At 56.6% G+C, this 42,033-nt stretch carries 38 protein-coding genes and 4 pseudogenes; 25 read left to right on the forward strand and 17 right to left on the reverse strand.

The annotated features are described in order from the left end of the window. Nucleotides 1-229: 229 nt before the first annotated feature. The 4 genes from DI396_RS15655 to DI396_RS15670 all read right to left on the reverse strand — a co-directional run bounded on the left by DI396_RS15655 (nucleotide 230) and on the right by DI396_RS15670 (nucleotide 3,927). On the reverse strand, nucleotides 230-982 hold the full coding sequence (locus DI396_RS15655; RefSeq protein ID WP_110797300.1) for an SDR family NAD(P)-dependent oxidoreductase: 753 nt from the start codon (nucleotides 980-982) through the stop codon (nucleotides 230-232). A gap of 42 nt (nucleotides 983-1,024) precedes the next feature. Then, nucleotides 1,025-2,347 (reverse strand): TRAP transporter large permease, encoded by a 1,323-nt coding sequence (locus tag DI396_RS15660; protein WP_110797302.1) that lies wholly within the window; start codon nucleotides 2,345-2,347, stop codon nucleotides 1,025-1,027. Then, a complete protein-coding gene (locus DI396_RS15665) occupies nucleotides 2,340-2,822 on the reverse strand; it encodes a TRAP transporter small permease (RefSeq protein ID WP_235851909.1) in 483 nt (160 codons plus the stop codon). Before DI396_RS15665 ends, DI396_RS15660 begins: the two co-directional genes overlap by 8 nt. A 106-nt stretch (nucleotides 2,823-2,928) precedes the next feature. Then, the gene (locus tag DI396_RS15670) at nucleotides 2,929-3,927 is read right to left on the reverse strand and encodes a DctP family TRAP transporter solute-binding subunit (protein WP_110797303.1); all 999 of its coding nucleotides are present in this window, start codon (nucleotides 3,925-3,927) and stop codon (nucleotides 2,929-2,931) included. A 238-nt stretch (nucleotides 3,928-4,165) separates the two neighbouring features. Between DI396_RS15670 and DI396_RS15675 the strand changes: the two genes are divergently transcribed. From DI396_RS15675 to DI396_RS15690, 4 genes are read left to right on the forward strand one after another with little or no spacing between them, the layout of a single operon-like run. Next, nucleotides 4,166-5,020 (forward strand): IclR family transcriptional regulator, encoded by an 855-nt coding sequence (locus tag DI396_RS15675; protein ID WP_110797305.1) that lies wholly within the window; start codon nucleotides 4,166-4,168, stop codon nucleotides 5,018-5,020. Nucleotides 5,021-5,058: 38 nt separating this feature from the next. Further along, nucleotides 5,059-6,231 (forward strand): acetyl-CoA acetyltransferase, encoded by a 1,173-nt coding sequence (locus tag DI396_RS15680; protein WP_110797307.1) that lies wholly within the window; start codon nucleotides 5,059-5,061, stop codon nucleotides 6,229-6,231. Beyond that, complete coding sequence (locus DI396_RS15685) at nucleotides 6,228-7,859, forward strand: acyl-CoA synthetase (RefSeq protein WP_110797309.1); 1,632 nt, start codon at nucleotides 6,228-6,230, stop codon at nucleotides 7,857-7,859. Before DI396_RS15680 ends, DI396_RS15685 begins: the two co-directional genes overlap by 4 nt. Then, complete coding sequence (locus tag DI396_RS15690; protein WP_110797310.1) at nucleotides 7,856-8,716, forward strand: PPC domain-containing DNA-binding protein; 861 nt, start codon at nucleotides 7,856-7,858, stop codon at nucleotides 8,714-8,716. Before DI396_RS15685 ends, DI396_RS15690 begins: the two co-directional genes overlap by 4 nt. A 655-nt stretch (nucleotides 8,717-9,371) precedes the next feature. Here the strand turns inward: DI396_RS15690 and DI396_RS15695 are convergent. Beyond that, the gene (locus DI396_RS15695) at nucleotides 9,372-9,956 is read right to left on the reverse strand and encodes a TetR/AcrR family transcriptional regulator (protein WP_162617254.1); all 585 of its coding nucleotides are present in this window, start codon (nucleotides 9,954-9,956) and stop codon (nucleotides 9,372-9,374) included. A gap of 98 nt (nucleotides 9,957-10,054) precedes the next feature. On the opposite strand from DI396_RS15695, the gene DI396_RS15700 reads away from it, so the two are divergent. From DI396_RS15700 to DI396_RS16815, 4 genes and pseudogenes are all read left to right on the forward strand, one after another. Then, a complete protein-coding gene (locus DI396_RS15700) occupies nucleotides 10,055-11,299 on the forward strand; it encodes an efflux RND transporter periplasmic adaptor subunit (protein ID WP_110797313.1) in 1,245 nt (414 codons plus the stop codon). After that, entirely contained in the window at nucleotides 11,296-14,331 is a 3,036-nt protein-coding gene (locus DI396_RS15705; RefSeq protein ID WP_110797315.1) for an efflux RND transporter permease subunit, read from the forward strand. The genes DI396_RS15700 and DI396_RS15705 overlap by 4 nt, the downstream gene beginning before the upstream one ends. A gap of 511 nt (nucleotides 14,332-14,842) precedes the next feature. Continuing rightward, nucleotides 14,843-14,953 (forward strand): annotated as a pseudogene (locus DI396_RS15710) (transposase); the annotation flags it as partial. A 77-nt stretch (nucleotides 14,954-15,030) separates the two neighbouring features. Further along, nucleotides 15,031-15,177: pseudogene (locus DI396_RS16815) on the forward strand (IS3 family transposase); the annotation flags it as partial. A gap of 140 nt (nucleotides 15,178-15,317) precedes the next feature. On the opposite strand, the gene DI396_RS15720 reads toward DI396_RS16815, so the two are convergent. Then, nucleotides 15,318-15,932, reverse strand: coding sequence for a TetR/AcrR family transcriptional regulator (locus DI396_RS15720; protein ID WP_110797318.1), 615 nt, complete (start codon nucleotides 15,930-15,932; stop codon nucleotides 15,318-15,320). Nucleotides 15,933-16,228: 296 nt separating this feature from the next. Between DI396_RS15720 and DI396_RS15730 the strand changes: the two genes are divergently transcribed. From DI396_RS15730 to DI396_RS15805, 16 genes and pseudogenes are all read left to right on the forward strand, one after another. Beyond that, nucleotides 16,229-16,480 carry a thiolase C-terminal domain-containing protein gene (locus tag DI396_RS15730; RefSeq protein WP_456237232.1) on the forward strand — a complete coding sequence of 84 codons (252 nt, stop codon included), beginning with the start codon at nucleotides 16,229-16,231 and terminating at the stop codon, nucleotides 16,478-16,480. Between the two features lie 14 nt (nucleotides 16,481-16,494). After that, nucleotides 16,495-16,935 carry a MaoC family dehydratase N-terminal domain-containing protein gene (locus DI396_RS15735; protein WP_110797322.1) on the forward strand — a complete coding sequence of 147 codons (441 nt, stop codon included), beginning with the start codon at nucleotides 16,495-16,497 and terminating at the stop codon, nucleotides 16,933-16,935. Nucleotides 16,936-16,937: 2 nt separating this feature from the next. Further along, a complete protein-coding gene (locus DI396_RS15740) occupies nucleotides 16,938-17,363 on the forward strand; it encodes a MaoC family dehydratase (protein WP_110797324.1) in 426 nt (141 codons plus the stop codon). Nucleotides 17,364-17,371: 8 nt separating this feature from the next. Then, entirely contained in the window at nucleotides 17,372-18,199 is an 828-nt protein-coding gene (locus DI396_RS15745; RefSeq protein ID WP_110797326.1) for an SDR family NAD(P)-dependent oxidoreductase, read from the forward strand. 24 nt (nucleotides 18,200-18,223) lie between these two features. Beyond that, nucleotides 18,224-19,096, forward strand: coding sequence for a branched-chain amino acid ABC transporter permease (locus DI396_RS15750; RefSeq protein ID WP_110797328.1), 873 nt, complete (start codon nucleotides 18,224-18,226; stop codon nucleotides 19,094-19,096). Nucleotides 19,097-19,100: 4 nt separating this feature from the next. Then, a complete protein-coding gene (locus DI396_RS15755) occupies nucleotides 19,101-20,177 on the forward strand; it encodes a branched-chain amino acid ABC transporter permease (protein WP_110797330.1) in 1,077 nt (358 codons plus the stop codon). Then, entirely contained in the window at nucleotides 20,174-20,938 is a 765-nt protein-coding gene (locus tag DI396_RS15760; RefSeq protein WP_110797332.1) for an ABC transporter ATP-binding protein, read from the forward strand. Before DI396_RS15755 ends, DI396_RS15760 begins: the two co-directional genes overlap by 4 nt. Continuing rightward, entirely contained in the window at nucleotides 20,935-21,708 is a 774-nt protein-coding gene (locus DI396_RS15765; protein WP_110797334.1) for an ABC transporter ATP-binding protein, read from the forward strand. Before DI396_RS15760 ends, DI396_RS15765 begins: the two co-directional genes overlap by 4 nt. Nucleotides 21,709-21,710: 2 nt before the next feature. Continuing rightward, nucleotides 21,711-23,540, forward strand: a complete 1,830-nt coding sequence (locus DI396_RS15770; protein ID WP_110797336.1) for an AMP-dependent synthetase/ligase — start codon at nucleotides 21,711-21,713, stop codon at nucleotides 23,538-23,540. Nucleotides 23,541-23,574: 34 nt separating this feature from the next. Then, nucleotides 23,575-24,759: an ABC transporter substrate-binding protein gene (locus DI396_RS15775; protein ID WP_110797338.1), complete on the forward strand. Its 1,185-nt coding sequence runs from the start codon at nucleotides 23,575-23,577 to the stop codon at nucleotides 24,757-24,759. Between the two features lie 68 nt (nucleotides 24,760-24,827). Continuing rightward, nucleotides 24,828-25,922, forward strand: coding sequence for a CaiB/BaiF CoA transferase family protein (locus DI396_RS15780; RefSeq protein WP_110797340.1), 1,095 nt, complete (start codon nucleotides 24,828-24,830; stop codon nucleotides 25,920-25,922). A 614-nt stretch (nucleotides 25,923-26,536) separates the two neighbouring features. Further along, nucleotides 26,537-26,715: pseudogene (locus DI396_RS16820) on the forward strand (integrase core domain-containing protein); the annotation flags it as partial. Between the two features lie 388 nt (nucleotides 26,716-27,103). Beyond that, the gene (locus DI396_RS15795) at nucleotides 27,104-28,519 is read left to right on the forward strand and encodes an alkaline phosphatase D family protein (protein ID WP_235851911.1); all 1,416 of its coding nucleotides are present in this window, start codon (nucleotides 27,104-27,106) and stop codon (nucleotides 28,517-28,519) included. 111 nt (nucleotides 28,520-28,630) lie between these two features. Next, entirely contained in the window at nucleotides 28,631-30,511 is a 1,881-nt protein-coding gene (locus tag DI396_RS15800) for a PhoX family protein (protein ID WP_110797347.1), read from the forward strand. 279 nt (nucleotides 30,512-30,790) lie between these two features. Beyond that, nucleotides 30,791-30,922 (forward strand): annotated as a pseudogene (locus DI396_RS16985) (transposase-like zinc-binding domain-containing protein); the annotation flags it as partial. Nucleotides 30,923-31,000: 78 nt separating this feature from the next. Then, the gene (locus tag DI396_RS15805) at nucleotides 31,001-31,444 is read left to right on the forward strand and encodes a hypothetical protein (protein ID WP_110797349.1); all 444 of its coding nucleotides are present in this window, start codon (nucleotides 31,001-31,003) and stop codon (nucleotides 31,442-31,444) included. 366 nt (nucleotides 31,445-31,810) lie between these two features. Here the strand turns inward: DI396_RS15805 and DI396_RS15810 are convergent, their stop codons facing one another. From DI396_RS15810 to DI396_RS15830, 5 genes are read right to left on the reverse strand one after another with little or no spacing between them, the layout of a single operon-like run. After that, on the reverse strand, nucleotides 31,811-32,446 hold the full coding sequence (locus tag DI396_RS15810) for an aspartate/glutamate racemase family protein (RefSeq protein WP_110797350.1): 636 nt from the start codon (nucleotides 32,444-32,446) through the stop codon (nucleotides 31,811-31,813). Next, nucleotides 32,446-33,282: an ABC transporter permease gene (locus DI396_RS15815; RefSeq protein WP_110797352.1), complete on the reverse strand. Its 837-nt coding sequence runs from the start codon at nucleotides 33,280-33,282 to the stop codon at nucleotides 32,446-32,448. The genes DI396_RS15810 and DI396_RS15815 overlap by 1 nt, the downstream gene beginning before the upstream one ends. Next, on the reverse strand, nucleotides 33,282-34,145 hold the full coding sequence (locus tag DI396_RS15820; RefSeq protein WP_110797354.1) for an ABC transporter permease: 864 nt from the start codon (nucleotides 34,143-34,145) through the stop codon (nucleotides 33,282-33,284). Before DI396_RS15820 ends, DI396_RS15815 begins: the two co-directional genes overlap by 1 nt. 59 nt (nucleotides 34,146-34,204) lie before the next feature. After that, entirely contained in the window at nucleotides 34,205-35,491 is a 1,287-nt protein-coding gene (locus tag DI396_RS15825) for an ABC transporter substrate-binding protein (protein WP_110797355.1), read from the reverse strand. A gap of 35 nt (nucleotides 35,492-35,526) precedes the next feature. Further along, nucleotides 35,527-36,510 (reverse strand): ABC transporter ATP-binding protein, encoded by a 984-nt coding sequence (locus tag DI396_RS15830; RefSeq protein ID WP_110797357.1) that lies wholly within the window; start codon nucleotides 36,508-36,510, stop codon nucleotides 35,527-35,529. 221 nt (nucleotides 36,511-36,731) lie between these two features. Between DI396_RS15830 and DI396_RS15835 the strand changes: the two genes are divergently transcribed. Beyond that, nucleotides 36,732-37,439 carry a GntR family transcriptional regulator gene (locus tag DI396_RS15835; protein WP_110797366.1) on the forward strand — a complete coding sequence of 236 codons (708 nt, stop codon included), beginning with the start codon at nucleotides 36,732-36,734 and terminating at the stop codon, nucleotides 37,437-37,439. Nucleotides 37,440-37,822: 383 nt separating this feature from the next. Here the strand turns inward: DI396_RS15835 and DI396_RS15840 are convergent, their stop codons facing one another. Genes DI396_RS15840 through DI396_RS15860 form a run of 6 tightly spaced genes read right to left on the reverse strand, consistent with a single transcriptional unit; the run spans nucleotide 37,823 to nucleotide 41,779 of the window. Beyond that, complete coding sequence (locus tag DI396_RS15840; RefSeq protein ID WP_110797358.1) at nucleotides 37,823-38,500, reverse strand: type 1 glutamine amidotransferase domain-containing protein; 678 nt, start codon at nucleotides 38,498-38,500, stop codon at nucleotides 37,823-37,825. An 11-nt stretch (nucleotides 38,501-38,511) separates the two neighbouring features. Further along, nucleotides 38,512-39,546, reverse strand: coding sequence for an NADP-dependent oxidoreductase (locus tag DI396_RS15845; protein WP_110797360.1), 1,035 nt, complete (start codon nucleotides 39,544-39,546; stop codon nucleotides 38,512-38,514). A 12-nt stretch (nucleotides 39,547-39,558) separates the two neighbouring features. Beyond that, nucleotides 39,559-40,716 carry an iron-containing alcohol dehydrogenase gene (locus tag DI396_RS15850; protein WP_110797362.1) on the reverse strand — a complete coding sequence of 386 codons (1,158 nt, stop codon included), beginning with the start codon at nucleotides 40,714-40,716 and terminating at the stop codon, nucleotides 39,559-39,561. A gap of 4 nt (nucleotides 40,717-40,720) precedes the next feature. Then, on the reverse strand, nucleotides 40,721-40,912 hold the full coding sequence (locus DI396_RS16965) for an OsmC family protein (RefSeq protein WP_407936319.1): 192 nt from the start codon (nucleotides 40,910-40,912) through the stop codon (nucleotides 40,721-40,723). 36 nt (nucleotides 40,913-40,948) lie between these two features. After that, nucleotides 40,949-41,137, reverse strand: a complete 189-nt coding sequence (locus tag DI396_RS16970; protein ID WP_407936318.1) for an OsmC family protein — start codon at nucleotides 41,135-41,137, stop codon at nucleotides 40,949-40,951. A gap of 54 nt (nucleotides 41,138-41,191) precedes the next feature. Continuing rightward, complete coding sequence (locus DI396_RS15860) at nucleotides 41,192-41,779, reverse strand: TetR/AcrR family transcriptional regulator (protein WP_110797363.1); 588 nt, start codon at nucleotides 41,777-41,779, stop codon at nucleotides 41,192-41,194. Between the last annotated feature and the right edge of the window lie 254 nt (nucleotides 41,780-42,033).

Raw genomic sequence — 42,033 nt, forward strand, 5'->3', positions numbered from 1 at the left:
ATGCATTAACGGGTTCTACAATCCGCGCCGCCGACACTCAGCATTAGGCTGGAAAAGCCCGGTCGCTTTTGAACGGAAAGTGGCTTAAACGAGCACTTGGAGCGGCACAAAAGCGTGACAGGTCCACTTATGAATTTCTAGATCCTGTACTACGGGCCTATGTCCGCTTACGGAGATAGCCTCAAACATGAAATATTGATGCCTGAAGTGCCAAGTCAGTACTGTCCGTTCAACTGCGAAGCGCTGGCAAGCCTACGCCCGTGCTTTCAAAGCCGCCGTCCGCAGCGATGACCTGTCCGGTCACATAGCTGGCTTTCTCGGAACACAGGAAGGTAATCACTTCGGCCAGTTCTCGCTCCGATCCATAGCGGTTCAGTGGGATCGTGTCGTGATAGGCGGCGATAATCTCCGGAGAATGAACCGCCATGGCCAGTTTCGTGCGCACCGGCCCCGGACAAACACAGTTCGCGCGAATGCCGTGTTCACCAAGCTCTGCCGCCTGTTGCTTGGTCAGATGGATGACTGCGGCCTTTGAGGTGCCGTAAGCCACTCTGAGGGTCGAGCCGCGCAGACCGCTGATGGATGCAATGTTCACCAGCGCGCCTTTGGTTTTTCTGAGCGCAGGAGTGGCGGCCTGTGACACCAGAAAAACCCCGTCGAGGTTGGTCTCCATGATCCGCCGCCAATCAGCGAAACTCGTTTGCTCCAGCGGGCGGAAATCAGCAACACCTGCATTGTTGACAACCGCATCAACGCGGCCGAAATCCGCGAGGACGGCTTCCATCATCTGGTCCACATCGTCGGGGCGCGACACATCAAACTCATAGGGGCGGGCCTGATTGAATTGCTTGACCGCGACTTTCAACTCGTCGCCGTCGCGATCCACCATCGCCACCAGCCAGCCTTGCTCGATGAAAAGTGCTGTGGTTGCCAGTCCGATGCCGCGCGCGGCCCCCGTCACAAGCGCTACTTTCTGGGTCATGTCAGTACTCCTGATCTCAAAGGATTTCAGCACGCGGAAAGGTCATTTCATCCAAGCGAGCAAATAGGTCGTCAACTCGGGCCAGCCTGCAATGATGACAAGGCCGATGAGACTGGTCACAAGGAAGGGAACCGCCGCCACAGCGATCCGCTCCAGCGATAGCTTGGCCACGTTCGCGGCCACGAACAGGTTTATGCCGACGGGCGGTGTAAATAGCCCGATAGCAAGGTTGATCATCAGGAACACACCAAACCAGATCGGATCCCACTCAAGTGCGCGCACCACCGGCAGAAAAATCGGGAGCGAAATGAACATGATCGTCACCGCATCCATGAACATCCCCGCGATCAGCAGAATGATCGCCATCACCAGCATAATCATCCACTCAGACGAGCTGAGGGCAAGCAAGCCTTCCGAATAACGCCCGACCACATCGTCCACAGTGACGACCCAGCCAAAAAGACTGGCGAAAGTGACAACCAGCATGACAACCGCTGACGAGGCCGAGGCATCAATCAAGGCGTCAAACAGGGACGGAATTGTGAGGCTGCGGTACACAAAGAAGCCAATGAACAATGCATAGACCACGGCCACGATAGCGGCTTCGGTCGGCGTGAAAATCCCCGAATAAATACCCCCGAGGATCACAACAGGTGTCAACAAGCCCCACACCGCATCCATAAAGCTCAGCCAGAGGCGCTTTGGAAAGTTGAACTCGCCATAAGGCATCGGCGCAAGCTCGGCCAGATTGGACGTCTTTGCAACGGCCCGCTGACGGCTGACAACAGGCAGAGCCGCAAGCATCAGCGCGCCCATGACCGCACCGGGCAGGATCGCAGCGATGAACAGATCACCGATAGAAACTTCGGCAATCACCCCATAAATCACCAGACCGATAGACGGGGGAATAACAATGGAAAGGGCCGCACCCGTGCAGACCATCGCTGCGGCAAATGCCTTCGGATATCCATCCTCGACCATACCACGGATCACCATCGGCCCGATCGCAGCTACAGACGCAGGGCCAGAGCCCGAGACAGCCCCCCAGAACAGGCTGACCACGACACCAACAAGCCCCATACCTCCGGGCAGGCTTCCGATCAGGACGCGGAAAAACCGGATCATCCGGTCCGCCATGCCGGCCGTGCCCATCAAAATACCGGCAAGAATGAAAAACGGAATCGCCAGAAGCGAGAATTTGGTGATGCCACTGGCGAGCAAATCTCCGACCAGATCAAGTCCAAAGCCCATCTGCCACATGGCAAAAAGCGCCGACAGACCAAGCGAGAAAGCCACAGGAACACGGATCGCCAACAGAACCGCGAACAGGATCAGCATCAAGGTGCCGGTTTCAAGATTAAACATGGTGCGCCGCCTTTCGCGATGCAAACGCGCTTTGCACAAGGCGCAGTGCAATCAGCAGAAATCCGAGTGGCAGAGCCAGCGAGTAATACCATGACGGCACCTGAAGTCCCGGCGAAACGCTTCCGCTGGCACGTTGGTTCATCACCATTTCAGCGCAATACCACGCGGACAGTGCCAGCAGCGCAACACTCAGAAGAAGCGCAAACCAGCGCATAAAAGGCTGCATGGCAGTGGGCAGCAAATCCGCTAACAGCGACACGGCAAGATGTTCCCCGCGCCGCGCCGCTATCGCCGCGCCGAAAACGGTCAGCAGCAAAAAGCCGTTCAGCAAAATTTCCTGCGTCGATGCAAACGAATAATTGGAAAGGTATCGCACCAGCACGTTGGCAAAGCCGATAATCGTCATCACCAGAAAGATGATGCTGCAAATGTACTCCTCCAGCCGATCAACAATTTTAAACATCGGATTCTGCATGGCGGACTACCTTTGTTATGAACGTCTCGTCTCTCAAAGACGTGCAGGCGTTTTAAAAAGAGATAACGCACCCCGCCGGCGGCGAGATGCGTTGTTCTAAGCGTGATCAGTTTGCAGTGCCGATGGCCGTCTGGAACAGCTCGACAAGCTCGGGGCCGACTTTGGCGGCCCATTTGTCGAAAGGCTCTTTTGTGGCCTCGCGGAAGGCTTGCAGCTCTTCGGCCGAAGGTTCGTAAACTTCCATGCCTTCTTCGCGCAGCTTGTCGAGGCCTGCGGCGGTTTCTTCACGGGTCACTTCCTTCTGAAAATTCATCGCTTCGCTCGCAGCGGCCTGCACCTTGGCCTGCGTGTCGGCGTCCCAACTGTCCCATTTCTTCTGGCTGACACCAAGGAAGATGGGGTCATAGGAATAGTGCCATGGCGTGATGTATTTTTGGACTTCATATACACGCTGGGGCACGATCACCGCGCCGATCGGATTTTCCTGACCGTCCACAACGCCCTGCTGCAACGCGCTGAATGTTTCTGTCCACTGCATCTGCTGCGGGTTTGCGCCCAATGCTGTCATCACGTCGATATACATCGGACCCGCAACGCGCATTTTCAGGCCCTTAAGGTCTGCCGGTGATTTGATCGGATGGACATTGTTTGTAACTTCGCGAAAGCCGTTTTCGCCCCAAGCCAATACCACAATGCCGTGCTCCGCCATGATTTCTTTCATCTTGTCGCCCGGGGCGCCGGCTGTTGTCGCGTCTACTGCGTCATAATCCGAATAGAGATAGGGCAGCGAGAAGACAGCCATCTCAGGCACAATCGGGGTCACGTTGATTGCGGAGGTGACAACAAAGTCAAGCGCACCACGGCCGACCATTTCGGCTTGTTTCATCTGGTCACCACCGGACAGCTGCGCATTCGGGAAAACCCGCACATCGAGATCGCCGCCGCTCGTATCCTTCATCAGCTCCGAGAATTTCTCGGCGCCCTTGTGCCAGGATGTAGCGTCACCGGTGTTGTGTGACAGGCGTAGCGTTTCAGCCGTTGCCGCCGTGCTGATCGCGGCAGCAGCCGAAATTGCGGCTGCAAAAATGATATTGAGTTTAGACATTCCATTTCCTCCAGTTTCCCATCCTCCTCATAGGAGGTCTCCGGCGACAGAAGGTCCATATTTTGGATGCTGTTGCAAGTGAAAATTTCAACTCTCACCTAAAATTCTGATTTGATGTCTTGAAACATGCCAAATATTGCTCAACACTAGGCTCAAATTGGGAATGTGAGCCGGTTAGCGTTTAAGTTACTCTCGGCGGGGCGTCCATAATGTGGACTTCAAGGGATTGCATGAGGCAATGACGGTTGTGAAAACACCTATGGAAAGCATCGGCGCCCAGAGCGTTGATCGCGCTCTGGCGCTCTTGTCGCTTATTGGCCGCTGCCCCGTTGAGGGTGTCGGGCTGTCAGCGATTGTGCAGAGCACAGGGCTTAGCCGTCCAACCGCGCGGCGCTTGCTGTTGGCGTTGATGCGCGCACGTATGGTCGAACAGGACGCGACCACCCGGCGCTATTATCTCGGCGAGGAGACATATGTTCTCGGTGTGCTGGCTGCAAAGCGCTTTGATCTTATTGATCTCACGCGCGAAAGCCTGCTCGATCTTGCCCGCCTGAGCGGCGATACCGTTTTCCTGTCTGTGCGCCGCGATTATCACTCTGTGTGCCTCGCTAAAGAAGAGGGCGCGTTTCCCATACGCACTCACGCGCTTGAGATCGGGAATCGTCACCCGCTCGGTGTGGGCGCCGGCTCTCTGGCCATACTCGCCGCCCTTGACGGGCAAGAGCAGGCCGAAATCCTGAACCGCAACCGCGAAATCCTGCATGCGAATTTCCCGGGCTTCAGCCCCGAAGCTTTGGCGCCTTTGATCGCTCAAGCGACAGAGAGGGGTTACTCTGTGAACCCTGGACTGTTGCTGACCAATTCATGGGGGGTCGGTGCCGCATTTCACCTGCCTGACGGGCGCGTGGCCGGTGCCCTCAGCATTGCCGCGATCGACAGCCGTATGGGCCCCGATCGCCAAGCCACACTCGGAGCCGCGTTGCTTGAAGAAGTTACCAGGCTGGAAGCGCGCATCGCCAATGTATTTTCACTGCCGGCCTCTAAAACCCTTGCCAGCAAACCCCTTCAAACCGGCTCACCCGCCGCCAAGTAACAGCCGGTCATACTCACACAAAAAAAAGGAAATTCACCATGAAGAATGCACAGATCGTCGGTTGGTCACATAGCAAGTTCGGAAAATCCTCTGCACCCGATACTGAATCCCTTATGGCCGAAGTCATCGCCCCCGCGCTGCAACACGCAGGTGTCAGTGCTGCCGACATCGACGGCATATTTGTGGGCGTCATGAACAACGGCTTTTCAAAACAGGACTTTCAGGGCGCGCTGGTCGGAATGGCCATGAACCAGCTTGGCAGTACTCCGGCCGTGCGCATGGAAAATGCCTGCGCCACAGGCTCGGCCGCGCTCTACTGCGCCCTTGATTTCATCGAATCCGGTCGTGGTAAGATTGCACTGGTGGTGGGGGCTGAGAAGATGAGCGCGCTGCCAACAGCCGACGTCGGAGATATCCTTCTGGGAGCATGCTATCGCCGCGAAGAGGCAAATGTCACAGGTGGTTTCGCAGGTCTGTTTGGCCAAATCACCCAGCATTATTTTGACAAATACGGCGATTGCTCGGATGCACTGGCGATGATTGCGTCAAAAAATCACCAAAATGGTGTGCAAAATCCATATGCCCACATGCAAAAGCCTTTCACCTTCGAGCAATGTAACGAGGTCACCGACCGCAATCCTTATGTGGCGGCCCCTTTGCGGCGCACTGATTGCTCGCTGGTGTCGGACGGTGCTGCTGCAATGATCGTGGCTTCGGCGGATGTGGCAGCGGGACTTGAGCGGGCTATTGCTTTTCGCGCGCGCACGCACACCAACGAAACACTTGCCATGTCCCGCCGTGACATCACCAGTTTTGATGGGGCCAAACGCGCTTGGGCGGAATCGCTGGCCGCTGCCAAGTTAAACCTTGATGATCTGGATCTGGTCGAGACGCACGATTGTTTTACCATCGCGGAATTGTTGGAGTATGAGGCAATGGGGCTCGCGGAGCCGGGCAAAGGTGCCGACGTCATCCGGGACGGCATCACCCACAAAGACGGTCGCCTTCCGGTTAATCTGTCCGGAGGTCTGAAGTCCAAAGGGCATCCCATCGGAGCCACCGGCGTCTCCATGCACGTGATGGCTGCGATGCAGCTTGCGGATGAGGCTCCTGAGGGCATGCAGGCCAAAGACCCCAGATTGGCCGGCGTATTCAACATGGGCGGCGCTGCGGTTGCCAACTATATGTCGGTTCTGGAGCGTGTGAAATGAAAACTTGGGCGTCTACGAAGGCAGATCCTAAAGGGGGCATCGCCCCGTCGACCACGCGTGTGTCCAACCTCGCCAACCATCTGACTCGCAACGCGGCGCGCTTGGGCGATCAGTTGGCGCTGGTCTGGGGGGAGGAGCAATGGACATGGGCGCAGATGAATGCCCGTGTGAATGCGCTGGCCTTTGGGCTGCAAGACCGCTTTGGCGTGACCAAAGGGGACCGTGTCCTGATCCAGTCCCAGAACTGTAACCAGATGTTTGAATCCATGCTCGCTTGCTTTCGGCTGGGTGCCGTCTGGGTGCCTGCAAACTTTCGCCAAACCCCTGAAGAGGTGTCTTGGCTGGCGGAATCCTCGGGCGCATCCGGCATGATCTGCGGGGCGGAGTTTCCCGATCACATGGCGGCTTGTGACACTCCCGAGCGCCGCTTTACGCTGGTGATTGGCGGTGAGGACGGAGACGAGAGTGATTTCGATACAGTTGTCAAAACCTACATGGGGAACACGGTGCCCAACACGGCGGTTGATCGTGATGATCCGTGCTGGTTCTTCTATACGTCCGGAACGACAGGACGACCTAAAGCCTCTGTTCTGACCCATGGGCAAATGGCTTTTGTCCTGTTGAACCACTTGCATGATCTGATGCCAGGCATAACTGCTCAGGCGCGGTCCTTGTGCCTTGCGCCGCTCAGTCACGGCGCGGGCGTACATCAGTTGACCCAAGTTGTTGCGGGCGCAGCCACGGTATTGTTCCCATCGGGCCGGTTTGATCCCGAAACCGCCTGGAAAATCGTCCAGGATCACCAGATCAGTAACATGTTCACCGTTCCGACAATCGTAAAAATGCTGGTCGAGCATGAAAGTGTGAACCGCTATGACCTCTCCTCGCTGAAGCATATGATTTATGCGGGGGCACCTATGTACCGCTCTGATCAGAAATTTGCACTGTCCGTTCTTGGCAAAGTGCTGGTTCAGTATTTCGGCTTGGGCGAAGTCACCGGCAACATTACGGTTCTGCCCCCCGCCGAGCATTTCGAGGAGGATGACAAAATGCGGATCGGCAGCTGTGGTCATCCGCGCACCGGAATCGAGATCTCCATTCAGGCCAGTGATGGCAGCGAAATGCCGACAGGGCAGCAGGGCGAAATTTGTGTGATCGGACCTGCCGTGTTTGCGGGCTATTATAACAACCCCGAAGCCAACGCCAAATCCTTCCGCAATGGTTGGTTCCGCACTGGTGATCTGGGCTATGTTGATGAGCAGGGGTATCTTTTCATCACGGGCCGCGAGTCCGACATGTACATCTCGGGAGGCTCCAATATCTACCCGCGCGAGATCGAGGAAAAAATACTTGTCCACGACGCTGTCAGTGAAGTTGCCGTTTTAGGTGTGCCCGATCCTGTCTGGGGCGAATCCGGCATTGCCGTTTGCGTTTTGCGCACAGGTGCCGATGTTACGCCGGAAATCTTGTACGATTGGCTCAAACCTCAAATAGCAGGATACAAAATGCCAAGACGGTTTGTTGTGCTCGAAGAAATGCCGAAATCGGCCTATGGTAAAATTACCAAGAAGATCATCCGCGAGACACTGGAGCAGCGCGGCTTGATTGATACGGCAGTCAGGGCATGAGTTCGCCCCTGCCCATCACCCGGGCCAATCCCCCAATGCTCCATCCCGGACCTGTGAACCCGCAGCGGTTTCACGCCGTTCCAGTGCGCACGCACGATCTGGATATTCATCTGGAGGCTGGTCAGCGGGTGGAGGACGCCATTTGCGCCGCGGTGGCCGACGCGGGGTGTGATGGCGCATGGGTTGATATGGCTGGTTTGCATGCTGATCCTTACGCTTTTGTCATGCCTGCCAAATCAATCGATGGCACCCGCGTTGCATGGTATAGCGAAACCTATGAGCCCGCCGGAGAGACCCGCGTTGACATGGGCGGAATGTCTGTTGGCCACCATGGCGGCGGTCCCTTTACTCACTGCCACGGGATCTGGACCTCTTCTGATGGCGCAACGCTGGGGCATATGCTCGCGCCGCTTTGTACCGTTTCACGGTCCGTGACGTTGACGGCAACAGGTTTCAAGGGCGGCCGTTTCGAGCGGTTGCCCGATGATGAAACCTGCTTTGACCTGTTCCGTGCTTGCCCGGTGGTTCCGCCCGTGCAATCCGCCGATGCTGTTCTCATGACCTTACGCCCCAACACTGACCTGTGCGCGACGATAGAGCAAACCGCCCGTGACTACGGTATCACAGATGGACAAATCTATGGGCTCGGCAGCCTCAACGGTGCCCGCTTTCGAGATGCGCCGCCGATGTACAGCGCTATCACTGAATTCATTATCAACTCCGGTGAGCTGATAGATGGGCGGGCGCGCATTACCCTGTCTGCGGTTGATATCGAAAAACAAATTTACAGCGGCAAGGTCCAAAGCAGCGACGCGCCAATCTCAATCACTGCAGAAATTCTTCTTCGCAGCCTGTGACGCCGGCGGGATGATCCGCTTCGATGGGGACAATCATTCTGTCATCGCAAAGCTCATACGCCAACGGTTAACCAAAGCCAGATGTCGGTAGAGGGTTTCGCCTCGCGTTGCAGAATTCTGTTCATTTCCATTTCTGGTCGAGGCTTGCGTCCAATTGAATAGCCCCTAGTTTCCTATGCGACAAGGAAGAACGACACGGTCTAAGAAATAAACGCGCCACTCCACGAGCCTTTGGAAACGCGGTCTGAGAAAACTCTGGAGCTGGCATACTTTCTGCTCTTGAGCTCTCCCGGAACGCCAATGTTCTCCCTGAACACCCTTCTCAAAGCCCCTTCATGGCATCAAGGTGTGATTGAAACAGGCGACCCAAGAATGGTCAATCGTCGCTCAGTCTCCTTCGAAGATGCACAACAAGTTCTTTCACACTCGCCACAGCCTCGCCTGCCCACTCTGCTCAGCATCCGCAAAAAGACACCTCAGCTGTGGCGCTCCGCGCCCATAACAGCAGTGGAGTACGATGAGGGAGTTTTAAAAATCCACAGATCTGCAGCGGGCGCCACATTATGCGCACTCGCAAATCTCTCAAGGGAAGCCAAAACCGTACCCCTTCATTCCGGAAGTGTCCGTCGTCATATAAAGTTGGACCAAGCTTAGTTCACGTCCCCGAGAGATCGTCACAAGTGGGGATTGATGCAGACGTCAGTAGATCGTTCATCCGGTCCAGAAGTGCCTCTTCCGTTTCAGGCGCGAGGATGTCGAATTCAAACAGGGAAAAGGCCCGCATGCCTTCAAGTGCAAGAAGCACGATCATCGCAAGCTCGGGGTCGTTTGATTCGCGCTGCAATGTGTCGAGGATGGCCTGTTGATGGCGGCGGACGGGGTCAAGAAGATTGGAATGTTCGGCTAGGACCGCGAAAATTCCCGACGAGGCGGGCGTCGGCTCTTGTCGTTCATCGCGATGCGCGGCGATCAAGGCCTGCGCCAGCCGATTCTGTCCAGCCTCCGGCATATGATGCTCAATCCGCTCGGCGGTTTTTTCGACGTGAAAGCTGACGATGGCAGCCAGCATCTCGGCCTTGGTGTGAAAATGATACAGCACCCCGCCCTTGGACAATCCGGCCCTGACCGCCACTTCTGCTATGGAGATATGGCGCGGTCCTCGTTCTGCGGCTAGATCGCGCGCGGCGGCGATAATTCGGTTGCGCGTCTTCATTTTCGAAGATGTGATGGTCTTTGACATGCCCCCTCCTTGACAATACCGTCCGGACGGTACAGTGAAGCGCGCACCCGCCGCAAGGCCTCTCTCGTAGGTCCGGCACCACATCGACAGGATTCCACATGATCAAACGTCTCATTATCGCCGTTATCGTCCTTGGCCTGATTGGCGTGGGCGTCGTGGGCTTCAACATGTTCCGTGACAACATGATCGCGGATATCTTTGCCAATCGTTCTGCGCCTGCTGTGCCCGTGTCGACGGTGATCGCTGACACCGGAGAATGGGCGCCGGGGCTTGAGGCAATCGGCACGGTCTATGCGGCGCGGGGCATCGAATTATCGGTCGAGGCGGGCGGTATCGTACGCGAGGTGAATTTCCGGGCCAACCAGAGGGTTGAAGAGGGGCAGGTCCTGCTGACGATTTCGGATACCATCGAGTTGGCGCAAAAGGCTGCGGCCGTAGCGGCGCAGCAACTGGCACAACAATCGCTGGACCGTGTGACCTCGCTTGGTGAACGGGGTGTGGCCGCCAGTTCAGCAGTGCAGGAGGCGCAGGCGAACCTGTCCTCGGCCAAAGCGCAGGTGAAGCAGATTCAGGCGCAGATCGACCAGAAGGTCATCAAAGCGCCGTTCAGCGGCGAGATAGGCATTCCGCAAGTCGAGGTCGGCGAATTCGTTTCGACCGGGGCGCAGATCGCGACGCTTCAGGATACTTCGACGCTTCGGGTCGATTTTTCGCTGCCCGAACAACAGCTCCCGCGCATCAAGGCCGGTCAGCAGGTCGAAGTGACGTCCGAGGCGGGCGCTTTGGCGCGCGGTCGCATCACCGCGATCGAGCCGCAGATCGATCCGGTGACGCGTCTGGTGTCGATCCGGGCCGAATTGGACGATTTCGACAGTGGGCTAAATCCCGGTCAGTTCGTGCGCGTCCGCATTTCCCTGCCGGTTGAGGATGGCGTGATTGCGCTGCCCCAGACGGCAGTGGTGGCCAGCCTTTACGGCGATCATGTCTACAAGGTCGTTTCCAATAACAAGGACGGCGAGGATGCGGGCTTTGTCACCCGGCAGGTGTTCGTCGAAACCGGCCTGCACCAGGATGACCGGGTCGAGGTGACGAAAGGTGTCGCACCCGGCGACCGGATCGTCATAGCGGGGCAGAACAGGTTGTCGAGTGGCAGCCCCGTGACCCTGTCCGAGGCCGCCGCGGCCGAAAAGGGCGATTCATCGCAGGCGAAAAAGGATGAAGCACCGCAGGCGGATGCGAACGACACGCCAAAGGTCGACACAGCCGACGCCGGCAACGCTGCGGCGCTTGACACGCATGCAGACGAGGCGACCAAAGCCATCGAAGCGGAGGCCTCGGAATGAGCCTTCCAGAGCTTTTCACCCGCCGCCCGGTCCTATCGACGGTTCTGGGCGCGCTTATCATGCTGTTGGGTCTGCAAGGTTTGCTTGACCTGCCGGTCCGTCAATACCCCGAGGTGGAAGAGACGGTCATCACGATCAACACCATCTATCCGGGTGCCAGTGCGGATCTCATACAAGGATTTATCACCGCCCCCATTGCCTCGGCGGTCTCGACCACCGAAAATCTCGCCTATGTGACCTCGGCCAGCCGTCCGTCGTCGTCTTCGGTGACGGTGAATATGGAACTGGGTGCCAACCCTGACATCGCGCTGACCGAAGTCATGTCCAAGGTGCAACAGGTGCGGGGTGCCCTGCCGGGCGAAGCCGAGGATCCGGTGATCGTCAAGGGCACCGGTCAGCAGTTCGCGATCATGTATCTGGCGTTTCAGAACCCGCAAATGTCGCCGGAAGAACTGACCGAGTATCTGGAAAGGGTGATCCGGCCCCGCATGTCCACAATCAACGGCGTTGCCGAAGTGCAGATCCTCGGTGCCGCAAAATACGCAATGCGGGTCTGGATCGATCCGGTGCGCCTTGCCAGCCGCGGTGTGACCGCGTCCGAGCTGATGGCGGCGATCAACGCGTCCAACTTCCTTTCCGCGCCCGGAAAGACCCAAAACGACGATGTGACTTATTCGATCACATTGCGTTCGACGCTTCAGACGCCTGAAGCCTTTGGTGCGCTGCCGATTTCAGGCAAGGGTGACGATGTTGTGCGGCTGCGCGATGTCGCCGACGTGGAATTGGCCGCCGAAAGCACCGATACCAGGGTGCGCTTCAACGGCGAAGCCGGTACGTTTGTTGGCATCTTCCCCACACCATCAGCCAACCCCTTGGACGTGGCGGGTGGGGTGCTGGATGAATTACCCGAAATCCGCGACAGCCTGCCGGAAGGCATGGATGTGTCGCTGGTTTACGATTCGACCGAAACGATCAGTGCCTCCATCGAAGAGGTGTTCAAGACCATCGCCGAAGCGGTCGGTATCGTGATCATCGTGATCCTGCTCTTTCTCGGTTCGTTCCGCTCTGTCCTGATGCCCATGGTCACGCTCCCGCTGTCGCTTGTGGGTGTGTGTTTCTTTCTGGCCGCAATGGGTTATTCGATTAACCTTTTGTCTTTGCTGGCGATGGTGTTGGCCATCGGGCTCGTGGTGGATGATGCGATCATCGTGGTCGAGAACATCCACCGTCATATCGACGATGGCATGAAGCCGCTGGAGGGTGCGATCAAGGGGATGCAGGAAATCTGGCTCCCCATTATCGCGATGTCTCTGACGCTGGTGGCGGTGTTTGTGCCCATCGGCTTTGCTGGCGGGCTGACTGGATCGCTTTTCCGCGAATTTGCCTTCACTCTGGCGGGAGCGGTCCTGATTTCTGGGGTCGTGGCGCTGACCATCACGCCGATGATGTCGGCGCGTCTGCTCAAGGGAGGTGGGCACAGCCGGTTCCAGAAGATCGTCGACGGCACATCGGACAAGGTGTCGGCATGGTTCGGGCGGCGGGTAGATACCTCACTGGATTATCGCCCCGTGACGCTTTTGGTGGTGGTTTCGCTGACGGCTTTAACCGGATTCATGTTCGTCAAAACATCGGGCGAACTGGCTCCGGAAGAAGACGCCGGCGCGCTGTTTTCTCTGATGACGGCACCGCGTTATGCGACGAGCGATTATACCAGCCGTTATGCCAACCAGGTCGAGGAGCGCACAGACGACCTCGAAGAGGTGCGCGATAAGTTCTCGATCGTCGGTCTGGGCGGGGCGACCAACACCGGGTTTGCGGTCTGGGCGCTCAAGGATTGGGGCGACCGCGAGCGCAGCCAGCAAGAGGTGCAACAGGATATTCAGGCGCGTATCAGCAGCGTCGACGGGGTCGAGGCTCTGGTCTTCTCCCCGCCCTCCCTACCGGGGGCCGGGGGTGGCTTGCCCATCTCGGTTGTTCTGCAATCGACGGATGATTCCAGCCGGGTCTATGAGGTCGCCGAGGAAATCCGCCAGAAAGCACAGGCTTCGGGGCGGTTCATTGTGGTGCAAAACTCGCTGTCCTTCGATGCACCGCAGGTGACCGTGACCATAGACCGCGAACGCGCAGCGGCGCTGAACGTGCCGATCCGGGATGTGGGGACGACACTGGCTGTGTTGGTCGGTGGCGGCGCGATCAGCAAGTTCGACCGCGATTCCCAAAGTTACGATGTCATAACTCAGGTGCCGCAGGATTTTCGATCGAATCCCGAACAGTTGGGCGATTACTTCATCCGCTCGGCAAGCGGCGCGGTCATTCCTCTTTCATCGGTGATTGAGGTGTCCACAAACGCGGCCCCGGCGGCGATCGAGCAGTTCGACCAGCTGAATTCGACCACCCTCTCGGCCTTGCCGTTGCCGGGGGTCACCACTGGTGAGGGGCTCGCAACGCTGGTGGACATCATCCGCGAAGACCTGCCGGATTCATTCTTCGTCGATTATGCTGGACAGTCCCGGTTGGAGGTCGAACAGGGCAACACCATTCTGGTCGCGTTCGCTGCGGCCCTGATCGTGATTTACCTGCTGTTGGCCGCCCAATTCGAGAGCTTCCGCGATCCGTTGATTATTCTGATGTCGGTGCCGATGTCGATCTTTGGTGCGATCTTGCCGCTAAATCTCGGGCTAGGGACGTTGAACATCTATACGCAGGTCGGCCTGATTACCCTGATCGGGATCATCACCAAGCATGGTATCCTTCTGGTCGAATTCGCCAACCAGCGCCGAGACACAGGCATGTCGATCCGCGAGGCGATCGTCGACTCCGCCAAAGTGCGCTTGCGCCCGATCCTGATGACAACAGCGGCCCTTGCCGTGGCAATGGTTCCGCTGATGACAGCCGCCGGTGCCGGCGCCGGGGCGCGTCAGGCAATGGGTTTGGTGATCTTCACGGGGCTGGTGATCGGCACGCTGTTCACACTTTTCGTCGTGCCGATGTTCTATACATATATCTCGGCCAAAGACCGCAAGGAGGTCTGAAACGGGCGGAGCGAATATTGCGAAAAACGGTCTGGTGCATGAACGCGGTCTCAGCCAAAGGGGCCGCGTTTGGACGCAACATGCGCCGCATCCCTGCAATCTTTTGGGCTGCAACGAGTGACCGTTTTATAACCGGTTCATCGACCTTGCCGATATTCACCTGTCCATGGCCACCGGCTTGCCAGCAGATGCAGCCGTGGCCACGACACCGATGGCCATCAATGCGTTGTCCGATAGCCTGCGTTCGCATGATCACGTAGCCTGAGCGGGTGCGCTCAGTTTTCCTGACGGTCTTTGTGATGACCTTGGGGCGATCGATCTGAATTCTCTGCTCAACTCGCTGCCTTCACCAAACTCGAAGTGTTTCTTCGGCTCTTGCTAGCCCCTCTTGACGGCAAGCCTTGACGGATGCCCATAGTGCCACCAGGCGCGAGGTTCGGTCTAGGTGACCTGCTCCCCTGAAAAGTCCGGCGCTTAAGGTTAGTCTGTTGTCCAACTAAGGAGACAGACTATGAAGAGAAGCCGTTTTAGCGAAGAAAAGATCATAGGTATCTTGAAGAAGCATCAGGCTGGGCTTGGAGCGAAGGCGCTGTGCCGCAAGCATGGGGTCAGCGAACCAACGGTGGTCGCTCGACGTCGTGTCTGACTGCCTGCCCTGTGGCCGCAGGTTCCGTATTCTGAATGTGCTCGGCGACTTCATATTTCACACGCGACGCTGCAAGGCGAGACGTGTTCGAATATATCGAGATGTTTTAAAACCCGATATGCAAGCACACCAACAACGGCATGCTGTCGCCAGTTGATTATGAAACGGAACAAAGGAAAATGAACGAAGCAAGCGTTTAGGGTACCAGGGGCTCCTCATTTGGGGGGCGTACAAAAGCGGCAAAGGTCCACTTGGCGTTATCGAGAACATTGATCGTCTCAGCGAGGGTGATGTTATAGAAGAGCCTTGCGCTGCCGACCGATGGCCTGATCGCAGATCTTCAGCGCCTCAATCCCTGAATGAAGGAACGTTTAAACTGGTCGGATATGTCGGATGCAGGTGTCGGCGTTGAACCACGGTTCCAATAGGGCACCCAGTTGAGCGCACCAAAGATTGCCGCAGACGTCAGGCGAGGGTCGCAGGTTTCACGTATCTCGCCCGCCTCGATCCCTTCGGTCACCGCCTTGCGGATCAACCGATCCAATTGCTGTTTTGTGGCTCGAAGTTCAACGCGGACCTCGTCGGTCAGCATGTTCTCGCGGGTTAACACCAGACAAGCTCCGAGATCCGTCGCGATCCAGCGGGCGTATGCGTCGATGATCACCTCGATCGTGTCAACCGCGCTGCACGTGTCATTCTCGACCGTCCAGGCGATGCGTTCGAGTGCCTGTATGCTCTGGCGTAGTGCCTCCGCCAGGATCTCGTCCTTACATTGGACATAGTAGTAAATCGTGCGCTTCGTGATCCCAAGAGATTTTGCCAAATCGTCGAGCGAGGTTTTCTCGAATCCGTTCTCGTTAAAGAGGCGTACACCAGTTTCGATGACTGCCTGACGTTTCTTGCGTCTCTGAGCTTCGCGGCTTTCGACCACATCGTGCCATTGATCGTTACTCATCTCGTCAGCCCGCTTAGTCGTTTTGCCTTAGGAGAATATGCCGGAATTTGCCGAGAATGTAAAACGTTACACCGCTCGGTTACAAAAATTCGTTGACAGGAATCCGGTCGTGGGTGAGTGTAACTAAAGGGTGTAATGAACAACCTCAGGGGGAGCGAGAAAATGGCCCAGAGCGTTTATGTCGCCGGAGTGGGGATGACGAGATTCAACAAGCTGGGGAACCATGATCCCTATCCCGTGTTCGGCGCGGCCGCTGTGCGCGATGCGCTGGCGGATTCGGGGGCAACGATGATGCGATCCCGCAGGCTTATGAGGAATATGTTTACGGCGACAGCACCTATGGTGGCAAGGTCGTGACCAACCCCTCGGGCGGTTTTCTGTCCATGGTGCACCCGTTGGGCGTGACCGGACTAGCGCAGTGTTACGAGTTGACTCACCAGCTGCGCGGCACCGCAGATGAGCGGCAGGTCGAGAGCGCGCGCACGGTGCTGCAACATAATCTTGGTCTTGGCGGTGCCTGCGTCATGACCGTGTATCAAGCAACTTAATGAGGGGGACAGGGATGATTGACAAATCATACATCGGCCACAGCTTCGAGCCGTTCACGGTAGAGATCGAAAAAGGGCGGCTAAAGTTCTTTGCCCGCGCCACGGGGCAGAATGATCCGATTTATCTGGATGAAAATGCCGCAAAGGCCGCAGGCTATTCCAGCCTGCCCGCTGCGCCGACCTTTCTGTTTTCGGTCGATCTGGAGCAGGACAACCCGATGCAGTTTCTCGACATGCTCGGCGTCGATATCGCGCGTATCCTGCATGGCGAACAGGAGTTTGAATATCATCAGCCGATCTGCGCCGGTGACACCATCACGATGCAATCGAGCATCGCCGATATTTACGACAAGAAGAACGGCGCGATGGATTTCGTCGTGCAGAAATTCAAAGCGACAAACCAGCGCGGTGAGCATGTTGCGGATATGATCCGCACGATTGTGGTGAGGAACTGAATATGGCCGAGACACTTCACATGATCGAGGTCGGCGACGCGATCCCCGAATATACAACAAAACCAATCAGCCGCACCACTTTGGCACTTTTTGCGGGCGCGTCTGGCGATCACAACCCGATCCATATCGATAGCGATTTCGCCAAAAAGGCAGGCATGGACGATGTGTTTGCGCAAGGCATGTTGCCGATGGCGTATCTTGGCCGTTTGCTGACCGACTGGGTGCCGCAAACTGCGATCCGTAAATTCTCCTGCCGGTTCAGCGCGATCACACATCTGGGCGAGAAGATTACTTGTTCGGGTAAGATCACTGAAAAATGGGAAGATGGCGGCGAGACCTTTGTCAAGTTGGCGCTCACGGCCGCGAATGATGCGGGCGAAGTCAAACTGGCGGGGGCGGCTGTCGTTGCGCTGCCTGCGAAAAGCTAAGGCTTATAATGTCGAAACTGGACGGAAAAACCGCATTCATCACCGGCTCTGGCCGGGGCATCGGCCGCTCTGTTGCCTTGAAGCTGGCAGCAGAAGGCGCGAATGTCGTCGTCAATGACCTTGATGATGCACCGGCAGCCGAGGTGGTCGAAACCATCAAGGCGGCCGGCGGCAACGCGATTGCCCATGTCGGCAGCGTGACCGAAGACGGCTTTGCCGAGGCGTTCATCCAAACCGGCGTCGATGCCTTTGGAGGTGCCGATATCATCGTCAACAACGCAGGCTATACTTGGGATGCGATGATCGGCAAGATGAGCGACGAGCCGTTCGACGCGATTATGGATGTACACGCCAAGGCGCCGTTCCGAATTCTGCGCGCGGCCTCCGACGTGTTCCTTCCTGCGGCTAAGACGGAGGCGACAGGGGGCAAGGTTCGCTATCGCAAGGTGGTAAACATCTCGTCCGTTGCAGGTATCGGCGGAAATGCCGGGCAGACAAATTATTCTTCGGCCAAGTCGGCCGTTCTGGGTATGACCAAGACCTTATCCAAAGAATGGGGCCGATATAACGTGAACGTCAACTGCGTCGCGTTCGGCTTTATCACGACCCGCCTGACCAAAGGTACGGACGAGAAGAAAACGCTGACCGTCGAGGGCAACGAGATCGCGGTGGGCGTCCCAAAGAAGGTGATCGCCGGTTTCGAGGCCGCGATTCAGATGCGCCGCGCCGGCACACCTGAAGAGGCTGCGGATGGTGTCTATCTGCCGTGCTCGCCGGAATCCAACGACATCTCTGGTCAGGTTTTGACCGTGGGCGGAGGCATGACGCTCGGATAAAGTGCACTCTGGGGAGGGGGCCGCATGGAATTTTCAGACGCTATACAATTGTTGCTGATCGGGATCTCGCAGGGCTGCGGCTATGCATTGATCGCCATCGGGTTCGTGTTTATCTACCGCGCAACAGAGATCGTCAATTTCGCTCATGGCGAACTGATGATGCTCGGGGCGTTCATGGTGCTCACCTTTTCGGAAATCTGGGGGCTGGGGTTTTGGCTTGGCTCTGCCCTTGGCATCCTGTCACTCGGGGTGTTCGGATATTTGTTGGACGCCGTCGTCATGCGGCGTCTGGTGGGGCAGGCGCAGGCCACAATCTTTATCCTGACCGTCGCAATCGCGATGATGCTGCGGGCGCTGGCGGGGATGATCTGGGGGTGGACCCCCCTTTCACTGAGCGTGCCCTTTAGCAGTGATATTACCTTTGGCGGCGTGGTGATCGGGCTAGACCGGATCATGATCATCGTCGGCACCGTCGTGATATCTCTGCTGCTCTACGCCTTCTTCTCGCTTACCCGCACAGGGCTGGCGATTCAGGCGGCCTCGCAAAACCAGCTGGCGGCGTATTATTCGCGCATTCCCGTAAAACGGCTGATTGCAGTGGTCTGGGCGATTGGCGCAATGGTTGCCGCCGTTGCGGGCATTATGATGGCGCCTGTCACTCAGGTCGACACCGGCATGAGCATTTTCGGCATCAAGGCGCTGGCGGGCGCGGTTGTGGGCGGCTTCGGCTCTATCCCCGGCGCGGTGCTTGGCTGTCTGATCATCGGGGTCGCAGAGCCGTTCCTTGATTTCTACTTTCCGGCATTCAAAGGCACATATGCCTATATCATCATGCTGGCCGTTCTTTTCATCCGCCCCGAAGGTCTGATCTCACAGACTTTCCAAAAGAAGGTCTGATGATATGCAGGTGCTTTTCAAAACCAACTACGATCAAGACATCAACTACCTTGTGGACCGGGGCGAGCGTGTTCGCGTTCTGCTGGCACTCGCTCTCGCGCTGATTGCGCCATTGGTCGTGGGTGGATACTTCCTTTCGGAACTCACAATGTTTCTGGTCTACATCATTGCCGGTCTGGGATTGATGGTGCTGGTCGGGTTTACCGGCATGGTCAGCTTTGGTCACGGCGCCTTTTTGGGGATCGGTGCCTATACCCATTCGGTATTGTTGGGCTATGGCTTGCCGTTCTTCATCACTCTGCCAGCCGGCGCTTTGGCTGCGGGTCTGATCGGTGCGGCGCTTGGGCGTGCCGCCAGCAAGATGCACGGGTTTTACATGGCCATTGCCACGCTTGCCTTTGCGATTGTCGTAGAAACCGGCATCGGCGCCTGGGAGCATGTCACGGGTGGGCACATGGGCCTTTCGGTCCCGCCCATGGCCGCCTTTGGCTGGGAGGTTACCGCCGGTCCGCTGCAATACTATCTGATCCTTGCGCTTGTCGTGTTCTGCATCTGGGGTGTCGCCAACCTGATGCGTTCGCCCACAGGACGTGCTTTTGTTGCGGTACGCGATTCCGAAACCTCGGCGCGATCGCTGGGGCTGAACATTGCGCGCACCCGTATCAAGGCCTTCTTTATCAGCGCCATGCTGACGGGCCTTGCGGGTGGGTTGCTGTCGCATCTGGTGTTTTATCTGTCGCCGGAATCCTTTGGCGTGAACGAGTCGTTGAAACTGCTCTTGATGGTCATCGTCGGCGGTCTGGGCACGATCACGGGCGCAATCTTTGGTGCGGTTTTCGTGTCAATCCTACCCAACCTGATCAATCTGCTGCAAAATTTTCTGCCGTCCTCCATCGCGGAGGCCGCAGGGCTGGAACAGTTGTTGTTCGGGGCCATCATTTCCGGATTTATAATGTTCGAGCCGGAAGGTCTGTATGGCCGCTGGCGCAAACTGCGGCTGTTTATCGAGACCTTCCCTTATTACAAACGGGCCACGTTCACGCGCCAGAAACGTTATCTCAAAACGGAGCGGTTCAGATGAGCGAGCTGGAAGTCAACAATCTGGTCGTGGCCTTCGGGGGCGTCAAAGCGATCAACGATGTCAGCTTTTCGGTAGAGCCCGGCGAAATCTACGCTGTTATCGGTCCGAATGGCGCCGGCAAGAGCACGATTTTCAACGCGATCAGCCGTGTCTACACGCCCCAATTCGGCTCGATCCGGTTTCAGGGACAAGAGTTGCTGAACTGTGAGGCCCATGAGGTGGTGAGCGCAGGCATCGCTCGCACGTTCCAGAATATCGAGCTGTTCGAGAACGCGACTGTGCTGGACAACTTGTTGGTCGGTCGCGCGTCGAAAGTGCGCACCGGGGCGCTGTCCGAGTTTTTCTTCACGCCTCGGGTACGGCGCGAAGAGCATGAACACCGCCGCAAGGTTGAGGATATTCTTGATCTGCTGGACATGCAGCATCACCGGTATGAAAAGGTCGCCGACCTATCCTATGGCGCGCGCAAGAACGTCGAACTCGCGCGGGCGCTTTGTGCCGATCCCAAATTGCTGCTGCTGGACGAACCGGCATCGGGGCTGAACCCCGAAGAAACGGCGGATATGTCGTTTTGGCTGAAGGACATCAAGGAAGAGCTGGGCGTAACCATCGTGATGGTCGAGCATGACATGAATTTGGTGGGCCGCATTGCCGATCGGGTTCTGGCCATCGCGGGCGGCGAGGTTCTGGCCGTCGGCAATGTCACCGAGGTTCAATCGAACCCCACCGTGCAAGCCGCATATTTGGGGACAGACGCATGACCACACCGCTGCTTGAACTGAGAAATATTGAAACCTTTTACGGCCCGATCATGGCCATTGCCGGTGTCAGCCTCAAGATTGAGGCGGGCAGTATTGTCACCATCCTCGGCGCCAATGGCGCGGGCAAGACGACGCTGCTGAAAACCATTTCCGGCGCGATTGACTGCCGCAAGGGTAAGGTCCTTATCGACGGCGAAGAGGTGCAAAATCGGGCACCGGACGTGGTTGCCTCGAAGGGCATCGGCCATGTCCCCGAGGGGCGCGAAGTGTTCCCCTTCATGACCGTCGAGGAAAATCTCAAGCTGGGGGCGTGGGGGCGAAGGGATCGCGACGGCATCGCCCGCGACTTTGAGACGATTTATTCCTATTTCCCCGATCTCAAGACCAAGCGCCGCGACATGGCAGGTTTTCTATCGGGTGGTCAGCAGCAGATGCTTGCCATCGGCCGCGCTTTCATGGGCCAGCCGCGTTTGATGATCCTCGATGAGCCGTCGCTGGGCCTGTCACCGCTGCTGACCAAGACCATTTTCGACATCATCCGGCGTATCAATGCCGAGCAGGGGGTGACCATCGTACTGGTTGAGCAGAATGCGCAAGCGGCATTGAACGTCGCCGAACACGGTTTCATCATGGAGGTCGGCCGGGTCGTGATGGACGCGCCTACGGGGGAACTGCTGGCGTCTGACGACATCAAGGAATTCTATCTCGGACAATCCGATGTAGGCGTGCGCGGCGAGAAGCGCTGGAAAAAACGAAAGACCTGGAGGTAGTCATGGACGCCGTTATCACATCCGATTTCGTCTCTATCGACGGGCACGACACATTGGCCAAATTGTTCCGCGCGCGCGCGCAGGACTGGAGCGACCGTATCGCCATGCGCGAAAAGGATTACGGCATCTGGCGGGCCTATACATGGGCGGATTACGAACGCTTCGCCTATGATTGCGCGGGTGGCTTTATGTCACTCGGACTTAAGCCCGGCGATGTGGTGTCGATCCTGTCCGAGAACAACAAGGAATGGGCCTTTGTCGATATGGGCGCGCATGCGGCCGCACTGACGATCAACGGGGTCTATCCGACCTATCAGGAAGGCCAGCTGCGCCATCTTCTGAACGATTCCCAAACCCGCGTGCTGATCGTCGAAAACGAAGAGCAGCTGGATAAGTATCTGTCGGTCCGTGACGATGTTTCGTCCGTCTTGCGGGTTTATGTGATCGATTGGAAAGGGCTGCGCGGATTCAGCGATCCCATGGTCGAACCCATCGAAAACCTTTACGAGAGGGGAGCGGTCTATCGCAAGGCGAACCCGGACGCGATCGACAAGGCGATTGACAGCGGCAAAAATGATGACACCGCGGTGTTGATCTACACCTCTGGCACCACCGGCGCGCCCAAAGGCGCGCTGATCCCCGATCGCTATCTGCTGTTCCAGATGTCCGCCGCGCCAGACACCTTTCCGATCACCGGCGACGACGATATCTTGACCTACCTGCCGCTGTGCCACGCGGCTGAACGGTTGATTTCGCTGTGCATGAACTTGGGCCACGGCACCCGGATCAACTTCGCCGAAAGCTCCGAAACGGTGTTCGAAAACATACGAGAGCTGTCGCCGACGGTTCTGTTTGCGGTGCCGCGCATCTGGGAAAAGTTCTATTCGCGCATCAATACGCTGATGTCCGAGGCAACTTGGATGGGCAGAAAGGGGTACGAGATTGCGCTTGGGGTCGGGCGCAAGCGCGCCGAGTATCTGTTGCAGAACCGCCGGGTTCCGCCCCTTCTGGAGGCGCAGTTCAAGATCGCGGATCGGTTGGTGTTTCGCAATCTCAAGCAGCTCTTGGGCCTTGATCGCTCAACGTTCCTGTTGTCTGGCGCGGCGCCCATATCGTCGGATTTGCTGCGTTGGTTTTTCGCGCTTGGCCTGCCGGTCGCGGAGGTTTACGGCCAGACCGAAACCGGTCTTGCGGCCATTACAAATTCCGACGAACCCAATCCGGGGACCATCGGCTTTGCGGTGCCGGGGGTCGAATTGAAATTGAGCGACCAAAACGAAATTCTCATGCGCGGCCCCTCGATGTTCTCGGGCTATCTCAACAATCCCGAAGCCACCCAAAGTGCGCTGGTGGATGGATGGATCCACACCGGCGACGTCGGTCGGATCGACGAAGACGGTGCCTGGAGGATCACCGACCGGCTGAAGGACATCATCATTACGGCAGGCGGCAAGAACATCACGCCCAGCCAGGTCGAGAACGAATTGAAATTCTCGCCCTACATTTCTGACGCGGTGGTGGTCGGTGACAAGCGCAAGTATCTGACCTGCCTGATCATGATTGATCAGGAGAACGTCGAGAACTTTGCACAGACCCACAATATCCCGTTCACTGATTATCGCTCGCTCTGTGCGCATCCCGAGATCATCGGGTTGATCGAGGCCGAGATCGATCGCGCGAACAAAAAGTTCTCTAGCGTCGAGCAAGTGAAAAAATTCCGCCTTATCAATGTTTTGCTCACAGCGGAAGACGATGAAATGACGCCCACCATGAAGTTGAAGCGCAAATTTGTCGAAACCAAATATGAGAGCCTGATTTCTGAAATGTACTAACCGCCGCAATCGCGCGGCATCTGGGAGGAATACCATGACCAACAAACTGCTAACCTATACGGCCGCCACGTTGATGGCGCTGGGCACCACGGCCCAGGCCCAGCAAGGCGTCACAGACGACACCGTGAAAATCGGTGTTCAAACCGACCTGTCCGGCCCGCTTGCGACTTGGGGCGTGTTTGCGACCAACGGCGTCCGGCTGCGCTTTGACCAGGCGAACGAAGCCGGCGGCGTGCATGGCCGCACGATTAAGCTCTTCGTCGAGGACACCAAATACGAAGTCCCAATGGCGGCGCGCGCCACCAATAAACTGGTCCAACGCGACGGTGTCTTTGCGATGCTCATGGGGGCGGGCACGTCCCAGACCCTTGCGTCAATGAAGATCCTTGATAGCAAAGGTATCCCCAACCTGTTCCCGCTGACCGGTGCGGCGTCCATGACGGAGCCCTTTAACAGGCTGCACTTCAGCCAGTTCGCCAGCTACCGTGATGGCGTGATTGCGGGACTTCGCCATTTCGCAGAAGGCGGCGCAAAAAAGGTCTGTGTGCAATCCGTGGCCAATGAATTCGGCGAAGAGATCAACGCGGGTGTGGCGATTGCTGTCGAACAAAACGATCTAGAGGTTGTCTACAAAGGGTCGCATAAAGTCACCGAAACAGACTTTGCCGGTGTGGCGACAGCCATCAAGAACACCGATTGTGAAGTCTTGGCGATGGGCTCTGCGATCAAGGATTCGATCACGCTCTACGCCACCTTGCGCCAGTTGGGCTGGGACAAACCGATGCTTGGCTCGATGGTGCCCTATACGCCCATCGTCGCGGCGGCCGGTGACGGAAAGCTGACAGAAGGCATGTATATTGCCTCTTCGGTTCTGTCGACCAATCTGGACGGCAGCGAAGTCGATCTGGACAGCTTGGACGAAGATTTGCAAGCCTTTGCCAAAGCGTATGAGGCAGCCTATGGTGAGCCTGCAACTCTGCAAGCACAGATGGGCTACGTTGCGGCGGATCTGACGGTCCTCGCGCTTGAGAACGCAGGGCGTGACCTGACGGTTGATGGCCTGATCGCTGGTATCGAGCAGATCACCGAATACAACGACATCTTTGGGGGCCCGACACTGTCGTTCGGCCCCGACAAGCACGCGGGCGGCGACGGCTTCGTTATGGTGCAAAGCCAAGGCGGCGATTGGGTTGTGGTCGAAACCGACCTGCCCTACTGATCTTATCTAGCTCACTAACCTGCCAGCGCGCGGCATAGTTCCCGCGCCGGTCATCAAGGGGACAAACAATGCTCAACGGAATACGTATCATCGAGATTGAGGGGCTTGGCCCCGCACCGTTCTCGGCCATGCACCTGGCCGATCTTGGCGCGGATGTCATCGTGGTGCATCGCAAAGGCGGTCCCGGCCTGCCGATCCTGCCCGACGCGCCGATCATTGATCGCGGCAAGCGCTCTATTGAACTGGATCTCAAGGATCCCGACGACGTGGCGACGCTGAAAAAATTGATCGCCACAGCAGACGGGTTGGTCGAGGGGTTCCGCCCCGGCGTGATGGAAAAGCTTGGGCTGGGGCCTGATGCATGCCACGCGTTCAACCCCAAGCTGGTTTACGGGCGCATGACCGGATGGGGGCAGGACGGACCGATGGCTGCCATGGCCGGACATGACATGAACTACATCGGCATGTCTGGCGCGTTATGGTATGCTTCGCTTCCGGGGCAGCCGCCTGTGGCGCCTCCGACTTTGGTGGGCGATATCGGCGGTGGGGCGCTATACCTGAGCATTGGCATGCTGGCGGGGATCCTGAACGCGCGTAGCACGGGCAAGGGCACGGTGGTGGACGCTGCCATCGTCGACGGCTCGGCGCATATGATGAATTTGCTGATGGCCCTGCGCCAAAGCGGGCCACAAAGCTCCGACCGTGGTGCAAGCCTGCTGGACGGGCCGCATTGGAGCCGCAGCTACGTTTGCGCCGATGGTGGCTTTGTGAGTGTGCAATGTCTGGAACCCAAGTTTTATGCGACTTTCCTCGACCTTCTGGGGCTGGATGGCGATCCTGACTTCGCGGCGCAGTTTGACGCCAAAAGCTGGGCAAAGGCCACGGCGCGACTGGCGGGCTTGTTTGCCACGCAGCCGCGCGATCACTGGGCAGAGCTGTTTGCCGACAGTGACGCTTGCGCCGCACCGATCCTCAGCCCGGATGAGGCGCTGAACCACCCGCTGAGTACAAAGCGCCATATCTGGCATGCTGAAGACGGCCCGCTGCAAGCGGCCCCCGCGCCGCGCTTTGACGGACGTGTGGTGACGCCCGCCAAACCGCCCGCTCGCGGTGCTCATACCGGTGAAATTCTTGCTATGCTGGACGAACAAACGAACGGCTGAAGAAGGACTAACCGATAACATATCAACCGTCCTAGATGGATGGCGATTTGTAAATGTCGCGCGGCGCGCCAATTCTAGGACGCCGAAATAGAACAACATGAAAAGCGTTGGCAACAGCAGGACCAAACTGATCGCGACTATTGGAACCAGGCGGTCGAGACAGGCAGATAGTGTGCGTTGATCCCCGAGGGATAGGCGGCTCGGGCGGTGATTTTCGCCACGACGGGGGGATTCTGAAAGAGCAGCATCGCGGCAAATGGGTTTCGGGCCTTGGCAACGTGGTTCACGCCACCAACTGTGCGCACTATCGTCTGAGCTACGGCTACAGAAAAGCAAAAGAAACGCTGGCTGCCGTACATCGCCATGGGCGACGCGGACTGCGCGAACGCGGTGGCAGAACCAAGGACGGCCTCGGATTTGCAGTCCACCAACACCTTTGAGAGGGTGGACGGCCATTATAATATCCTCAACGGCTCGAAATCGCTTATTTCCAACGAACGCTGGCCGATCTGGGATTCATCGTCGCCAGAACCGACACCACACAGGGTGCCCAAGGTACTGGATGCCAAATGTATTGCGATGATGGTGGTCGGGACCGAAAAAAGAACGGGTTTGCGCCGGGCAAGCTGATGCAAAACGGTTTCGTCGAAAGCATCAACGGTGTCATGAGAGACGAACGTCTGAATGAGAACCTGTTCGACAACCTGCGCCAAGCCCGCCAATTGATCGCACCGATTTGAACCACCACCGCCCACTTTCCAGCCTCACCGGAAGGACGCCAGCAGAATCTGCTAACTGGTCAAAGAAAGACCAAAACCTGAACAGAGCTAACCTAAATTAGCGGACCCAATGGGGAGCAGGTCAATATGAACAGGCTCGATAAAGTCGCTCGGGAAGAATTAAGCAGTCTCCGGAAAAACCGGGGCGGTCCAGTTTAAGAGCGCCACCATTCGTGGCTAATAGGATGAACATTTCATAAACCTGTCGTGCGACTGTAGGTCTCTTGTCACAAGTGTTGGCCAAATTTTGGAGAGTTTCCGCCAACCCTCGGAGTTTCCTTCATGCCACAAATTACGTTTTCGCGCCGTCAGGCCCTATTGGGTAGCGCCGCGCTAGGTGCCTCATTGGCCATGCCATCCCTGTCGCGCGCACAGTCACGCCCCCTGATTACGCACGGCGTTATGTCGGGCGATGTCGCTCACGATGGAGCTGTCATTTGGGGGAGAGCCGACCGCGAGGCGAATATGTTGGTTGAATGGGCCACAACCGAAAATATGTCGAACTCTCAGGCGGTTCCGCCTTTGGCTGTTGGCACGCCGACGGATTTTTCTGGCAAACTTGCGCTGACTGGATTGCCGAGCGATCAGGATATTTTTTACCGTGTCACGATGGTGGATCTGGCTGACGGCACACCGTCAGAGCCAACCACGGGCCAGTTCCGAACCGCGCCTATGGGAAATCGTGACATCAGCTTCGTATGGTCGGGAGATACCGCAGGGCAAGGTTGGGGCATTGACGAAGACCGTGGGGGCATGACCACTTACGCCACCATGTTGAACCATGCACCGGACTTTTTCCTGCACTCTGGCGATACGGTTTATGCCGATGGGCCACTGCAAGAAGAGGTCGAGCTGGCAGATGGTACCACTTGGAAAAATATCGTCACACCAGCCAAGTCGAAGGTCGCCGAAACACTGGACGAATTCCGTGGCCAACATCTTTATAACTACCTGGACCACAATGTGCGGGCCTTCAATGCCGCCGTCCCGATCATCTCTCAGTGGGATGATCATGAGGTCACGAACAACTGGTATCCCAATGAAGTTCTGACCAATGATGACCGCTACACTGTGAAATCCATGCAAGTTCTCAGGTCGCGCTCGGCACAGGCATTTCACGATATGATGCCAACCCGACAGACCCTAAGCGAACCAAAGAGAATTTATCGCAAGGTGTCATATGGGCCCCTGTTGGACATCTTCGTCATCGACATGCGCACATACCGCGGTGACAACACACCAAATACCGAGGTTGAAGGCGCGCCGTTTCTTGGCACCGAACAGCTTGCTTGGCTGAAGCGGGAAATGGTGAAATCAACCGCCACATGGAAGGTGATCGCCTCGGATATGCCAATCGGCATGATGGTCCGCGATGGCAAAACCAATATGGAAAATAGCGCGAATGGCGACGGTCCCGTACTTGGCCGCGAGCAGGATATTGCGGCAGTACTGTCGTTTATCAAAACCGCGCAGATCACAAATACGGTCTGGCTGACGGCTGATGTGCATTATACTGCGGCGCATCATTACTCCCCCGATCGCGCAGTGTTTCAGGACTTCGATCCGTTCTGGGAATTTGTCTCTGGACCGCTTCACGCGGGTACGTTTGGTCCGTCCGACTACGACAACACTTTCGGACCAGAGGTTCTTTTTGCCAAGCATCCCGAAGCGGGACAAGCGAACCTGCCGCCCAGCGATGGGCTCCAGTTTTTTGGCAAGGTCGATATCGCAGCAGACACAAGCGTGATGACGGTGCGCCTCATGGATAGCGCTGACGTGGAGCTGTGGTCTGTCGAGTTGGAGCCGAAAACTTCATAGGCTCTGCTTGGCACAGCGTCATAAATCCGAAGAATTCGCATTGTATGTAAACGAGCATAATCCGGCCACGAAGGTCGGTGTGATTTAGAGCAATATCAGAAAGCCACAATCATGAACAATCAAGATAACGCGAACCTCTCTTGGGACGAGTACGACGAACTGCGCGATCCGCGCCCGGACAACAACGACTTCGATGCTGTTGTCGAACGTGCCGTCTCTCGTCGCGGTTTCTTGGGCGGCGCTTTGGCATTCGGGTCAGGGGCCGCCGTCATGGGAACCGGCCTGTTCGGTTCAGCAACATCAGCGCGGGCGCAAGGGTCTGCATTTGCGTTTCAGCCTATCGGCATTGCGACTGATTTCGACATTCATGTGCCGCAAGGCTACCAGTGGAAAACTCTGGTGCGTTGGGGCGATGCACTGTTCTCGGATGCCGAGGGGGCCTATTCGCCCCAAAACGGTGTTCCATCGGATCTATCAGACAGGGTCTTTGGCGAAAACACAGACGGGATGGAAACCTTTGTTGATGGTGACAAGATCATCTTGGCGATCAACTCTGAATACGCCAACCCTAAGATAAATCTGCCAGCGGATGCTGATGGCGTGCCACAATCCGCAGATCAGGTGCAGATGCTCAAGAATATTCAGGGCGTGACCGTTCTCGAAGTTGCCGATCAGGGTGACGGATACCAAGTCGTTGTCGACAGCCCATATACCCGCCGCATCACGCATGAAACTCAAATGATCATGGACGGCCCGGCCAATGGTTCTGAGCTTATGCGCACCAATGCCGATCCGGAAGGGATGTCTCCGAAGGGCACCATGAACAACTGTGGTTCCGGTAAGACGCTATGGGGCACGTATCTGACCTGCGAAGAGAATTTTAACGGCTACTTTGGCGTTACGGGTGAGCGCGAAGCCACCGAGGGCGAAGCCCGTTACGGAATTGGTGGCGAAGGTCGCTACGCCTACGAAAAATTCGACGCGCGGTTTGATCTATCCAAAGAGCCGAACGAGCCTAATCGTCACGGGTGGGTCACCGAGATCAACCCGTTGGACCCGCAATCAACGCCTGTCAAACACACTGCTCTGGGCCGTTTCAAGCATGAGAATGCTGAAATGGTGCAGGCCAATGACGGCCGGATCGTTGTCTATATGGGCGACGATGAGCGCGGCGAGTTCATGTATAAATACGTTTCAAATGGAACCTGGGCAGAAGGCCAGCCGACTGATGGTCTGCTCAGCGATGGCACGCTGTATGTTGCGAAGTTCAACGACGACATGTCGGGTGAATGGTTGCCACTGACACCTGAAACCACGGGTATGGATATGGCACAGATGCTTGTTTTTGCGCGTATGGCAGGATCCAAAGTCGGAGCGACCACAATGGATCGCCCTGAATGGATCGCGGCCAACCCTTTGCGGGTCGAGGCGTATTGCGCACTGACCAACAATAAAAACCGTGGCGTTAAGCCGAACGCGGGCGGTGACGAAACCCCTGTCAGCGGTCCGAACCCCCGCGAGACCAATAACTTTGGTCAAATCGTTCGCTGGCGGCCTGCTGGCGAAGATCACGGTGCGACCGACTTCACATGGGATCTGTATGTCATGGCGGGCAACCCAACCGTTTACGACAACAAATACGCCGGATCTGACAACGTGAATGAAGGCAATATGTTCAATTCGCCTGATGGCATGGCGTTCTCTTCTGACGGTATGTTGTGGATCCAGACTGATGGCGATGACAGTAACGAGGAACAGTTTGAAGGTCAGGGCAACAACCAGATGCTGGTCGGCGATCCTGAAACGGGAGAGATTGCTCGCTTTTTGACTGCGCCCAACGGCGCCGAAGTGACTGGCCTGACGTGGTCGCCTGACCGCAAAGTTGCCTTTGTTGGTATTCAGCATCCAGGCGGTTCATGGCCCGACAATGCGGGCAAACCGCGCTCTTCGGTTATTTCTGTCTGGCGCGAAGATGGCGCAACTATCGGCTGATTGATGTCAGTTTTGAAAGCCAAAGGCGGGCGGATTACACAGCAGTGTAGCCCGCCCGGCACCGTTTTGAGCACAAAACGCCTTTAACTATTGGGGGTGTCCGCACATCATGTTGGTTCCCTTCAGCTTAAACTGAAAAGGCCTATATTTCTCCGCCCTTCCAACGGTAAAATACTCTTGCTACATCATGATTTCCGCCGCTTCCTCGTTAATCTCGACAGGTTGAACCCGGCCCAGATCGAGGACGCCCAGACAAAGATCCGGGATCTCCGGCGAAAGATGGCAGCGATCTCCGAGATCGAAGCGCGGACAAACCGAGAATACAAGTGTCCATCCTGCGGCGATAATCGGTGCCAGAAGTGGGGACGAATGCGAACCAAGATCCAGCGCTATCGGTGCAAGGGTTGCATGAAGACCTATTCAGGCCGAACCGGGTCCGCCATCGGGCGTATACATAGACCTGACCTTTTTATGGTAGCCCTGAGGGACATGCTGGGCACCTCCGTGCCGCTGTCAGTGCGGAATCTCGCGCGTCAACTCGGACTCAATAAATACACGTTCTGGCGCTGGCGGATGTTGGTTTTTTCGATCATCGGCACCGGCGGGGCGACGCGTTTTTCAGGTATCGTCGAGGCGGATAAAACCTACCAGCGAGAGGCGCGCAAGGGATCGCGGGAATGGGTGCGGCACTTTGCTGATCCGAAAAAGGTCGCGCCGCCGCCCCGCCCCCGTTGGGAAGACTTCACGACGCAGGGATTGAAGATGATGCTGGGTCTTTCAAGGTGGCAGCTCCCCATTCTCACGGTCGCAGACCGTGGCGGTGCCCGCCATTTCGAACGCCTGCCGAACCGTAAAAGCGTCACACTGGAACGCGAAATCAAGCCTCTGGTGCCGAGCGATTCCGTGCTATGGTCGGAGTATCAACGGCTATGAAAGTCTCGCGGCGAGAGGTGGCATTGAGCACTTCGTAGTAGGCAGTAAGCTCGGAACGCGGGTCGCGGCGGGCTGCTATCACATCCAGAATGTAAACTCGCTCCATGCCCGCTATGGTCGGTTTATCAAACCATTCTGTGGCCCTGCCACAAGGAACCTCGAAGGTTACATCCGCTGGCTGGAGGTGCGGCTTGCCGGACTGCGGAGATTGTCTGGGCACCTTAAACACAGGACGGCGAACGAAAGCGATGTCCGCTCTGAGCCCATTTTGACGGATGCTGCAGCCCGTATAAATGGCGGCTTCCGGAAGCTTTTCGGGCGTTCACCAATAGTCTTCAATGCCAATCATTCGTCCGGTTTTGAACTTTACTTAGCCAAAAGAAATGCAAGTTGCGCGGCAGATGTGACGCCATCAATAAGCCGTACAGGTTCCTCTTCACAAAAATATGCCGGAATATGGACCATACCAGCGCACCCGAGAACCACGACGTCAACCTTGTCTTCAGCGACAGCACGTTTGATTTCCCCCACCACGGCCGGCGCGGTTCCGGCGGGGTCTGTTTCCAGGTCTAAAACCGGGACGCCACACGCGCGGACGCGGGCCAGTTTGGATGTAAATCCGTAGGCGTGGATGTTGTCTTCCAGAATGGGCACAGAAACGGCCAAACTGGTCACAACTGAAAAACGCCCGCCTGCCAGAACCGCCATGTGATAGGCCGCTTGGCCGATGCCAATGACAGGACAGGCGGCGATTTCGCGGGCGGCGTCCAGTCCCGTGTCATCAAAGCAGCCGATGATAATCGCCTGCGCGCCTGCATCAGATGCTTTGCGAACAAGCGCCAACAAGGGTGGGATGCAGGCTGCGCCGTCCGCAGATCCCTGGATCGCGGCGGGCCCATCACGGGATGTCCAGCCTTCCACCACGACGCCCGCTTTGGATGCTGTTTCCACCATTGCTTGGGTCATGGCTTCCGTGCTGTTGGGGTTGATCAGGACGATCATCAGACGGCCTTACCGGCATCGCTGCCTGCGCGCGCTTTGCGGCGATTGCTGAGGCGTGCGAGAGCGAGGAACGCTCCGATGATCAACAGCGAGAACAGCGTCGTCAGCGTGCCAAGCGCATACAGCACAGGCGAGGTCACATTGGTCGTCATCCCGTAAATCTCAAGCGGCAAGGTGTTGTAGCTGCCCGCCGTCAACAAAGTGCGCGCGAATTCGTCATAGCTCAGCGTGAAACCAAACAAGGCGACGCCAATCAGCGAGGGTGCGATGATCGGCAACACAACATAGCGGATTGTTTGCCATGGGGATGCCCCAAGATCGCGGGCGGCTTCTTCAAAGCTTTTGTCGAAACGGTTGAAGACGGCGAACATGATCAGCAAGCCAAATGGCAGCGTCCATGTCAGTTGCGCGCCAAAACCGGAGCTCGTCCAATGCACGTTGAGCCCGCTTTGCGAAAACAATAGGCCCACGCCCAGCGACACAAGGATCGACGGGATCACCAGCGCCGTGATGATCAGGTAAAACAGAATGCCCGAGCCTGCGAATTTCTTGCGAAAGGCCAAGCCGCCCATGACCGAGACGACCACTGTTGTGACCATGACCATCAGGCCCAACGCGATGGAACGACGAAAGCTGCCCCAGATGTCGCCGACGGCCTGTTGTTCGAACAAGTCATAGAACCAATACAGAGACACGCCGCGCATCGGGAAGGTCAGCCCACCCCCCTCACCTTGGAACGATAATATGCCAATCGTCAGGGTCGGACCGTAAAGGAACAGCACAAACAGCGCGAAGAACGCGGAAAGGATATAGAATGATCTTGGGCGCGGCTCCATTACAGTTCCTTCCGAATGTCGACAAAGCGCAGCAGGATGCCGATGGTGATCAGCACGGTCGCCAGCAATACAATCGCCGTGGCAGACGCGCTTGGATATTGCAGCAAGGCGATATCGTTTGAAATCAAACGACCGACGTTCGCAGATTGGCTGCCCGACATGAAGCGCACTGTTATGAAATCGCCCATCACGAGTGTGACCACGAAAATGGTGCCGATCATAATGCCTGGCTTGGTCAACGGGATGATGACGTTCCACAAGATTTGCACACCGCTTGCGCCTGCATCCCGCGCCGCCTCAATCAGGGATCTGTCGATCCGCATCATCGTGTTGAAAATCGGGACGACCATGAACAGCGTGTAAAGATGCACAAAGGCGAGGATGACGGCGAAATCTGAGAACAATAGCCACTCGACCGGTTCATCTAATACGCCCCAAGACATCAGCGTGGAATTGGCAATACCGTTGCGCCCGAGAAATGGAATCCAGCTGATCATGCGAATGATGTTGGAGGTCCAGAACGGGATTGTGCACAGGAGGAAAAGTGCGATTTGCCATGTCTGGCTTCGAATATGGAATGTCAGATAATAGGCAACGGTGAACCCGATGACCAAGGTAAAGGCCCATGTAATGAACGCATATTTGAACGTGTTAAGAAAGACGGTGTAGGTGACGGGTGATCCAAACAGGAAAGCGTAATTGTCCCATTCAAAGGCCGGAATGATAGAAAATTCCGTCGCGCGCCAAAAGCTGACGATTATGATTAAAATAATCGGCATCACGAGAAAAACCAGCAGTACCGCCGCGAGCGGGGAGACCATCAGCCAGCCGGTTACATTGCGATTTTCTAACAGCTTTTTCATGAGTATTCTTTATATTGAATGGGGGCGGGTGCGCCGCTTGGCGCACCCGTTGGCCGTTTTTAAGCGGCGATAAATTCGTTCCACTTGCGGACCATGTATTGGTTTTCGTCCATGACAGAGTTCCAGCACACAACGGATCCCATGCGATCAAGGAAGGCCCCACCATCGCGAACTTCGCCCGCACCGGCCAGTTTGTCGCCGGTTGGGGACAAGATGTCACCTTTCGCGGCTTTGCCTTCGTACCAAAAACCCCATTCGTCTGCGGTCATGAACTCTTTCGACGTTTCGGGCACCGCCGAGTAATAGCCCTGACGCATCAGATAGCCGCCGACCCATCCAGAGAGATACCAGTTGATGTATTCATAGGCAGCTTCAAGCTCCAGACCAGACAGTGCAGCAGAGATGCCCAAACCACCGCCCCACGAGCGATAACCTTCTTCCAAAGGTTGATAAACGCATGGGACACCTTGCGATTTGACAGCTGTGATTGCAGGGGACCACATGGACTGGATCACAACTTCGCCGGACGCCATCAGGTTGACGCTTTCGTCAAAGGACTTCCAGAACGCGCGGAACTGGCCATTTTTCTTGGCCTCGGTAAAGATGCCGAGCGTCAGATCAATTTCTTCTTTCGTCATATTGCCTTTGTCGGGGTAAGTGTATTCGCCCATGGATTCCACGACCATCGCCATGTCCATGATCCCGATAGACGAGATGTCGAGAATGGATGCTTTACCCTTAAATTCAGGGTTCAAAAGCTCGGACCAGTTGTTGATCGGACGGCCGATCAGATCGGGGCGGATGCCCAACGTGTCGGCGTTGTAGATCGTCGGGATCAAGGTCATCCAACCGGATTCTTCTTGCACAAAGTCCGTACCGTTCGGGCCTGACGTAAAGCCGACGGTATGTGGTGCTGTGCCCTGTGCAATCGTGCTTGTCGGTGTCAAAAGACCGCTGCGGAATGTGCCGGCGATCTTGTCGTAATTGGCGATCTTGGACGTGTCCATTGCCTGCATGTTGCCAGCGGCCCAGACCTTTTTACAGATAAAGTATTCGATGTCTGCGATGTCAAAGCTGTTGGGCTGTGTGGCGGCGCGTTGTGTGACGCTGTCCGTATCCAGTGCAGTCATTTCAAGCGTAAAGCCAAGATCTTCTTTCACTTTATTGGCGACATCATTGAGGTTGGATACCCCCGTGCCGAACTGGCGAAGGGTGACATCCTTGATGTTTTGCGCCCAAAGCATCGGCGCGCCAAGGGTCGTAGAACCGGCCGCAATCGCGGTTGATGCGGCACCTTTTAATAAGTCGCGGCGGCTTAGGCCGGTCTGTGATGTAAGTTTGGTCATGCGTCGTCTCCTTGTCGGTGGTGAAGTGCCGCGTCTTATGCGGTCAGTTGGTGAAGATTTTTGGCGTCCCAATGCAGACCAATCCGGTCGCCGGGATGATGCGGGGTGGTGAAGTATTCAGCTTCGGGCACCAGCGCAGTGATTTCTTGGTCGCCGGTAATGCGCGACAGCAGCGATACATGTGTGCCTTGGTACTCAACGGCGGTCACTTGGGCGTCCAACCTGCCCTTTTGTGGCGCGGTGATGGCGACAGCGTCTGTGCGGATTGCGAAATGCCCTTCGGGCAGCGCGATGACATTATGGCCGCCCATAAACTGCGCGACAAAGCGGGTCGTTGGGGCGTTAAACACATCGCGGGCAGAACCCGCCTGTTCGATCACCGCGTCATTCATGACGACAATCTCATCGGCCAACGCAAGTGCTTCGTCTTGCCCGTGGGTGACGTGGATAAAGCTGATGCCCAGCTCCTTTTGCAGCTTCTTCAGCTCGCCGCGCATCCGGATGCGCAAGAACGGGTCCAGCGCTGACAGCGGTTCATCCAGAAGTAAAACTTCGGGCCTTGTGATCAATGCGCGAGCCAGCGCGACGCGCTGTTGTTGCCCGCCGGATAATTGATCAGGCAGTCGATCTGCCAGCGCCGTTAGGTCGACCAACTCTAGCATTTCACCCGCTTTGGTGTGGCGTTCCTTAACGTCTACCCCCTTCATTTTCAGGCTGAATGCAACGTTATCAAGGACGCTAAGGTGCGGAAATAAAGCGTAATTTTGAAACATCATCGCGGTGCCGCGCTGCGCGGGCGGCAGAGCGGAAATGTCACGCCCTGACAGCAAAATCGCACCCTCGGTCACGCTCTCATGACCCGCAATCATCCGCAGGGTCGATGATTTCCCGCACCCCGAAGGCCCAAGCAGGCAGGTATAGGAGGATGGCTGAAACCTATGCTGTATCGCATCCACAGCGACGGTCTGACCATAACGTTTGGTGACTTTCACCAGTTCCAGATCATGTTTTTTAGTCATGGGTGCTCCTATGTTGAAATCAGTTGGGCGCTTGTGATGTTGGAATTCAAACAGTGCCTACGGTTTCTGGGAAAGAGACAGGTCGATGACAAAAAATTGGGCGGAGCAATTGGGTGGCGCTCAAAAATTGGACACAATATATGTTCGAAATTGTATACAATCTGACCGCACCTTGTCCGCGACGCATGCCTCTGGCATCAGTGATTCTGAAGGAAACTCCTATGCAGGCTCGGCCTATCTCCAAACCCAAACCTCAAAATGCGACGCAGAAGGTAGCTGATGCGCTGGCTTTGGCGATCCATGAACATCGTCTCATGCCGGGTACAAAGCTGGGAGAGGACGAAATTGGAGAAATTTACAATGTGTCTCGCACTGTGGTTCGCGCGGCGCTTCAATCGCTGGCGCATATTCAGCTTGTAGAAATCCAGCGCAATAAAGGTGCATTCGTGGCAAGTCCGACCACGCGTGAGGCCCGCGAAGTGTTTGAAGCGCGCATCTTGTTAGAACCGCGCACCGCCCGTTCCGCCGCGAGCCGAGCAACACCACGCGACATTGAGATTTTGAAAGATCATATTGCTCAAGAGCATTTGGCCTTGGATGCTGGCGATAATGGCCGTGCGCTCAACCTGTCTGGTCGCTTCCATATCGAGATCGCGCGGATTGCAGATCAGAACACAATCAGTCAGTTTATCGAAACTCTGATCGCCCGTTCTTCTTTGGTCATAGCACTCTATTGGCGGCGCGAAAGTGCGCTATGCGAGAGTCACGCCCATCACGCCCTGGTGCAATCAATTGCCGATGGTGATGAGCAAAATGCCGAAGAGCTGATGCACAGCCACATCGTCGATCTAAACTCGGCGCTCGATTTACGTGATCGCCCCGTTCAGGCACAAAACCTACGGGAATTGCTCCAAGCGACAGATCAATAGTCTATCGATCTGAACGCGAATTTCGGTGGCTGCTTTTGGCAGGTAAACTGACGCCGGTTCATGCTCAATGTACGGCCACTTTCGTCCGCACTGCGGACCTTTGGCAAACAACAATGCCGCAAAATGGATCGAACGCCTGCTTCGGGAAGCTGCAATGCAGTGTTCGGGCATCTGGCCAACGTCGGCCCAGGGCCGCGAGCCGTCGAAAAGTAGAATAGCGGCTTGAGGCTTTCCTGGTCCACTTCTTTTAAGAGCGGTGGTAAACCTCACTGGCTCTCAGGGCGGATTCACGAGTGAATCCACCCTGATCTGAAGCACCCGACTGTCGCGCCCAGTTCAAGGGAAGCGGATCAGGCTATCGCCTTTTGCACAAGGCCCGGCCCCTATTTCAGCAGTGCGAGGATCTCTTGCGCGGCGGCGGCGGATGAGGCGGGGTTTTGGCCGGTTACAAGTTTGCCATCACGCAAAACGAAGCTGTTCCAGTCTGCGCCTTTTTCGTACAGACCGCCATTTGCCTTCAGCATGTCTTCTACCAGGAATGGCACAACGTCGGTGAGGGCCACGGCCTCTTCTTCAGTGTTGGTAAAGCCCGTCACGCGGCGGCCGGAAACCAGCGGTTTGCCGTCCGTCCCTTGGGTGTGCCGGAACACGGCGGGTGCGTGGCAGACCGCCCCAACAGGCAGGTCGGCGGCGGCGAAGGCCTCGATCAGGCGTTTGCTGTCCGCGTCTTCGGCGAGATCCCACAAGGGGCCATGACCGCCCGGATAGAAGATCGCGTTAAACCCGTCTTCGGTCACGTCCGAAAGTGTCAGCGTGTTCGCGAGATGCCTTTGCGCGCCGCTGTCGTCCTTGAAGCGGCGGGTGTCATCCGTCTGTGCATCGGGATTGTCACTGGAGGGATCAATCGGCGGTTGGCCGCCTTTAGGCGAAGCCAATGTGATATCGGCGCCTGCGTCTTTGAAAACGTAGTAGGGGGCTGCAAATTCCTCCAGCCAGAAGCCGGTTTTTTTGCCCGTGTCCCCAAGTGCGTCATGGGATGTCAGTACCATTAGAATTTTCATAGCCTTGCCTTTCAGTTGTGGCCAACGCGAATGACGCGCTTGCCAAAGTTTTCGCCGTTCAACAATCCGATGAAGGCTTCGAGTGCATTTTCCAGCCCGTCGATGATCTCTTCGCGGTATTTGATTTTGCCGCTCTCAACCCACGGCCCCATTTCCTTCGCGAAGTCCCCGTAGAGATGCCCGAAATCGTCAAAGATGATGAAGCCTTGCACCTTGAGTTTTTTGCGAAGGATTTGTCCCATAAGCCAGTTCATCCGGTCCGGCCCGTCGGGCAGGGTGGTCGCGTTATACTGCGAGATCAACCCGCAGACCGGCACCCGTGCGTTGGGGTTCAACAGCGAGACAACCCCGTCAAGAACCTTGCCGCCGACATTCTCGAAATAGACGTCGATGCCATCGGGGCTGGCCTTGGCAAGCTGTTCAGCAAAGTCATCTGCCTTGTGGTCGATACAGGCGTCAAAACCCAATTCATTGACCGCATAGGCGCATTTATCCGGCCCGCCCGCGATGCCAATCACGCGACAGCCTAGGATCTTGCCGATCTGGCCCACGGTGGCCCCGACCGGGCCGGTTGCAGCCGCCACGGCGATGGTTTCGCCGGGCTTTGGCGCACCGATCTGTGTGAGACCGGCCCAAGCGGTAAAGCCGGGCATACCCATGATCCCCAGCGCCCAGGACGGATGCGCAGGCGCTTTGCCCAAATTGGTGACGCCGACACCATCGCTAACAGCATAATCCTGCCAGCCATTGAAGCTGAGCACATAATCGCCCGGCGTGAACCCGTCGACGTTCGAGGTCACGACCTGCGCCACTGTTCCACCCTGCATAACCCCGCCAATTGGCACCGGAGCGGCGTATGAGGGTGCATCGCTCATACGTCCGCGCATGTAGGGGTCCAGCGACAGAAACTCCGTGCGTAAAAGCATCTGATTGCCCCCCGCAGAGGGAACCTCGCACTCGATCAGGCGGAGTGTATCCTTGGTGGGCGCGCCTTTGGGGCGCTCCGCCAGCACAAGCTGGCGGTTTACTGTTTCGGTCTGTGTCATGCTAAAGAACTCCTAAACGGCCGCTTCAAGAATGCGGCGTGCATCCTCGGGGGTGATAGCACTGTGCTCGCCAAGGGCGGTCATGCCGTGCTCTTTGAGTGCTGCTGCGATGTGGTCGATATCGGCGCTGGCGACGTTGTAATCGCCAAGGCGGGTTTTGATGCCAATAGATTCAAAGAAGTCGCGCGTCGCCTTGATGGTCGCGTCGATCCGTGCATCCTCATCGCCTTCGCGGATATCCCAGACATTGGCGCCGTATTGCAGCAGTTTCTCGCGTTTCGGGCCACGCTGGTCATTCATCAGCGCAGGCAGAACCACGGCAAGCGTACGGGCGTGATCGGTATCGTTCAGCGCGGTGATCTCATGGCCGATCATATGGCTCGACCAGTCCTGTGGCACACCCGCGCCGATCAGACCGTTCAGCGCCAGTGTTGCCGTCCACATCAAGTTAGCGCGGACATCGTAGTCATCTGGCGTCTCAAGGGCTTTGGGCCCCAGCTCGATCAAGGTGCGCAGCAGCGTTTCGGCAAAACCGTCCTGAACGCGCGCGGCGGACGGATATGTCAGATACTGTTCGATGATGTGAACAAAGGCATCCGCAACACCATTGGCGATCTGGCGCGGCGGCAGCGAGTAGGTGACCTCCGGGTCGAGCACCGAAAAGACGGGATAGCAGTGCGCGCTCATGAAGGGGAGCTTGGCGCCCTTTTCAGAATTGGTGATAACGGATCCAGAGTTCATCTCTGATCCTGTCGCGGGCAGTGTCAGCACGGTGCCGAACGGGACAGCGCCTTTCACGACCGACCCGCGCGATGTCAGGATATCCCATGCATCGCCGTCATAAAGAGCAGCAGCTGCGATGAATTTGGTGGCATCAATGACCGATCCGCCGCCGACTGCAAGAAGAAACGTGATGTCTTCTTTGCCGATAACCTCAACCGCCTTGAGTGCGGTGTCAAAACGCGGGTTCGGCTCGATCCCACCGAATTCGACCAACGTGCGCCCCGCAAGCGCCTCGCGCACCTGTGCAAGAACGCCGGTGCGCTCAGCGCTGCCACCGCCGTAGACGATGAGAACTTTTGCATCAGCAGGAACCTGATCCTTCAAGTCCGCGATACGACCCTTACCAAACAGGATATGTGTTGGATTGTGAAAATCGAAATTCTTCATTGTTTCAGACCTCTTCAGTTTCAATGTGCAGGCGCACGTCGATGTTGTTGCGTGTGGCGTTGGAATACGGGCAAACTTGATGCGCAGCTTTGACAAGGTGCTGTGCGTCATCTGCTGCCATGCCCGGCAAACGAATGGTGATGTCCAGATCAAGCGCGTAACCACCCTCTGCGCGTTGGCCAATGCCGACGTCGATCGTGGTTTTCGCCTTTGTGGCATCAAGTTTGAGCTGCTAGGCCATCAATTCCATTGCGCCGTCGAAACAGGCAGCATAGCCAAGTGCGAACAGCTGTTCAGGGTTCACCCCCGGCTCGCCTCTATCCGGGCGGACCATCTGGACCGAAAGGCTTCCGTCGTTCAAGGTGGCGGTGCCGGAGCGCCCTCCGCTTGCGGTTGCGGTGGTTTTGTAGAAAATTTTCATGATTTTCCTTTACGCATAGACCGGTCGTCTTTCGTGATGATAAATTTTTTAGAGTTATGGTGCTGGAACAAGCGCCCTTGTCGCATCCATTGCGGAATTAAGTGCGGCATCACTGTGCGAAATGCTCGCAACGAGACTGGCCCCAAGCCACATATGATAGATAACTTCCGCCAAGGCCCGAGGGTTTTCGATCGATGCAATCGTGCCCTCGTTCTGCCCCTGCTCTATGGTCTGCGCCAGATGCGCGACAATGTCGGAAACACCTTTTTGCAAGATGTTGCTCATGTTCTCCGACAGATCAGCAACTTCTGCCGACAGCTTAACCACCAGACACCGATCCTCAAGGTTCGGGCTGAGTTGTTTTTCGCGCCACCCTTCGAAATAGGTCAAGAGCCGAGACCGTGCATTCATGTATGGATGCACGAGAGAGGCATTCAGGCGATGGCTATACTCTATCATAAACTCGCTCAACAGCGCGCAGCCATATGCCTCTTTCGATGCGAAGTAGTGGTAGAACGAACCCTTCGGAATGCCAGCCTCTTTCAAAAGTGTGCTTAGGCCAACCCCAGCATATCCCTGCTGGGCTGTCAGGCGGCGTCCTGTGGTCAATATCCGAGATCGGGTGTCGTTTTGGTGTTCCATGACCCGCTACATAGGCAAAATTAGACCGGTCGTCTATGTACGCGCGATCTTTTCACGCTCACTAATCTGTGAGACAGGAGCGTCTACCTGCGGCGAATGACCTGTGTGGATTGAAGTGGTCCGGCAGAACAGGACAGCGTGCTAAGATGTATCCAACCTTGAAGACAGGATACACAAATGACCAAGAGACGCAGTTTTTCAGATAATTTTAAGGCCACGGTAGCGCTTGAGGCGCTTCGTGGAGACAAGACGGC

Source organism: Litorivita pollutaquae (assembly GCF_003205515.1).
Classification (GTDB): Bacteria; Pseudomonadota; Alphaproteobacteria; order Rhodobacterales; family Rhodobacteraceae; genus Litorivita; species Litorivita pollutaquae.

What these genes read in the sequence shown, in the direction of transcription:
- DI396_RS15655 (WP_110797300.1), bottom strand. Translation starts at nt 982, where the DNA reads ATGACCCAGAAAGTAGCGCTTGTGACGGGGGCCGCGCGCGGCATCGGA.
- DI396_RS15660 (WP_110797302.1), bottom strand. Translation starts at nt 2,347, where the DNA reads ATGTTTAATCTTGAAACCGGCACCTTGATGCTGATCCTGTTCGCGGTT.
- DI396_RS15665 (WP_235851909.1), bottom strand. Translation starts at nt 2,822, where the DNA reads ATGCAGAATCCGATGTTTAAAATTGTTGATCGGCTGGAGGAGTACATT.
- DI396_RS15670 (WP_110797303.1), bottom strand. Translation starts at nt 3,927, where the DNA reads ATGTCTAAACTCAATATCATTTTTGCAGCCGCAATTTCGGCTGCTGCC.
- DI396_RS15675 (WP_110797305.1), top strand. Translation starts at nt 4,166, where the DNA reads ATGACGGTTGTGAAAACACCTATGGAAAGCATCGGCGCCCAGAGCGTT.
- DI396_RS15680 (WP_110797307.1), top strand. Translation starts at nt 5,059, where the DNA reads ATGAAGAATGCACAGATCGTCGGTTGGTCACATAGCAAGTTCGGAAAA.
- DI396_RS15685 (WP_110797309.1), top strand. Translation starts at nt 6,228, where the DNA reads ATGAAAACTTGGGCGTCTACGAAGGCAGATCCTAAAGGGGGCATCGCC.
- DI396_RS15690 (WP_110797310.1), top strand. Translation starts at nt 7,856, where the DNA reads ATGAGTTCGCCCCTGCCCATCACCCGGGCCAATCCCCCAATGCTCCAT.
- DI396_RS15695 (WP_162617254.1), bottom strand. Translation starts at nt 9,956, where the DNA reads ATGTCAAAGACCATCACATCTTCGAAAATGAAGACGCGCAACCGAATT.
- DI396_RS15700 (WP_110797313.1), top strand. Translation starts at nt 10,055, where the DNA reads ATGATCAAACGTCTCATTATCGCCGTTATCGTCCTTGGCCTGATTGGC.
- DI396_RS15705 (WP_110797315.1), top strand. Translation starts at nt 11,296, where the DNA reads ATGAGCCTTCCAGAGCTTTTCACCCGCCGCCCGGTCCTATCGACGGTT.
- DI396_RS15720 (WP_110797318.1), bottom strand. Translation starts at nt 15,932, where the DNA reads ATGAGTAACGATCAATGGCACGATGTGGTCGAAAGCCGCGAAGCTCAG.
- DI396_RS15735 (WP_110797322.1), top strand. Translation starts at nt 16,495, where the DNA reads ATGATTGACAAATCATACATCGGCCACAGCTTCGAGCCGTTCACGGTA.
- DI396_RS15740 (WP_110797324.1), top strand. Translation starts at nt 16,938, where the DNA reads ATGGCCGAGACACTTCACATGATCGAGGTCGGCGACGCGATCCCCGAA.
- DI396_RS15745 (WP_110797326.1), top strand. Translation starts at nt 17,372, where the DNA reads ATGTCGAAACTGGACGGAAAAACCGCATTCATCACCGGCTCTGGCCGG.
- DI396_RS15750 (WP_110797328.1), top strand. Translation starts at nt 18,224, where the DNA reads ATGGAATTTTCAGACGCTATACAATTGTTGCTGATCGGGATCTCGCAG.
- DI396_RS15755 (WP_110797330.1), top strand. Translation starts at nt 19,101, where the DNA reads ATGCAGGTGCTTTTCAAAACCAACTACGATCAAGACATCAACTACCTT.
- DI396_RS15760 (WP_110797332.1), top strand. Translation starts at nt 20,174, where the DNA reads ATGAGCGAGCTGGAAGTCAACAATCTGGTCGTGGCCTTCGGGGGCGTC.
- DI396_RS15765 (WP_110797334.1), top strand. Translation starts at nt 20,935, where the DNA reads ATGACCACACCGCTGCTTGAACTGAGAAATATTGAAACCTTTTACGGC.
- DI396_RS15770 (WP_110797336.1), top strand. Translation starts at nt 21,711, where the DNA reads ATGGACGCCGTTATCACATCCGATTTCGTCTCTATCGACGGGCACGAC.
- DI396_RS15775 (WP_110797338.1), top strand. Translation starts at nt 23,575, where the DNA reads ATGACCAACAAACTGCTAACCTATACGGCCGCCACGTTGATGGCGCTG.
- DI396_RS15780 (WP_110797340.1), top strand. Translation starts at nt 24,828, where the DNA reads ATGCTCAACGGAATACGTATCATCGAGATTGAGGGGCTTGGCCCCGCA.
- DI396_RS15795 (WP_235851911.1), top strand. Translation starts at nt 27,104, where the DNA reads ATGTCGGGCGATGTCGCTCACGATGGAGCTGTCATTTGGGGGAGAGCC.
- DI396_RS15800 (WP_110797347.1), top strand. Translation starts at nt 28,631, where the DNA reads ATGAACAATCAAGATAACGCGAACCTCTCTTGGGACGAGTACGACGAA.
- DI396_RS15805 (WP_110797349.1), top strand. Translation starts at nt 31,001, where the DNA reads ATGCTGGGCACCTCCGTGCCGCTGTCAGTGCGGAATCTCGCGCGTCAA.
- DI396_RS15810 (WP_110797350.1), bottom strand. Translation starts at nt 32,446, where the DNA reads ATGATCGTCCTGATCAACCCCAACAGCACGGAAGCCATGACCCAAGCA.
- DI396_RS15815 (WP_110797352.1), bottom strand. Translation starts at nt 33,282, where the DNA reads ATGGAGCCGCGCCCAAGATCATTCTATATCCTTTCCGCGTTCTTCGCG.
- DI396_RS15820 (WP_110797354.1), bottom strand. Translation starts at nt 34,145, where the DNA reads ATGAAAAAGCTGTTAGAAAATCGCAATGTAACCGGCTGGCTGATGGTC.
- DI396_RS15825 (WP_110797355.1), bottom strand. Translation starts at nt 35,491, where the DNA reads ATGACCAAACTTACATCACAGACCGGCCTAAGCCGCCGCGACTTATTA.
- DI396_RS15830 (WP_110797357.1), bottom strand. Translation starts at nt 36,510, where the DNA reads ATGACTAAAAAACATGATCTGGAACTGGTGAAAGTCACCAAACGTTAT.
- DI396_RS15835 (WP_110797366.1), top strand. Translation starts at nt 36,732, where the DNA reads ATGCAGGCTCGGCCTATCTCCAAACCCAAACCTCAAAATGCGACGCAG.
- DI396_RS15840 (WP_110797358.1), bottom strand. Translation starts at nt 38,500, where the DNA reads ATGAAAATTCTAATGGTACTGACATCCCATGACGCACTTGGGGACACG.
- DI396_RS15845 (WP_110797360.1), bottom strand. Translation starts at nt 39,546, where the DNA reads ATGACACAGACCGAAACAGTAAACCGCCAGCTTGTGCTGGCGGAGCGC.
- DI396_RS15850 (WP_110797362.1), bottom strand. Translation starts at nt 40,716, where the DNA reads ATGAAGAATTTCGATTTTCACAATCCAACACATATCCTGTTTGGTAAG.
- DI396_RS16970 (WP_407936318.1), bottom strand. Translation starts at nt 41,137, where the DNA reads ATGAAAATTTTCTACAAAACCACCGCAACCGCAAGCGGAGGGCGCTCC.
- DI396_RS15860 (WP_110797363.1), bottom strand. Translation starts at nt 41,779, where the DNA reads ATGGAACACCAAAACGACACCCGATCTCGGATATTGACCACAGGACGC.